Origin of the sequence: Halomonas sp. AOP22-C1-8 (assembly GCF_052378905.1) — a bacterium.
GTDB lineage: Bacteria > Pseudomonadota > Gammaproteobacteria > Pseudomonadales > Halomonadaceae > Vreelandella > Vreelandella citrativorans.
This window is the reverse complement of sequence record NZ_JBQSYD010000002.1, coordinates 115,344-173,014: the sequence shown is the minus strand read 5'-3', so window position 1 is coordinate 173,014 and position 57,671 is coordinate 115,344. Positions and strand designations below refer to the sequence as shown.

Genomic DNA, 57,671 nt, shown 5'->3' with positions numbered 1-57,671 from the left:
CATGGCGCCCCCCATTCCTTTAATCAACTTGCCTGGCACCATCCATGACGCAATATTGCCATTCTGATCGACTTCAAACGCACCTAAAACGGTGAGATCCACATGCCCACCGCGGATCATGGCAAAAGATTCTGCCGATGAAAAAATAGCAGCACCAGGCCGAGCGGTCACCGTCTCTTTACCAGCATTAATCATGTCAGCATCAAGCTCTTCCTCCGTCGGGAAACGCCCCATGCCCAATAAACCATTTTCTGACTGAAGCATCACATCAATGCCTTCAGGAATGTAGTTGGCAACCAGAGTGGGAATACCAATACCCAAATTTACGTAAAAGCCATCTTCCAATTCACGCGCAACACGCTGCGCCATCTGTTCACGTGTTAAAGCCATGGTGGCAACCTCATTATTGAGCGATTAAAAAAGTTGTTTAGCCGTTAACGGTCAACGATTTAGCCATGCACCGTGCGTTTCTCGATGCGTTTCTCAAACGAACCCTGAATAATCCGATCCACATAAATACCCGGGGTATGGATCTGGCTGGGCTCAAGCTCACCAGGCTCTACAATTTCTTCAACTTCCACCACTGTGATTTTTCCAGCGGTCGCCACCAAGGGATTAAAGTTTTGCGCTGTATGGCGGTACACGACATTGCCATAACGATCCGCTTTCCAGCCTTTTACTATTGCGAAGTCACCGACGATGGCTTCTTCCATGATGTAGTGGCGGCCGTTAAATTCGCGCACCTCCTTACCTTCACCAATGGGAGTACCGTAGCCTGTCGCGGTATAGAACGCTGGAATACCTGCGCCACCCGCCCGCATTTTTTCAGCCAGCGTGCCTTGAGGGGTAAGCACAACCTCAATGTCATCGTTGAGCATCTGCTGCTCAAAGAGCGCGTTTTCGCCGACATAAGAGGCAAATATTTTGCGGATTTGACGACCTTCAAGCAGAACGCCCAAACCAAAACCATCAACGCCGCAATTATTAGAAGCAACCGTCAGGTTCTTAACACCTCGACGTTTTATTTCTGCTATCAGGTTTTCTGGTATTCCGCATAGGCCAAAGCCGCCAGCCAGTACGGTCATTCCGTCTTCGATACCTTCCATCGCTTCGGCATAGGAAGCAACACGTTTATCAAATCCAGCCATTATTATGCCTCGCCTCGTTGTCGGTGGTGCGTAAAATGCGCTTATCGGTACTGTCAGTGTTGTCTCTATTACTATACCTGGTTACCCAAGCCCAAAAAGTGATGCCTATCACAGGCTGCCTTAAGCTTAGCCATTAAAGAGCCAGAAGTGTCGCTGGATAGAAAATTACTTTTTGAAGCGCGCAAAGGTAACGACAATAAAATAAGTGCTTTTTTACCATTGTGCTGGGCAGTATGGCATTGATCCATTAGCATTAATCGCATCGTTATACGTTTCATTGAAGGACGGATATGGCTATTTTCAAGGGCTTAGTCAGCATTGCGCTGTTCACGCTCACCACGCTTTTTTGGGGCATTCCCCTTATTGCGCTCACTTTTCTAAAAGTCGTTATCCCAGTGAAACGCTTTAGAAAATGGATACTTGACGGCTTATGCACCGTGGCCCTTAACTGGATCGGCGCTAATCTTTGGTGGATGAAGCGCTGGCTGAGGCCAGATGTCACTTTTTCGATTCCTGAATCGTTGAGCCCACACCAATGGTGGCTGGTCATATCCAATCACCGTAGCTGGACCGACATTTTTATTCTTTTCATGGCCTTGCACCGCCGTATCCCTATGCCGCGCTTTTTTCTAAAACGACAATTGATCTGGATCCCGATTGTAGGTCTTGCCTTTTGGGCACTTGAATTTCCGTTTATGCGCCGCTTTAGCCGTGAACAGATCGCCAAGAACCCCACTCTTGCCACGATAGACCGCCAATCCACAGCGTCCATGTGCCACCGGGCACGAAGCGCCCCCATCGCCATATTTAATTTCATCGAAGGCACACGGTTTACCATAGCGAAGCGCGATGCACAGAAAAGCCCATATCAGCATTTGTTAAGGCCAAAAGCAGGGGGGATTTCGCAGGTACTTAGCCTGCTTGGCGATCAATTGGATGGTATTCTTGACGTAACGATCAGTTACGCTAACCCGTCGCCAACGTTTTGGGGGTTTTTATGCGGTCAGGAAGCGCCTATTACACTACAGGCACGAACATTGCCCATTCCCCAGTGGATGCACGAATCCGACTACCACGAAGAAAAGCAGCATAAGGAACGCTTCCACGCATGGACCAATTCACTCTGGCAGGAAAAAGATGCCTTGTTGGACAGCCAATCCGATCACGCCTAACTGTCAGGCTTGGTGTCTGCTTGCTAATTAGCTTATTAACAGGCTGTGCAGGTTCGTCGCCCTCTTCCTCCCAACGCGATGCCGTACCTACGCATAGTGCGAGCCAAGTCAGTGGCAACTGGGTGGCCGTTCAACGTGGAGATACGCTAGGAAAACTGGCTAACCGGGCTAACGTACCTCTTGAGCGTCTGGAGCGTTTTAATCCAGGCGTCAATGCGCGTCATCTCGCGATTGGCCAGCGCTTGATGATACCTACTCAACAAGAGCGTGCTCCCTCCGGCGGCCCTTACCGTTATCAAATCCGGCCTGGCGATACGTACTCCAACATAGCACGACATTTTGGCACGACCAGTGGACGTATTCAGAGCGCCAACCCCGGCGCTTCGCCCACCGCACTAAGGATAGGCCAAATTATCAGCGTTCCTTTAAGTAGCGGCGGTACGCGTAGCCCAGTGCCTAGTAATCGTCCGGCGCCCTCTAGCGGTACCTCTAGCAACACCCCGGCAGCGTCGCCTCCGGCCTCTACGTCATTACCCGCATCCGCGCGCCGCTGGCCTTGGCCGCTTGAAGACTACCGCATTGTCAGACGTTTTGGTGCAGACAGCCGAGGAGCATTGCAACCCATGCTGCTTGCGACCCAAGCCGGTGCGCGTGCTCAGGCCGTAGCCCCCGGCGAGGTGCGCTTTGCAAACGGTATGCGCCAGCTAGGTGAAGTCGTGATTGTGCACCACGCTGATAATCTGCAAACCGTATATGCACTGTGTGAACGCACGCTGGTCTCGGTCGGACAGCAAGTCAAAGCAGGTGATGAACTGTGTGAAGTAGGCCAAAGTAATACCACTCAACGTTACGATCTGCTGTTTGATTTACGCCAGGGCGGCAAGCCGATCGATCCCAGCAAGGTACTGCGTTAACACAATGCTTGGTTAACACGCTTGCTAAACGAACAAAGCCTCTTATCAAAAGGGGCTTTGTTTTCTAGAACGACTATTTACGGTTGACTTAACCGCGATAATAGCGGGGCTTAACAAAGGGCATAGGCGTCACGGTCATCGGCAGTTGTTTCCCACGCACATCCGCAAACACGTGGCTTGCTGGCGCTTCCCAATCGCGGCTAACATACCCTATGGCGACAGGATGCCCAACGCTTGGCCCAAACGTGCCTGACGTTACGACTCCAACTTCGTTACCTGCCGCATCCCGCAACACAGCGCCTTCTCGAATAGGTGCCCTACCTTCTGCCAGCAACCCTACACGCTTGCGTAAATGATCCCTGGCATCGATTTGATGAAGAATGACATCTGCCCCAGGAAAACCTGCCGAACGCGCTCCCCCATGACGACGGGGCTTACCAATCGCCCAAATCAATCCGGCTTCCACTGGCGTTGTAGTGGCATCCATATCATGCCCATAAAGGCATAGCCCGACCTCCAGGCGCAGCGAATCACGAGCGCCTAGCCCAATCGCCTCAACTTCCGGCTCCGCCAACAAGCGCTTGGCAAACGCTTCACAGGCATCGGCTGCTACGGAAATTTCAAACCCATCTTCGCCGGTATAGCCACTGCGGCTCACCCATACCTCATGCCCATCAATGGTAAAACGTTGATGCTGCATGAACACCAGTTCACATGCCGCTGGGCAAAGGCGCTGCATAACTGCATGTGCCTGAGGGCCTTGCAGGGCAAGCAAGCCGCGGTCTAACAACTCAATTTTGTGGGTGGCGCCCAAATTTTCCCGCAAATGCGCCAAATCCTGGTCTTTACAAGCAGCATTAACCACCAGATAGAAGTGGTCGCCACCATTAACGACCATTAAGTCATCAATAATTCCACCTTCAGTATTGGTAAACAGACCATAGCGCTGCTCACCTTTTGGGAGCCCCACTAAATCCGCAGGAATCAGTGTTTCCAGCGCCTTGGCGGTATCTTCCCCCGATACAAGAATCTGCCCCATGTGAGAAACGTCAAAGAGGCCACACTGTTGCCGGGTATGCTCATGCTCTTTTTTTACCCCCAGTGGATACTGCACCGGCATATCATATCCAGCAAAGGGCACCATTTTTGCCCCGAGTTCAAGGTGCAGTGCGTGAAGTGGCGTATGCTTTAGATCGGTCATGATAGTTCCTTGGTAAAAACGAACAACGGGGAGCTATTGTCATAACTCCCCGATGCGATTACTGCTTAAGCGGCCAATATCGCTTACTTGTCATGGTCGAGTTCTTCACCGGCTAACACTTCCTTGCCCGCAAAGTAGTCTTTGGTCAGCTTGAAAACCACCGGGGAAAGCAGCGCCAGCGCAATCAGGTTGGGAATGGCCATCATGGCATTGAAGGTGTCGGCCATGAGCCAGATAAAGCCGAGCTGCGCAATAGCACCCAGTGGAATGGCTAATACGAACAGAACGCGATAGAGCATGATAGAGCGCGTTCCAAACAGGAACTGGAAACATTTTTCGCCATAAAACGACCAGCCTAGAATAGTCGTGAAGGCAAAGATAGCCAGCGCGATAGCCACAATGGGATTACCGAATCCAGGCAGCGCCTGGTCAAAGGAGAGCGCGGTAAGCGATGCGCCTTCTTCACCCGTTTGCCATACCGTAGAGGTCAGGATCACCAGTGCCGTAATAGTACAAACGATAATGGTATCAATGAAGGTGCCCAGCATGGCAATAAGCCCTTGGCGAACCGGGTTTTTAGTTCTGGCCGCGGCATGAGCAATAGGCGCACTACCTAAACCTGCCTCATTGGAGAAAATACCCCGCGCCACACCGAAGCGAATAGCGGCCATCACAGCGGCACCCGCAAAACCACCTGCCGCCGCCATGGGGTTAAAGGCGTAGTAGAAGATCAGACTAAAGGCCTCGCCGATTTGCCCTGCGTTAACAATCAGCACCAGCACACCGGCAATCACATAGGCTATCCCCATGATCGGTACGAGCTTCCCAGCGACTTTCGCAATCCGCTTGATGCCACCTAGAATGACCGCGCCGGCCAATACCATGATGATGACACCGGTAAGCCAATGCGGTACGCCAAAGGTGACGTCCATCGCATCAGCGACCGAGTTAGACTGCACCGTATTACCAATACCAAAGGCTGCGACAGCACCAAAAAACGAGAACAGACCGCCAAGCCAAAGCCACTTTTTACCCAGCCCGTTTTTAATATAAAACATGGGACCACCTACGTGGTGGCCGGTATTATCTGTTTCACGATAGCGTACAGCCAATACCGCTTCGGCAAATTTTGTTGCCATTCCCACCAGCGCTGTAATCCACATCCAAAACACAGCACCTGGGCCACCTAATGCAATTGCGGTGGCCACACCGGCAATATTGCCGGTACCGATGGTGGCTGAAAGCGCCGTCATCAGGGCATTAAAGGGAGAAATTTCGCCGTCTTCATCGGACTTGTCGACGCCAGCCTTAGCGACGGCGTCCTTGTGGGCAGGTTTAGGCTCACGCCCCTGCCAAAGTAGCTTGAACCCCATGCCCAACTTTCTGATGGGCATTAATTTTAAACCAATTTGTAGGTAGATCCCCACACCCAGTAGCAAAATCAACATCAATGGCCCCCATACGACGCCATTGATCGCCCCAAAAAGGCTATTTAACGTTTCCACACGCTTCTCCTTACCCTATTCGTTCAATTTTTATAGATGTTTGGCCGTCAGAAAACGGGCATTCACGATTATTTTGTTTAGCTAATATAGCGATGTCATGGGCACGCCCCATCTTTAATAGCATGATAGAGGCAATTATTAACATGCTCAGGTGAACCACCTGTATGTTTTACACCATTATCCCTGTTCGCTTCTATGCTTAGGCCCTTCTAAATAGTAAATGCCTTCGTACCTCCCCGCCCGATAGGCACGCTGGGTCATAAAATCTCCCTTGCTGAGCATTTTTTAGCTCACAGGAAACTTGTTTCCGATCAGAAACACGTTAACATGCTTAAAAATTCGTTTATTGGCTGGCACGCTGGTAGTCGCCAAGACTTCCGACAAGCGCTAGTATTAGCCTGTCCAGTCAATTGTTTCATAAAGGGAATCATCATGAGCAACCTTCCTTCAAATCTGCGTTACGCGAAAAGCCATGAATGGGTACTTGATCATCAAGACGGCACCGTCAGCGTAGGGATTAGTGACCACGCCCAAGAAGCGCTTGGCGATGTGGTATTTGTTGAACTACCCGAAGTAGGTCAAACGCTTACCCAGGGCAAAGAGTTCGGCGTTATTGAATCAGTAAAGGCGGCTTCCGACCTCTACGCCCCGGTAAGCGGGGAAGTTATCGAAATTAATGACGCGCTTGAAGACTCACCCGAAACGGTGAACGACGCACCCTATGAAGGCGGCTGGCTGATGAAGGTACGCCTGACCGACCAGAACCTGGACGGTTTACTGGATGCTGATGCTTATCAGGCCACATTAAGCACTGACGATTAATACCGCAAAGCCTGCCCTTTACGGCAGGCTTTGTATTTTATGCCTCTACCACGCTTCTCTTTCTCGCTCGGAATCTTCCCATGTCATTTGAAACACGCCGCTTGTCCGAACTGGCCGACCACGATGCTTTTATCAAACGTCATAACGGCCCGAATGCCGACGACGTAGATACCATGTTAAACGTGCTCAATATCAAGCGCATGGAAGATCTGATTGAGCAAACCATACCCAGCGACATTCGCCTTGGCCGTGAACTGAACCTGGATGATCCACGTAGTGAGGCTGAAGCGCTTGAGTACTTAGGCCAGCTGGCTCGCCAGAACCGTGTTGCTAAAAGCTATATTGGCCAGGGCTATTACGGCACGCATATGCCAGCGGTTATTCAACGTAATGTGCTCGAAAACCCGGGTTGGTACACCGCTTATACGCCCTATCAGCCAGAAATTTCTCAAGGCCGGTTGGAGGGATTATTAAACTTTCAGCAGGTTATTATGGACCTGACCGGAATGGAGCTTGCCAATGCTTCATTACTGGATGAGGCCACGGCAGCCGCAGAAGCCATGGCGCTATGTAAGCGGAGTAATAAAAAGAGCAAATCCAACGCTTTCTTTATTGCCGACGATATTTTTCCGCAAACCCTTGATGTCGTAAAAAACCGCGCTGATTTTTTTGGTTTTGAAATCATTACAGGGCCTGCCGATACGCTTGCCGACCATGATGTGTTTGGCGCGTTGCTTCAGTACCCTTCCGCCAGCGGCGAAGTACGTGACTTGGCACCTCTGTTAAAGGCGGCCACTGCCCATAATATCATGACCTGTGTAGCCTCTGACTTGCTGAGTCTGGTGCTTCTCAAGGAACCCGGCGCGTTAGGTGCGGATATCGTGATTGGCAATTCGCAGCGTTTTGGGGTGCCGATGGGCTTTGGTGGCCCACATGCGGCGTTCTTTGCCACCTCAGATAAGCTTAAGCGCTCTATTCCCGGGCGTATTATCGGTGTATCCAAAGATAGCCGAGGCAACACCGCCCTGCGGATGGCCATGCAGACGCGCGAGCAGCATATCCGTCGCGAAAAGGCCACCTCCAACATCTGCACGGCGCAGGCTCTTTTAGCCAATATCGCAGGGTTCTACGCGACCTACCATGGTGCTGAAGGGCTGCGTAAAATTGCTGGGCGTGTCCATCGGCTCACCACGTTGCTTGCTCAAGGCTTGCAGCAATCTGGCGTTGCGCTAGTGCATAACAGCTGGTTTGATACGCTGCGCTTAACTCAGGTAGATGCAGGTAAAATTCATGGTCGCGCCATGACGCACGATGTCAATCTCCACTACTTCGCCAATGGCGATGTAGGCATCAGCCTGGATGAAACAACCACCGCACACGATGTTGCCACCCTATTTGATGTGCTGCTGGGCAATGAACACGGGCTTTCTGTCGCAGCGCTGGATGAGCAGGTAATTGCCAGCGCCACCACGGGCATCCCCGCCGCCTGCCAGCGGGAAAGTGGTTTTCTGAGCCACCCCACCTTTAACCGATACCGCAGCGAAACAGAAATGCTGCGTTATCTAAAACGCCTGGAGAATAAGGACTTGTCGCTTGCCCATGCGATGATCCCTTTAGGCTCTTGCACCATGAAACTTAACGCTACCAGCGAAATGATCCCTATTTCCTGGCCTGCGTTTGCAGACTTGCACCCGTTTGCGCCGCGCGACCAGGTCGCTGGCTATCATCAGATGATTGATGAACTGGCCGCGTTTCTGGTAGAAATCACCGGTTACGATCATATTTCCATGCAACCTAACTCGGGCGCGCAGGGTGAGTACGCGGGCCTGCTGGCCATTCGCCGTTACCAGGCTGCGCAAGGCGAAGCACACCGTAATGTGTGCCTGATCCCAAGCTCTGCCCATGGTACCAACCCGGCAACAGCGGCCATGGTGGGCATGGAGGTGGTCGTTGTAGAGTGTGATCAGAACGGCAATATCGATATAAATGACCTAATGGACAAAGCCGCCCAGCATAGTGATAAGCTCTCGGCGATCATGATTACTTACCCGTCGACTCATGGTGTTTTCGAATCTCATGTGCGCAAGGTCTGTGACGTGGTGCATCAGCACGGTGCCCAAGTGTATGTCGATGGCGCCAATATGAATGCTCAAGTGGGGCTCACGCGCCCTGGCGACTTCGGGGGCGACGTATCGCACCTTAACCTACATAAGACCTTCTGCATTCCCCACGGCGGCGGCGGCCCGGGTATGGGGCCTATCGGCGTAAAAGCTCACTTGGCGCCTTATGTCTCCAACCACGTGGTGACACCTATCAATGGCGTTAACCCAGAGAGCGGTGCCGTCTCAGCGGCAGCGTTTGGCAGCGCATCCATCCTGCCTATCTCGTGGGCCTATATTAAAATGATGGGCGCCCGAGGGCTTCGCGAGGCAACACAGTTAGCCATTTTGAACGCTAACTACACCGCCAAGCGCCTGGAGGAGTCCTACTCCATTCTCTATCGGGGAACTAACGGCATGGTTGCCCACGAATGCATTATTGATATTCGCCCACTAAAAGCAGCGTCAGGTATCAGTGAGGAAGATATTGCCAAGCGGTTGATGGACTATGGCTTCCATGCGCCCACCATGTCATTTCCGGTGCCAGGCACACTGATGATAGAGCCGACCGAGTCCGAGTCGCTCTATGAAATTGACCGATTCTGCGATGCCATGATTGCCATCCGCGAAGAGATCAAGCGTGTTGAAAGTGGCGAGTGGACGCTGGATAACAACCCGTTGGTTAACGCCCCCCACACACAGGCCGACATTATGGACAGCCAGTGGGAGCGGCCTTATGACCGCCAACTGGGCGCTTTTCCCACTGAGGCAGTCACTGCAGCCAAATACTGGCCAACCGTTAATCGGGTGGATAATGTATTTGGGGATCGTCAGCTTATTTGTTCTTGCCCGGGTATTGATGAATACCGGAATTGACGTCCTCCCCCGCCTAAAGGCGGGGGATTCCCACTACAGGAGGGCAACGTCCTGCCCCGAGAGATAGGATGTTCCGAGCCGCATTCATGTCCCGATCTTGGAGGACACCACACTCCAAGCACTCCCACTCTCTTATTCGCAGCCCGTTTACGCCTTGAGGGCCGCTGAGCGACCCGCACGACGAGCAGGTGCGGCTGGTGTATGCCTCGCGAACCTCTCGATAGACGATGCCTGCGTGGTCGCACTTGTATTCCAGCATCGTCTTGAGTTGGCCCCAACCAGCGTCCAGCACCGACTTGGCCATCCGGGTCTTCGCGAGTTTCACGGGCGATACATCACCCACATAGATTTCGCCATGCTGGTTGACCAACTGACGAGAGAACTTGTGTAGCGCATCCTGGCGACGGTTCTTGATCCTGGCATGGATGGCTTTGATGCGTTTTTTGTTGCGAGAACGCTGGGCCGTCGCCAGCTTGTCTTGCATATCGCGGTAGAAGCGACCGTTCTCAAGACGCTCACCATCGCTACAAGTCGCCACGTCCTTCAGACCCAAGTCGATGCCGACAGCGCCTTGGCCGGTCGAGGGCTGGACATCGACCCCGACCACGACATTGAAGTACCAGCGCCCCCGAGCATCCTCGTTGAAGCTACCCGAGCGGAACCTATATTGGCTGAGGCCATGGCTGTCCCAGACCTTGAAGTAGCTGCCGTTGTGGAACACTTGCCCGTTCTTCCACTTGGCGGCACCGGACTTGAAGGGCACCCAGCCCAACGAGCGGCGCATGCCACCGGACTTGCGCCATGCCAGCCGAGGCTTCTTGAACTGTTTGCGGCGGGTGGCGTATTCCCGTGCAACTTCCTGCAAGGTCTGGCTGTGTAGCCCAAGGTCTTTGCCCGCGCCATTCGTGTACTTCTGAATATCGTAGGCAGACAGAAACAGACCGCGTTCACGAATGGCGCGAGCGCTTAATTCGTTCACATAGTTCCAGACAAAGTTCACGCTGCGCGCCATGCCGTTGAGCTGGGCAGCGTGCTTGTCTTTGATGCGCACTTTGAGGGTCTTGGTCTGTTTCATAGCTTCGATTATACTTGGCCTATGGATACCAAACAACCTTACAGAACCGGCAGGCACTGTGTTTTCATGCTCCATGCACACTTGGTCTTTGTTACCAAGTACAGGGGCAGTATCTTCAGCGCCGAACACTTGGAGTCTCTTGAAGAGCTCTTCCGTCGCGTATGCGCAGACTTCGAGGCAGAGCTGGTGGAGTTCAATGGCGGAACCGATCATGTCCACCTACTGGTGAACTACCCGCCTAAGGTGGCGCTATCTCGCTTGGTGAACAGCTTGAAAGGGGTTTCAAGCCGAAGGCTCAAATTAATGCACCCTGATTTGGTGAAGCCGGCGTACCAGAAGAACGCCCTATGGAGCCCAAGCTACTTTGCTGGCAGCGTAGGCGGCGCACCTATATCGGTTGTGCGGCAATACATCGAGCAGCAAGCCCGCCCAAACTAGGTCGCCCTGACGGGCGACGCGCTCTACATCCCCGCACTAGAAGTACGGGGCTTTCCGCGCATTCTGGTAAAACACGCTAGGCGCCTAATACGTAAGCCAACGCTTCAGCAAGTGAACGCCTTTGAGCCCTTATTCGGGTACCAGAGGCGTTCTTTCCTGGATGCGTTGCTTACAAAAACCATCCAACAGTTTTTCATAGCGTTTAGGAAGTACGGAGTCACGCCGACGTAGCAGATAGAGCTCTTCATTCACCGCAATGGGTAAGGTTAACGCTTTCACCTGACGTTGCCACGGTGACGTTTCCAAGACCAATAAAGAAACCACTGTAAACCCAAGCCCGCGAGCAACCGCATCCAGCACCATGCCGACTTCGTTGGTAAACCCCTGGTAGCGAAAATGTGTCATTGAGCGAAACTCACCTGGATAATTCGCTCTCAACAGTGAATACGCGTGGTTAATGCCATCGTAGTAGTTAAGAAAGCCGATGCCCATTAAATCAGACAGCGTACTCCCGGCAAAATCAGCGGGCACCACTAGGCACAGCGGCTCTTTATGCCATAGCGTGCAGGTAAGGTCAGGATGGTTGAGCGCGTCCGTCACGATACCTATATCGTAGCGCCCTTCCAGCAAGTCATTCACAATTTCATGGTTAAACGCAAAGCTATAATTAACGGTTAAGTTAGGATGCATTTGCTGCTGACCTAACATAAACGGATACAGCATGAGACCAACACTTCCAGGCGACGCAATACGGCACTCACCACTGTCCAGGGAGTCATCATCCAAGCCATGACGAAATTGTTCATGCTCAGCAAAGAGTTTTAACGCGTAATCGTAAGCACGGCGACCCGATTCCGTTAAGGTAAAACTTCGCCCTTTACGCTCAATTAGCGTTTTATCAAGGTAGTTTTCCAATTTACGTACATGCTGACTAACCCCGGGCTGGGTCATCTCCAGGCGATGTGCCGTACGTGTAAAACTACCGGTCTCAACTAACGTAATAAATGTCCGAAAATACTGGGCATTAAACATAATAAAACGCCATTTTCTATAGCCACCGTGTGCGCGTATTTTGCGCATAGAGTAGCACAGTTGGGCTTGTCACTGGTTGCGCTGTACCCATCGCTTTAGCGTGCTAGTATGCAATGAGTTAAAAAAATGACCAGGAATCGACGCACTAATGACATCAATTATCCAGCCTCGTGCCACTATCTCTAGCATTATCTCTCCCGAAGGAAGCCTTGAAGTGCTTTCACAGCACGAGGTTAATCGGCTACAAAGCACCTCACAAAACGGCTTACATGATTTACTGCGCCGCTGTGCACTGGCTGTCTTGAATTGCGGAAGGCCCACCGATGACAGTGTGGCTATTCTTGAAGCGTATAAAGATTTTGATATTGAGGTGTTACAACAGGATAGAGGAATTCGCTTAAAGCTGACCAATGCGCCCGCGGAAGCCTTTGTCGATGGCCAGATGATACGCGGCATTCGTGAGCACCTTTCCTCCATTATTCGCGATATTGTCTACGTATATAATGAGATCCAGAACCACAACCGCTTTGACCTTAATACGGCAGAAGGAACCACTAACGCCGTTTTTCATATTTTGCGTAAAGCCGGCACGTTAAAACCTGGGCGTGACCCAAGCTTAGTCGTTTGCTGGGGCGGGCACTCAATTTCACGTGATGAGTACGAGTATTCAAAAGATGTTGGCTACCATCTTGGGCTACGCGATTTAGATATCTGCACCGGCTGCGGGCCAGGCGCCATGAAAGGACCGATGAAAGGCGCAAATGTTGCTCATGCCAAACAGCGGCGTCAGGATAGCCGTTATCTAGGGATTTCCGAGCCAGGCATTATTGCCGCAGAAGCCCCCAATCCCATTGTTAATGAGCTCGTCGTCATGCCTGACATTGAAAAGCGCTTGGAAGCGTTTGTACGTCTAGGCCATGGCATTATCGTCTTTCCTGGCGGGGTCGGTACGGCTGAAGAAATTTTGTATCTACTCGGCATACTGCTGCACCCCAATAACAGCGAAACGCCCTTTCCTCTCATTTTCACAGGGCCTGCAGATTCGGCAGCGTATTTCCAAAAAATAGACGAATTTCTGGTCTATACCCTGGGTGAAGAAATTCGTCGCTACTACACTATCATTATCGGTGACCCGGTGGCGGTCGCCCGTAAGATGCGTACCGGGATTGATACCATTAGAGAGTTCCGGCGCAATCAGCAGGATGCCTTTTACTATAATTGGCGCCTCACCATTGCACGAGATTTTCAAGCGACCTTCGAACCTACACACGAAGCCATGCGTGAACTCGCTCTGCATCGCCAGCAGCCCAAGCATGAACTTGCCGCCAATCTTCGTCGTGCCTTTTCTGGGATTGTGGCTGGAAATGTCAAGGAACAAGGCATTAAAGCCATTAAAGCACACGGTCCCTTTGTGCTAACCGCAGAACCTGCCCTGATGCAGCGCCTGGACGAGTTACTCACCTCATTTGTTGCCCAAGGACGCATGAAGCTTGATGGCCAACCCTACACGCCGTGTTATGTTTTAAAATAACCGCGGCTCCAAGGCGCTATTTGCAGCACAATTGCCAATATCTGCAGCCGAGAAATCGGCTGCTTCACTTTTGCCCGGAAGAAAACCTTGCTCATCGCCCTATTGACGCTGTTAGCTGCTGGCATTATTAAAGGTGCTATTGGTTCGGGTGTACCGGTGTTGGTTGTGCCGGTATTTACCATGCTTTATGACGTTAAGCTCGCGATTGCCGTACTGGTTGTTCCCAACCTGCTTAGTAACCTACTTCAGGTGTGGCAATACCGGCGCTACCTACTGCCCATCCGGTTTCTGGCTGCTTTTTCGATAGCGGGCGCGTTGGGTATTATTCTGGGCACCTGGGGATTAGTGGTTCTCTCTCCAAAGCTGCTTTCGTTAGGCGTTGCTGGCGCGATTGTCTTGTATCTAATCATCAAACTAACAAGACGGCGCTTGGTGCTTTCCTATGCACTGGCTTCACGAATCGTCATCCCGGTTGGCTTACTGGGCGGTATATTGCAAGGCGCTGCGGGCATGTCCGCTCCCGCTTCAATTACATTTTTGAATGCGATGAAGCTGGAAAGGCCTGTGTTTATTGGCTCAATTTCCGTCTTTTTTGTGGCGATTACCTGCGTGCAAATTCCCGCGCTCTTAAAGACTGACATACTGACCATGCAGCGTTCGCTTTATAGCGTCATTGCTCTAGGCATCATTTTGACGGCCATGCCGCTGGGCGCCTACCTGGGGAATCGAATGCCACACCGTTGGTTTGATAATTTAATCATGCTGCTGCTTACGGGTATCGCCATTAAAATTATTATTGATACGCTACTCCAAACTTGATGCTCTAAGATTAGGATCCTAAAGCAAAAAATAAGAAACAATCTACACTCTAGTCTGTCTTACCTTTATCAAGCCCGGCACTAACCAAGGGATGGAGCTAGCTATGCAGATGATTGATCAACTACATGACGGAATGACAAAAGCCTTTGCAAAACACTGCCTTGAAAGTAGCTCAGTTGAAAAGCTCCGTGCAGCAGCCGAAGGTAAGGCTGATCCGGCTGAAATGAAGCACTGGGGAATAACGGAAGGCCAATGGGAAGAAGCTGTCGCGGCAGCCCTAGCCGATCTTGAGGCTGGCGAGTAACCTGCTCATTCGTTATGCTTTCCCTAAAAGCCGCTCACGCCATTTGTCGGCGGCTTTTCTATCGCTAAATTAACAAACATTAAAGCCACCTTTAACGCAGCCATTGTGTGATCACAAGCAAACTAAAACGTTCTAACGGAGTCCTAAAAAAAGATGTAGCACGAAATAACGACGGCTGATGGAGAAATACCATGTCCATAATGATTGACGATATACTCATGTTGCCAAAAACGGATTTTAATGACGCATTAACTGTCGGCGAGGAGCGAGAGCATTTTGGCCTAGTTGATAAACGTGATAAATACAAACAGGTGTCGAGAGACGTTCTTATCAAGGTAGTCGCCATTCATGATGACAATTATGAAGTTAAAGTCATTGACATATTAACACCGTAATATTGGAGTGGCACTGGCAGGGCATATGATTAAGCTCGCCAGTGCACTTTCTTGCTTTTTCACTTACTCGTCCACCGACACTTTTCGAAGATCTTCAAGGCGCACATTTTCCGGCAACTCAGACTCCTTTGCAGGTAACCATACTGGCGACAAATCGCTATCCTCACGTCCATCCTTATGAGTACAACCGGGTATGCGATAAACCGCTCGGTTATGATGATCATCCCACGCAAAAATACGGTCCATACGGCTCTCCTTGAAATGGATAACGCTCAGCAGTGTACTGATGCCAATAGTTTGCACTTGAGTACGAGCAAGCCCCGCTCTTTCCTTGGCAACAAATCTCTTGGTGTGAAAAGTGACATGTCCGTGTCACCAACCTGTGCAGCCTTCTCACATTTACTTCATTTTTCGTTTTAAAGCGTTCTCGATAGACAAAATCATTAGCGAGCCACACATAATGCATTATTGTGGCAGGCAGTTTCCCCAAAATATAAAATAATCGGTTTTGCCGAAAGCATTTGCTAAGCTAACATTAAGAATTAATATATATTGCCAATGATTGATTAAATGCTTTAAAACAAACCGGGGGACGATCCAGCGATGGCCAAAGGAATCAAGATTTATAATAAACCGGCTGGCGGGTGGGGAGCACTCAAAGCTGTCGCCGAAGCTGTGCGTGAAGAAATGGGGCTGAGTACCCATACGCGCGCATTATTGCAAATGAATCAGCCCGATGGCTTTGACTGCCCAGGCTGTGCATGGCCGGACCCCGAGCACACGTCATCGTTCGAATTTTGCGAAAATGGCGCCAAGGCCGTCACCTGGGAGGCGACATCCAAGCGCGTCACGTCAGAATTCTTTGAAACACACACTGTTTCAGAGCTTTGGGAATGGTCGGATCACCAGCTGGAAAATCAAGGGCGCTTGACCCAGCCCGTACGTTTTGATGCCGAAACCGATCGTTTCGTTCCAGTAAGCTGGGAAGAAGCATTTAGCCGGGCTGCAGAAGCTCTGAATAATCTCGACGATCCTACGCAAGCGGAGTTCTATACCTCAGGGCGGGCGTCCAACGAAGCTGCTTTTCTCTATCAGCTTTTTGCACGTGAATTCGGCTCGAATAATTTTCCCGACTGTTCCAACATGTGTCATGAGCCGACCAGTATCGGGCTACCAAAATCGATTGGCATCGGTAAAGGGACAGTGACGCTTAATGATTTTGAACAGGCTGATGCCGTTTTCTGTATAGGACACAATCCTGGAACCAACCACCCACGTATGCTCAGAACACTTGCGGATGTCTCGAAGCGCGGAAAGCCGGTGGTGGTTATTAATCCATTACGTGAACGAGGCCTGGAGCGGTTTCAGGACCCACAATCGCCTGGTGAAATGCTCACTGATAGCGCAACAGGTATTGATCGCGCTTACTTTCAAGTGAAGGTCGGCGGCGACGTAGCCGTGTTCAAAGGCATTATGAAATCGTTGTTTGACGCTGACTCGAAAGACATGGCCGCAGGTGGGAGCGGCCTGCTTGATCGCTCTTTTATTGCCGAACACACGGTCGGCTTCGAGGCGCTGAAGTCGGATATTGAAAATACAGACTGGGATACCATTATTCGCCGTTCGGGCCTGCCGCGTGAGCAAATTGAAGCGCTTACAGACACCTATGCATCTGCTGAGAACGTTATCTTTTGCTATGGCATGGGTATCACGCAGCACCGGCACGGGACCGAAGCCATCCAGCAAATGGCCAATCTGCTGCTACTACGTGGAAACATGGGACGTCCCGGTGCTGGAATTTGCCCATTACGGGGCCACTCCAATGTTCAAGGTGATAGAACGGTCGGCATCACAGAAATTCCAAACGAGGCATTTCTGTCGCGGCTAGATAAGGCATTCGGTATTAAAAGCCCTCGTGCCCATGGTCATAATGCAGTCAACGCACTGGCTGCAATGCGTGATGGACGATCAAAGACATTCATCGGTTTGGGCGGTAACTTTGCCGTCGCCATGAGCGATCCCAAAATCGCCTACGATGCCTTCCGCAGCCTTGACCTCAACATCCAGATTGTCACAAAACTCAACAGAACCTGCCTGCTGACAGCACATGAAACCATCATCCTACCGTGCTTAGGCCGAACCGAGCATGATATCCAGGAAACGGGCCCACAAAGCATCACTGTCGAAGATTCAATGTCGATGGTCCATGCATCAAGGGGTGGCCTAAAACCCGCATCAGATGAACTGCGCTCAGAGCCCGCCATTATTGCAGGCCTCGCCATGGCAACACTGCCCGAAACGGCCGTCGACTGGAAGGCACTGATTGCCGACTACAACCAAATCCGTGACAAAATTGAGGCTGTTTTTCCGGATTTCTTTGACTTCAATGAGCGTATTCAAAAACCAGGCGGCTTTCGTCTGAGAGTTGGTGCAAGTCAGCGAGAATGGGATACGCCTGACGGCAAAGCGCATTTCCTTGTCATGTCGGGTACAGACGAGGATGACGGACGCGATGATACAGCACTCACACTGACCACCATACGTAGCCATGATCAATACAATACAACAATATACGGCTTGAATGACCGTTATCGAGGCGTCCACGGCAGGCGTGATGTACTGTTCGCAAATCGTGATGATCTAGCAGACTTGGGGCTCGAAGAAGGTGATGTCGTCGATGTACGGTCAGGAGATCGAATTTTGGCAGGGCTGACACTGGTGGATTATTCGATTTCGCGTGGTTCATTGGCAACGTATTTTCCAGAAGCCAACTGCCTTGTTGGTCTGGATGACAAGGACCACGAAAGCGAGGTCCCTGCTTATAAATCCATTCCCGTCACCATCACAAAAGCAGAGGTTTCACTCTGATAACATGCGCGGTGAAGCGAAACCTCTCAGATGGGGGTTACTGAACTGAATCAAACGGAAATGTGATTTTTTAAGCTCACTACTTCAAGCATATTCAGCAAGGTGCTGGGCACCCAACGGGGAGACAGAGCATGTCTCCCTGAACTATCCAAACTGAGACACTCAATGATGGACGATCCTGTCGAAAATCTAGACAGACCGGGAAATCGTAACGCCCAGATACGCTATATCATACTTGCCGGAATAACGGGAATATTAACAGGAACGGTCGGCTCGTTTTTCCACCTTTTGATCGACCGTCTCCAGGTTTGGCCACACCTGTTGGCTGAACATATTAGCGGTACAGCGCTCATTATCTCGGCTGCACTAATCACGATGTGCATTACGGTTCTTTCCGCCTATTTCGTGAACCGCTATGCCCCTGAGGCACGTGGAAGTGGCGTACAGGAAATTGAGGGGGCCATGCTGGGCTTAAGGACCGTTCACTGGCGCCGGGTGCTTCCTATCAAGTTCTTCACGGGTGTGGTGGCTATTGCTTCCGGCCTGGTCCTTGGACGTGAAGGCCCCACCATTCATATCGGTGCTTCGTTTTCCGCGGCGATCACCGAGTTTTTTAAGGTAAGCGAAACTGAGCGGCGCGGCATGCTTGGCGCTGGTGCAGCGGCTGGCTTGGCTTGCGCCTTCAACGCTCCTCTTGCTGCCATTCTTTTCATCATAGAAGAGACACACCGCCAGTTTCCTTATACGTTCCGGACGTATATGGGCATTATCGTTGCCGCGCTGCTGGCAACCGTGATGACGCAAGTCATCGGTGGTACAGCGCCCGATTTTTCCATGTTGATTGCAGCCCCTGAAAATTGGCTGCTGCCAGCATTTGTGGCGCTTGGCTGTCTCCTCGGCGTTCTCGGTGTTGCGTTGAATGCAGGCCTTATGCACATGGCGGTACTCGCATCGAGCATCAATGCACGCGTCCCCTATCTCTTTCCCGCGCTTGTCGGCTTTGCTGTTGGGGCGCTGCTTATTCTTATGCCGTTATCCGTGACAGGTGGCGAATATGCTCTGACGTTTATTGCTGATCACAGCCAAGGATTAATGTTTCTTCTGCTATTGGCGATCATGCGATATTGCACGATGGTTACCAGCTATTCTGCCGGCACACCAGGCGGTATCTTCGCGCCTATGCTGGCTTTATCAATGTGCGTTGGCTTGGCTTTTGGTGGCACCCTTGATGCCTTAGCGCCATCAGCCGACATAGTCCCACTGGCATTCGGTATAGCGGCGATGGGCGGTCTATTCTCGGCTTCAGTGCGCGCTCCCGTGGTCGGCGTAGCCCTGACCCTTGAACTGACAGGTTCCTATACAATGGTTATGCCACTGATAGCCACGTGTGTCACTGCCAATATGGTGGCTCAATGGATCGGCGGACGCCCCATTTATGACCAGTTACTCGAAAAAACATTGGCGCAAGCCAAGATTAACCCGGCAGCCAAGGGGGCCGACAAAACGGGCCTGGCATAAGCTTTTAGGCATTAGCACTACTGTCTTTTATACGTAGGCACCAAAATCGTTGGCACGAGGATAAAGTGGATATAACTGTCATCATCTTTCTGCTGGTCTACTTGGCATTGGCTCTCGGCCATCTCCCTGGCTTTCGTGTTGATCGAACGGGCGCTGCCGTCGTTGGTGCTGTCGCCATGATTGGCTTTCAGCGGATTACCGATGAGGCTGCCTGGAATGCAATCGATTATGAAACGGTCGGCTTATTATTCGGGCTAATGATCGTATCAGGTGCTTTTTCCGTTTCTGGGTTTTACGCATGGCTCGCCAGTAAAGTGGCCTCGATGGACGTCTCTCCTCCGCGCTTGCTTGCGCTGTTGGTAATAACGGGGGCAGGTCTATCGGCGGTGCTAACGAATGATGTCGTCGTGGTTGCCATGACACCTTTGTTAGTGTCGATAACCCTTTCTCGTGGCCTTAATCCAACGCCATTTTTGTTGGCCTTTTGTTTTGCGACCAACACCGGTTCGGTAGCCACTATTATTGGCAGCCCACAAAACATGATTGCAGCCCAAGCGCTGGGCTTATCGTTTACCGGGTTTATGAAGGTTGCACTGGTACCTGCGTTGCTTTCCTTACCACTTGTTTGGGGCGTTGTAGCCCTGCTCTATCGAGGCAACTGGAAGCTTGCGCCGCATAATTCGAGCGTGCCACGTGAGTCGCCAGCGCCTATAGCATCAATGGACCGACGAGAAACCCTTAAAGCTGCGATTGTGACTATTGGTGTAATTTCTGCTTTTGTATTTTCAGACTTACCTCGCGAACTTATTGCTCTGTCAGCAGCAGGTATTATTCTGGTGAACCGCCGCTTATCTTCCAAGGAAGTGCTTGGCACGGTTGATGGGAATCTGCTGCTTTTATTGATGGGATTGTTTGTTGTGAATGCCGCGCTCGCCCAGACAGGGATGCCGCAAAAGATCATCACCGAAATGCAGGCGGCAGGTATCGACTTTTCCGATCCAACAACACTTTTTATTGTCGGCTCAGTCTTAAGTAATGTTATCGGGAATAATCCTGCAGTGATGCTGCTGGCGCCATTTTTACAGCATTCAGGGGATGTGGATGCGCTTGGTGCAGCGCTGGCATTGAGTACAGGCTTTTCCAGTAACCTCATCATTTTTGGAAGCCTTGCGGGCATTATTGTGGTTGAGCAGGCGGCAAGTCGCGGCATCACCATTAGCATGCGTGAATTTTGCCGTGCAGGCGTTCCAGTTGCCGCCGCTTGCATAGCTAGCACTCGCCTGGATAACACTACTGACCGCGTGATCATGGCTGCTCGTATTTTATAGCGGTCTTCATAGTCTCCGATGCAACACCCACGTTGCCAAGCAATTTATACGAGGCATGGGTATCACCACACGCTATTTCCCGAATATTGACGCCCCGGACGATGGTCAATCGATCACTTCGAACAGGCTGACGATCCAGATCACCTGAAACAGGAGCGCAAATACAACGAACCCCGCCTGATAGCGTTCCGATCGCCAGACCAGCGCCAATATGGTTCCGGCAATCAGCACCGCCTGGCGAACCGGGTAATACCAGCCATAGTGGGCTGCATAATAGTCACCGCCCTTGATCAGGGTGTCGATAACATCGACGACCAAGAGCACTAGCAGCAAAACATAAAAGCTCCGGCTGCGCTTTTGGAAGTAATCACCAAACCCCTGATATTCGCCCATGCGATCCGGAAACAGAACCGCCGACAAGGCTGCAAACAGGCTAGCGTAGAATATCAGGAAGAAATAGATTGCGAAGGACCAGTTCGGGCGATGGGCGAGCGCGAATTCAAACCACCAGAAATGAATGATGAACAGTAGAAGGAATAGCACCCAGCCTATGTGTAGGAGATAAATTTTCTCCCGCCCCGGATGTTGAACGAAACGCGTGAGACCGATAATCAGGCGACTAACGCTGAGCCCCAGCACCATACCTACGATGATGCGGATATGCGTAAAGATTTCTCCGCTGGAAGGAACGTGCGGCAACTCGTTCATGTCACCTCGCGATGCTGCAACTGGATCAACATACGCAGGTTATCAAAACCTGTTTTTTTGTATTTCTTTCAGAGTCAGACCAATGGATGTTTTCATGCATATATTCCACAAGCCTATTGAGGCTGCGACATCACTTCCCGACGGTATCAGTTCAATTATCCCAGGAGAAGCTCTTTGTTTTAATACAGTGTAATAAAGTTATCTGAATCAAGCTCTTCGCTTAGTGAGATTCCTCTTTCTCTTATGACGCAAGCGGGGTGGAAAACTGACGATATTTTGCCAGAATATTTCCAAGCACAAAAACGCCGCTCGGCATGACCCGTAAGCGGCGTTTTATCAGTATTCCTGGTCGGAGTGACAGGATTCGAACCTGCGACCTTTGCAACCCCATTGCGTAGAAAGCATATTTAAGCAGAAACAAGCGGCGCCATTAATCGCTAATTATATCAATAAAAACAATACTATAAACCACATCTTAAGTTTTCTGCTTGTTGCCCTTTATTACCCGTTATATCCTACCTATGGAACCTATTTGGAACCTAGAAAAAAGGGCTAAGGGTATGACGCAAAAGACAGAACGGCTAACAACAAGGGCGCTAGACCGCCTTTCTAAGGAGCTGGCCGAAGGTGCCGAGGTTTGGGATAGCGAGGAATCTGGCTACCATATCCGCGCTGGTAAGCGTGGCCTATCGCTGCGAGTGTCCTACTACAACCTTGCCGGTCAGCGGCGCGTTTTGACCCTTGGCCGTTATGGCGCTGGAGGTATGACAGCCGCAAAAGGCCGCAAGGATGCTGCTGAGGTGCTAGGCATCGTTGCCCAAGGTGGCGACCCACGCGCAGCCCTAGAAAAGGCTAAGCATGAAGAACAGCGCCAGCAACAGCAGACGTTAGGTGCCTACTTGCTTGGCCCATACACCGCCTTTCAGAATCGCCGTAAGGATGGTAAGGGAACGTTAGACAGAATCGCCCGCGGCTTCCCTGATTGGCTTGATAAGCCGATGGGCAACCTAACAAGCGCAGACGTGGAGTACTGGCAAGCCAGACAAGAAGCCGCAGATAAACCTAGAGCCTTCGCCACGCTCAAACGATCCTACGACGCCTTGAGTGGACTGCTAGCGCATGCTGCTGAACGCAAGGTAATACCCGTCCACCCGTTGAAAGGCGTTAAGCTGCAAAAGCCTGCCATGAACGAAAACGAGCTAGCAGAGCAAGGCAGTGAGCGCCGTTACTTAGAAGCGAATGAAGTTGAAGCACTGTTTACCGGCCTAGAGGCGTATCAAGACGAAAAGCGCCAGCAGCGCCGCAGCAGCCGCGAGCATGGCAAGGCTTATCTGCCTGACTTGGACAGAGTGCCCTATGTGGATCACGTCGCGCCATTCATTAAGCTGATGTACTTCACCGGCTTTCGGCCCGGCGATCTTTTCGGCCTACGCTGGGAGCACGTCAACCTTACCTTTGGCACGATCCGCAAGACGATAGAGAAAACCGCCCACCACCGGCCCGAGCCGATGACCTTCCCGCTGTCTGCCGCTGTTGTGGACGTACTCAATACTTGGAACCAGCAACAAGGCACCCCCAAGACTGGGCTAGTCTTCCCAAGCCCTCGCACTGGTAAGCGCTTGGATAGAACAGCGATGCAAAAACCATGGGCTGCCGTTCGTAAGTTAGCCGGTCTACCTGGCGATATGCTTCTTTACAGCCTGCGCCACAACTTCGCCAGTCAACTGGTAATGGCTGGTATTGACCTGCTGACCGTCTCCAAACTGATGGCGCATAGCGATATTCAAACCACAATTCAATTCTACGCACACTTACGGCCCGACCATTCACGCGATGCGGTCGAGGTATTTTCCCGCTTGGGCAACAGACCGGCTAAAACCGCCAAGCTGCAAGTTGCGGGAGGCGTGTCATGACCAAGCGCCAACGCAGTATTAGTGAGATCAAGCGCGTCGAGGACAGCTACACGCCCGACATTAAGCGGATTGATGCCATACGCGAAGTCATGAAGTCATACGAGCTGGATGGCGCAAGCGAGGGAAGGCTAGAACAAGCCGCGAGGGAACTTGATTTGGCCGCCTATGTGTTCAGGGAGTCAGAAAGTGACACTCGAATAGATGCCCAATTTGAGCATGAATATACCATGGAGCCTATCCAGCGTATGGGGGTTTTGGCCGCTGAAATGCTGGCGCTTTTTAATGATCCCCGAATCCAGCGAACGGCATTGAATGATAGTGCGCTACGGGACAGCATCGAGTCAGTACAGCGTGTGGTGCGTATCACACACGGCGCGCTGAATAGACGTGACCTAAGCGCACTCGATAAACAGGACGGCGACCCTAAGCGCAACCGATATGGCCTATATGCCGCGCTAATAGGTTGCTGGTATCAATGCCAACGCGTTGATGAAATACCCAGACGCCAGCGGAACAAAGAGCAAGACGCTTGCGGTAAATACCATAACTTCCTTCGTGAAATGTTAACCGCTGCTGGTGTGGCACATATTCCCGCCGACGAGGCGCACAGAACCATGCTGACCATTGAGGCGAGCCAGCCGTAACTATGGGGGAAAAGGGTACACCGGTTGCCGAATTCCCCCACGTCACAAGTTGCCCCCACCCACACAAGATTGAACCGTCACTCTCCAGCAACAGGACGGCTCAACATGACTCATACAGAAATACTCACCCAGGCTTTAACCCGCTACCACGATGGCTTCGATGCAACACTTATCGAATTATCCGAGCTGGTGGTATTCCCTTATTTAATTCCTGCTCAACCGGCTACAGCGCGCAAATCACGTGTAACAGGCACCCTGCTGGGCCGTCCGGCACCAAGATACGTTAAACGTGGCCGTTCTGTGCGTTATCGCCTTAAAGACGTACTTGATTGGCTTGCCGATGGCGACACCTACGGCAACACAGCCGAGGCGGCTACCCAATGAAGCCTGACCATCGTCAATTCATACACCGTCAACGCTGCATAAAACAGGAAGAAGCTGCTTCTCTGGTGCCTTCTGCTAAACGCATAGCCGATAAGGTCGCAGATGAGCCCATTTTCAACCGACACCAGCGGCGCGCATTGGCGAGAGCAGCGCGGGGTAATAAGTCATGACTTATACCCCACTTAGCCGAGAACGGCGCTCCACCATATCTACCCGTGAGGCTGCTCATCATCTTAACCGAGCTGTATCAACTCTACATGGCTGGGCGCGTGAAGGTGGGCCGGTTATGCCTATAAGGATGGGGAAGCGCCTAGCCTGGCCTGTCTCGGAAATTAAGCGTGTCGTGAAAGGACGCGTGCGACGTAAGGCAAGGAGGGCGCGTAAATGTTGATACAAGAAAAAAGCCCACCCGTGGAGAACGGTGAGGGCTTCAATAATATATCTGACAATACCCACTATAGCCTATACGCAAATATCAGACACCCAAGACCGGCTAAGCATATCGGCCTTGCTGAATTGCTGGCGTTATGTGAGAGACCATCCATTGGGCCGAAGGTCGACGCCGCTGCAATAACGCCATTTAAATCTGACGGCAAAACTAAGGAGCATGCTGAGGTCGCACTTTATTACGCGGTGATAATTGATCACGACAATGACAACTTAAGCCGCGATCAATTAGCAAGCCTCTACGATGCTTTTGGATGTGCTTATCTTGCTTTTACAACGTCGAGTCATTTACGGGACGGTAAAGGCCAGCGCTGGAAAGTCATCATTCCTTTAGCCGAAGCTTTTACCCATCCCCAATACATTGAATTGGCTGGCGGGCTGGCACTAATGATGGGTACTGATGACGCCCAGGCACGCGGAACGCAAGTTTTTTATGCGCCCAATAAACTGTCGGCCAATGCGCCTTATGAGTTTATCGACTGCACAAATCGCCCCGCTCTGGACTCTACTCACTGGCTGGCAGAGGCCGCGCTGGCGTGCATGACAGTGGCGAAGCCACCAGCCCAGGTTAAACCTAAACCCCACAAGGTAAGCGACGACAACGGCATTATTGCTATGGTGAATAATGCCTACCCTATCCGCACCCTGCTTGAAAGCGCGGGCTATAAGCAACGCGGCCAGAAATACTTAAGCCCTAACAGCGACACCGGTACGCCTGGCGTTGTCGTACTGGAGCACGACGGCAAAGAATTGGCATACAGTCATCACAGTGCTAGCGATCCGCTTAGCCGTGAGAACCATAACGACCACGCACTAGATGCCTTCGATGTTGCCGTAGCGCTTTTCTATGGTGGAGATGAACGCGCCGCGCTTGCTACTGAGGCCGCGAAGCTAGACCCCCAAGGCCAACGGGAGCGCCAGCGGGCTTTCATGGTCGAGCAGAGCGGAGAGCTTGCAGCAACTGCGTTTAGCACGTCAGCAGCGGCACCGCAAACCGACTTAGACCTAGCACGTCAGCTAGCAGCCGAGATCACTCCAGAGAACGTGCTAACCGACCCAGTTGGCGTTTGGTATTGGTCAAATAATGGCGTGTGGTCGTGTCAAGATGACCGTGCAATTAAGCAATGGGTGCAGAATTTTATTACCGGCAAGGTTGATCGTATCGGTAAAAGTAAAGTTGACAGTATTGCTGACTTATTTAAAAACCATACCTATAAGAGCCATCATCAATTTGACATCGGCCCGCCTGAATGCGTCAACGCTATTAACGGCGAGGTTACGTTAATTAATGGCGTGTGGTCGGTAATGACTCATAACCGGGAGCATTACAGAACTACGCAAATTCCTGTTAGTTACGATCCCAACGCCATCGCGCCAAAATTCAATCAATTTATGGCTGAAGTTTTTAATGGCGATAATGACGCCACAGAGAAGCGGCTAACCATACTGGAAATGATTGGTTATTCATTGATGGCTCACTGTCGTCATGAGCGCTTTATCATCCTGGTGGGCAGCGGTGCTAACGGTAAGTCGGTGTTATTAGCCGTTCTGGAGGCGCTGTTAGGAAGTTGCAACGTTGCTGGAGTACAGCCGTCGCAATTCAACCGCAGCTTTCAGCGTGCCCATTTGCATAGCAAGTTGGCGAATATCGTAACCGAGATACGACAAGGTGAAGTGATAGACGATGCTAGCCTAAAAGGCATTGTGTCTGGTGAGCCGACGACAGTAGAACACAAATTTAAAGACCCGTTCGTGATGCGCCCGTTTGCTACGTGTTGGTTTGGTACCAATCACATGCCGCACACCCGCGACTTTTCCGATGCGCTATTTAGGCGGGCACTGGTAATGGAGTTCAACAACCGCTTTAAGCCAGAGCTAGGCAACTGTGACCCATTGCTAAAGGAGAAATTGCTTGATGAGCTGCCGGGCATTTTGCGCCTGTGCCTGGACGCCTACGCCCGAGCGGTGCGCGATGGTTTCACCACGCCAGCCAGTTGCCAAGGCGCCCGGGAGCGCTGGCGCCTGGAAGCGGATCAGGTAGCACAATTTATCGAGATGGAATGCGAGTCTGACCCAGTGGCGCGTATCCCACCGCAAAATTTATTCAATGCCTATCGTAACTGGGCGACAGAGCAAGGCATCCAGAAAAAGCTTACGCAGCGCTCATTCCTTGATCGAGTGGTAGCACTCGGATACGAACGACAGAGATCAAATAGCGTTCGCTATATATCCGGTCTCAAGTGCGTTCGTGCATCTAGCCCGTTCTTGGGGGCGGGGGGATAGTGACGATAGTGACGGTAGTGACGGTAAAAGCGACATAAGTACTAACTTTGGGAAGTAATAAATAAAGGAATTATAAATTATAGAAATTATAGAAATGGGTGATGTGTGTATAGGGGTAATGTCGGAAGAAGCGTCACTTGCGTCACTTGCGTCACTACACACACCAGCTCAAAAGCGAGGCTAATCACCAAGGAGAGCAAAAATGTGAGGTGCATTACAGTAACGCCACATGGGCGCCGAGCCAGCGTATCGGTCAGGCCAGCGAGCCAGCGCCATATAGCTACTTGCCCATAAATGCGTATAGCAGATGAGAAAACTTAGCAGTCTAACAGTGAGGAATTACACGATGAGTGAAGTACAGAAGTTGAACCAGCAAATCGCCGATCTAGGGCAAATGGCTGACCAGGCCGAGGCTGACCAACGCCAAGCCGAGGCTGATTATGAGCAATTCATCGAGAGCGGCGACTTGGGTGCAGCACAGGACGCGCTGACCCGTAAGCAGGCAGCAGGTAGCAGGTAGCACGCAGGTCTATCGCGACCGCATCACGGCGCTGGAGGCTACCCGCAAGGATGCCGAGCGTACCGACCGCACCCCTGCCGCACTGGCCGCTATGGATATGGCCCGCAATGCTGTTGATAACGAACGCGAAGCGTATCACCGTTTCACGAATGCGTTAGGCGAATTGCAAGATGCTACGGGTACGTTACGCAATGCCTACCATGCTGGAGACAACGCACTAGAGAGCGCCGAACAGGCGTTAAAGGATGCACACCTATATGAACATGAAGCAGTGGAGCGTCCACGCTTGGGGGTCGACATTGAGACCATCCGGAAGCTGGCCCAAAATGCACCGCTTATCAAACAACGCCATGAAGGCATTCAGCGTTTTAGCCTAGCCGAAGCTCGCTCTTCACAATGGAAGCCTAACCCGGTCGAGTGGGATGCACCACCCACCCCAGAACCAGCTAAACACGCTGGGCGTTTCTTCGACTCAGTTAATAAACACTTTGTGGAGTATTGATATGGGTAAGCGTTCACAGCGAGTAGCAGCAAGTAAGCGAGCAAGCGCTGATAGTGGCCGTAACAAAGCCCAAAAGTTGTGGGGGACACAGCAGAGTAAGTCTAATAATGGTACAGGCTGGGACGACGTGTTAGCCCAGCGCTCACAGCGACAGAGTAAGCCCGTTATGATGATGGATTGCGCTTCCGACAGGATACCGTTTGGTGTCGAGCAGGACAGCCCAACGGGATTGAAGCGCCGACTATGGCCCAACGCATAAACACCAAGCCGCCCAACTGAGGCGGCTTTTTTGTTGGTGACGCATGGAACCTATTTGGAACCTAAAAGCTAACCAAACAAAAACGGCCACTGTAGCAATTAGCTAAGTGACCGTTTTATATGTCTTTTTTGGTCGGAGTGACAGGATTCGAACCTGCGACCTTTGCAACCCCATTGCAACGCGCTACCAAGCTGCGCCACACTCCGATGTCTTGCGCATTTCCCTCAAGACGGTGCGTATACTATCGCTTTATGCGCCAAATGAAAAGTTCTTTTTGCGCTTTCTTTTCAAGTATTTGGCATTAGGCATGGTCTGCATCCAGCAACAGGCGATGCATCGCTTCATACACACCGGGTGCAGTCACCAGCAGTTCATTAGGATACAGATCCGTAGGCACGCCTTCTGGAACGGTACCCAAGTGCCCTACGCATGCCCCAGCTTCCCGGGCAATAACCCAGCCAGCAACAAAGTCCCAAGGCGAAACGCTTTCATAATAAGCGCCCAAGCGTCCGCAGGCCACATCACATAAATCCAACGCTGCTGCTCCATTGCGTCGTACATCCCGACAATGCGCCAGTACTTCATTCAAGCGTGCTAGTAGTTTTTGGCGGGCCTCTTTTTGATAAGGAAAGCCTGTACCTACCAGGGTTTCAGCTAGCTTCGTTACCTTACTGGCCTGGATAGGTTGCTGATTGCAATAAGCGCCCTGTCCTGCTGCCGCACTGAAGGTTTCATCAAGGAAAGGCGCATAGACTACACCCACCTTGGCTATCCCCTCTTCCATCCACCCAATGGACACCGCAACATGCCGTAACCCTTGCGCAAAGTTGACGGTGCCATCAATGGGGTCTACCACCCAAAGTTTAGAAACATCGGCATTTAACGCATGCGCGGGCGATAGCTCCTCACTGAGGAGCGCTTCATCAGGGAAGTAAGTGTTTAATCGTTCTCTTATTAACTGATCGACGGCCACGTCAACATCCGTAACTAACTCATCACCCGCTTTGAGCCGTTGTGAAAATGACTGGTCTGCGCGTGCCTGACGAATGAGCTCTCCTGCCTCATGGGCGATAGAAACGGCTACATCCAGGCGCTCTTTCAATGTATGCATTGCTCTTCTTTCCTTATACGCATTGCGAGGACGTTGAGCATAGTCACACAATATGACTTTTTAAGTCACGATGATGCAATAAAAGCGAGAAAATTAACGCAGTGCATTCACCAGAATATCTACTACTACACGCGTGGCCGCCTCAATCAACACTACATCAGCGCCTACTCGCTCCCATTCATAGCCAGGATAGCGCGGCAAGTGGTCGGCCAATGGACCGTCAAAGCGTTTTGCGATACCGGGTGGCAGCGGTTTGCCACGCTGAATTTGTCGTTGAATGCCGGGAGGCAGTGATTCAGCAGCGGGTGCATTATACTGGCGTAGCAGGCGCAGTAGCTCGCGTTCATTGACGCGTGGCAAATCCACATATCGCTTATTGTGGCTTTCACGCTTCGAACGTGAGCTTGCTTGCTGATGCCGCTGCTCTTGCCCATTATCGCGTACCCCATGGGCTGGCGCGTGGGCAGGCGGCTGTGCAAACGTGTTGCTGGCACCTATCAATCCTCCCAGACAGCTTACCAACACGGCTAGACTCGTTCGCTTCATTTGAAAACCTCTCACTAAACATATTGGCTAACACGGTTGCTTGTAGTGTAGTGAGGAAATACGCACAGAGTATGGAAATATAAAGATCATACGGGGTCTTTTAACATCCACTCCCTATCGGATACTAAGTGCCCACCACCACGATTTTTCCCGCTTCGATATTAATAATGCCCCCGCGCGTTGAAGTAATTCCTGATACATTCTTATTTACGTCATTACTCGTAAACGCTTCAAACAGCTCTTGTTTATAGCTATCAGTGCTAATATCACAGGCTTGAAAGCTGAAATCATCAGAAATAGCTGAGTCTGATTGAGCTGTTTTGGACAGCGAATAATTTACCAATGCCATACTCCGATAGGAAGCCAGCTCTCCCTCGCAGGCGGTTAAAGACGCTTTATCAAGGTAATTCCCATACTGGGGCACTGCCACTGCCATCAAAACGCCTACGATAGCAATGACGATCATGAGTTCTATCAATGTGAAGCCATCTTCGTCCCCTTTGATCTTGCCGCTATGCTTATCCAAGCTGCCCCCTGTTTATCGACATCACGCACATTTTTATTGAAATTACTAACTAGTCTTACAGCAGTATCACAGATACAATACTAATCATAATTAATCAATTTATTAGCCGAAAAATAGCGTTTTAATTTATGAGAGCAGGCGAATTATTGTTTGTTAGCAATCTTTCATGAGCAACAATTAATACTCTAATATCAAAAGCTTAAGAGATCATCTTTTTCGAGATTATTGATGGAATTTGAAGGATTAGCCAAGCGTTTAATTAACAGCGAGCTGCTAAGCATCGACCAGGCCGAAAAAGCAGAAACAGCGTCACTCGCCTTGGGAGTATCATTATTACGCTATGTAGCTGAACAAAGACTCGTGGACGCTAGCGCCGCCGCTTCTGCAGCTGCCTGGGAATATGGCTTTCCAGTGATTGATTTAGAGACTCTTCAGCTAGAAGCGCTGCCCACAGCTACCAGCTTTCCTGTCCATCTTTTAACATCCTTAAAAGTCCTGCCTCTGGCTCAACGGGGGCGTCATCTCACGGTCGCCATTTTCTGCCCATCAGTCCTGTCTCAACTTGATGAGCTAACATTCTCTCTAGATGTCGTTAGCATTGAAGGAATTTTGGCCCCGTTCGATCAGCTTGAGACCGTATTAAATAGCTACCTCACCCATCATAAATATGCCTCTTTAGGTTCCATCAAGCATCTGCCTGATTATAAATTAGCCTCTGAAGATGACGATTTTCAGCTTGAAGATATGGCCCAAAGTATAGAAGACGGGCCTGTCGTTGAATTCGTTAATAAAGTACTGTTGGACGCTATTGATCGGGGCGCTTCAGACATTCACTTCGAGCCCTATGAGCAACACTACCGTATTCGATTTAGGATTGACGGCGTGCTTATTGAAGTTGCTCAGCCACCACTGACAATGCGAAATCAGATAGCAGCACGCTTGAAGATCATGGCTCGCCTTGATATCTCGGAGCGTCGCCTTCCACAAGATGGAGCCATTAAATTCTCGGCAAAACGCCATCAAACGTTAGATTTGCGTATCAATTCATTGCCGACCGTTTACGGCGAGAAGGTCGTATTACGTCTGCTTGATCCTACCTCTCTTCAGCTTGGCATTGACCAATTGGGCTTTTCAGATACCCAGAGGGGGCTCTATGAAAAAGCACTCAAACAGCCCCAGGGAATGATTTTAGTCACAGGCCCTACTGGCAGTGGTAAAACGGTCTCACTCTATACGGGCATCGCACTACTCAATCAAGTAGAGCGGAATATCTGCACGGCAGAAGATCCTGTTGAAATCAAGGTAGCAGGTATTAATCAAGTGAACGTGCTACCCCACATTGGACTGGATTTTGCCAATGCACTGCGCGCCTTTCTCCGTCAGGATCCTGACGTAGTGATGGTAGGTGAAATACGCGATCTTGAAACGGCAGAGATTTCAATAAAAGCAGCACAAACAGGTCATCTTGTACTTTCAACCGTGCATACCAATTCTGCGGCAGATACCCTGACTCGCTTATGCAACATGGGAGTATCGCCGTTTAACATTGCAAGTTCGGTGAGCCTGATTATTGCACAACGCTTAGCTCGAAAATTATGCAGTCATTGCAAACAGCCTACAAACATCCCCATGGATGCCCTATCCAGCGAAGTTACCAATGAAGATACCCTTCAACAAGCAACCTTTTACCGTGCTGAAGGATGCAAAAAATGCACACATGGATACAAAGGCCGGGTGGGCATCTATGAAGTGGTTCCCGTTTCCGAAACGATTCGGCAGCTCATTATGCACAACGCGTCCGCACTTGAAATTAACGAGCAGATCAAAAAGGAAGGACATGCCAGCCTTCGCCAAAGCGGCTTTTATTACGTTATCCAAGGCATTACCAGCCTGGAGGAAATTAATCGTGTCATTAAGGAGTAACGTTTGACTCGATATGCCGTTAAACGTAAAGCCAAGTCACCCCGCTTGTATCGCTGGAAATGGACAGGGACGGTGGGCCAAACACGTTTACTACATGGTGAAATTATCGGCCACAGCAAGGTCGCCGTTACCGCCGAGCTACGTAAACAAAATATTGACGTGCGGCGTGTCGCTAAAAAAAGCGACCTGAGTAGCCAAGGACGTATAAAGCCTCGCGATATCATGATTTTTTCACGCCAGATGGCAACGATGATTCAAGCGGGCATCCCCCTATTACAGGCTTTTCAGGTAGTGGCTGAAAGCCTGAAAAAACCGTCGATGGTGGCGCTTGTTCATCAGCTAACCAATGACGTAGCATCAGGGACAAGCTTTTCTGACGCCTTACGATACCACCCTCAATATTTTGATCGTTTGTTTATTAATCTGGTTGATGCAGGCGAACAGTCCGGCACACTTGACAAAATGTTAGAGCAAAATGCGGTTTATAAGGAAAAACTAGAGTCCCTAAAGGGGCGTGTCAAAAAGGCGTTGTGGTATCCGACGACCGTTTTGCTGACCGGCATCGCGATTACACTGCTATTACTTATTAAAGTGGTACCTCAGTTTGAAAGCATGTTTCAAAGCTTTGACGCTGAGCTACCGGCGGTGACACAGCTAACCGTCGACTTATCGATGCTGGCCCAACAACTATGGCTACCTTTACTGGGAACAGCCACAACAGTGATTCTATTGCTGCGATGGCTGACGCGCCGCTCTCCAGCGCTTGTCTACCTGCTTCATCGCCTTTTGCTACGCATTCCAGTTATCGGCAACATCATTGATAAAGCAGCTGTTGCACGATTTTCCCGTACCTTGGCCACGACGTATGCATCCGGCATTCCTCTGGTAGAAGGGCTTGCAACTGCGGCTGGCTCAACGGGCAATAAGGTATATGAACAAGCGGCACTCCAGACACAAAAGGAGGTAGCAACAGGTCAGCAGCTGCATTTTTCAATGCGAATGACCAACCGTTTCCCTTCTTTAGCGATCCAGATGGTAAGCATTGGTGAAGAAGCCGGTGCCCTTGATACCATGCTCCACCGTGTAGCCAGTTACTACGAAGAAGACGTCGATAACCAGGTGGATGCGCTGACGTCTTTAATGGAGCCCCTCATTATCATTGTGCTGGGCATTTTGGTGGGGGGAATCGTCGTTTCTATGTATTTACCTATTTTTAATCTGGGTACCGTCATCTAGGTATTCTGAGGAGCATTATGAGTTCTCTTACGCTGAGCACCGGCCTGGTGGTTTGTTTGCTGGGCCTCTGCTTGGGTAGCTTTGCAAACGTTGTTATCACTCGTCTTCCTGTCATGCTAATGCGTCACTGGCGGCTTGAGGCTCGTGCGGCTCTTGAGCTGCCTATGGAACAAGCACCTCGCTTTAATATTGCGACACCTCGCTCACAATGCCCACGCTGCGAGAGTTCCATCGCCTGGCACGATAATATTCCCTTAATCGGCTGGGTTAAACGACGCGGCCGCTGTGCAAACTGCCACACCCGCATTAGCTTGCAGTATCCCCTTGTAGAATTAAGCAGCGGTGTACTGGCCCTAACAGTTGCGCTTCTGCAGGGCATAAACCTCTCCAGCCTGTTTATTTATGCAGCCTGCGTAACCCTTCTCGTACTGGCCGTGATCGATCTTCGCACCTACTTGTTACCGGATATTCTCACCCTTCCCTTGCTGTGGGCTGGCCTTGTCTATCAGCTCTTATTTCAGCCCTACTTATTAACCAATGCCGTCGTTGGTGCAATGGCGGGTTACCTGATCCTTTGGAGTTTTTACTGGCTATTTAAACTAACCACTGGAAAAGAGGGCATGGGGTATGGTGATTTTAAGCTTCTTGCCGCTCTTGGCGCTTGGTTGGGTTGGAGCTTCCTGCCCCTGCTCTTACTGCTCTCAGCCGGGATAGGTGCTGTTGTAGGCGTTGTGGCACAGACACGCTTTCCACACTTACGTGGCGCACCGCTTCCTTTTGGGCCTTTTCTCGCGTTAGCAGGCTGGGCATGCCTCCTGGCAGGACATGACCTTATCGCCCTTTATTTGTCCTTTTTCCCTGGGGTTTAATACAAACCAAGACGGTATATTGCATCTCATGTCCAAAGCGGCGCCTACATGGGCACAATGCACTATAGGTGCCGACTTTCTACGTAAAAACACGTAAAATAGCGTTTTAAAGAACGCAATAAAGGGTAGCTATGATTATTGGCTTAACCGGAGGCATTGGTTCGGGTAAATCAACCGTAGCGCGCGCGTTTGAATCGCTAGGGGCCAGCTGGGTAGATGCAGATATCGTTGCCCGTGAAATTGTGGCACCAGGTGAGCCTGCCTTAAGCGCTATTATTGATTATTTTGGTTCAGATATTGTCAAGCAAGATGGAACGCTTGATAGAGCCGCTTTGCGTTCAATTATCTTTGAAGATCCACCCAAGCGTGAATGGCTAGAGTCGCTTACTCATCCGGTTATCAGAGAACGGTTAGTTGCTCATTTAACCTCTCTATCCCACGATTCACCCTATGTACTTCTCGTTTCACCGTTACTTTTTGAGTCAGGACAAAACATGCTGGTCGCTCGAACAATTGTGGTTGACGTGCCCGCCGATGTTCAACTTTCCAGAACACTCGCTCGTGATGGCGTAAGCCCTAAACAGGTACGTGCCATTCTTGCAGCGCAAATGTCTCGTGAAGAGCGCTTGGCTAACGCCGACGATGTGATAGATAACAGCGGAGATTATGACTTTATGATGCGTCAGGTTGAGCGTCTGGACAGTATTTATCGCACTCGTTAATTCAATTTTATCTATATATTTCAGGATTGTTATGACTCACCCTGCTAATGATACTCCCATGGAAGTTAACTGCCCCCACTGCGGCCAAAAAGTGGCTTGGGCACCAGAGAGCACCTACCGCCCTTTTTGCAGCAAGCGCTGTCAATTAATTGATTTTGGCGCATGGGCTGAAGAGTCCCACCGTATCGCAGGCGAGCCAGCCATGGATGAGGCCGACCTGGATACCCTCCTGGCCCAAGCGGATAAAGATGCGCCTCTTTCTTAACGAATGGTTTTCACGGTGAGGTAAGTATTGGTCATGCAAGAGCCCGATGTAACCGCTTATCACTTATTGCATGAGCTTGATAAACGATTTGATAATCTGGTTTGCGCTATTGAAGCGGCGCTGGTGCTTTATGAAAGGCAACGCCCGGCGGCGTGGGTCATGCATCAGCCGTCCGTCGAATTAAACTGGCTGCGAAATGCACTGCTGGATATGTGGCACCTGGAAGGCCAGGACGGTCGTGAAACGCGTAATTACATAGGAGTGATTGCCGCTGGCACTCCCCTTATTGAGGCAGTTGGCACTATTAACCATGCTAAAACAGCAATTAGCGAGTTAATCCATAGGATAAAAGAGCTCTCTCCAAAAGCATTCGGAGAAATCAAGCAACGCCTGCCACAACGCCACCCTCAAGTAGATAATGTATTGCGCCGTACCGGGCTTGCCAAACTCCACCTGAAACAGTGTTGGCGACAAATACCGATTGCTGAAGCTCCGGTTTCGCGTATACGGCTTGCCTGGTACAGCAGCGGGCGCTCTATCAAGCGTCTCAGCGTGCAGGAAGCGGAGAAAAAGCTAATGCAACTGGATACCGAAGCGCCGCATATACGTATTCAACTGCGCAAGCTGGCTAGCCTTCCTGGCGACGAAGCGTTGGCACAAGTACAAGCGCAGGCGCCTTTGATGCGGGCGAACCTTTTTTTTACTGAGCCTTTACTCGACGGGCACTCACGGCGGGCGCTCAATATTGCCATGCCGCTGTTTGTGCCCGCTCCTGACCAACGCCTGCCCCATATCAACTTGCCGCCGCTACACCCCCCTACGGAACGCACACGGGCAAGAAGGCGCGATGAAAAGCTTGAGCACGAAGCGTTTTTACCCAGCTTGCGTATTTATCGCTACCGATCCTGATCAAAGGCCTAGCCACCAGAGAGCTCAGGCGGCGCTTGATGTTGTGGCCAGAGCTCATAAAACAACAGCGTTGAAATGAGTTCGTGCAGCTCCTGGTCCGATTGGTTGTACTCATCCATTAACGCTTTCAAGCGCTCTCCAAACAAGCGCTCTCGTTCTTGTGAGCGTTTTACTGCGTCATCTTCTTCTAACGCTGCCAATGAGCGTACCGGTGGCCCGGTTGGAATATCGAAGTCACTCTTAGGATCTTCCAACTGGCGCAAAGCTTGCGCAAATGCATCATCCAACTCACGAAACTTACGCAGCTTGTCACGTTCATCCGACTGTTTTGGAGTTTTGTGATATTTCATTGATGTTTCATTCATACCTTACTTGAAATGGTCGAAGTACCGCCACAACAGGTATTTCCACAAGAGATACCCAATGCCGCACAGCCAGCCTGGAAGTCTGCCGTGCATCTCGGTGCAGTGGAATTACCACCAAGCGGTGACAACAGGTTATCGGCCAATGCCAATAGCCTTACGAGAAAAGGTTCAACGTATCATTCACTAAAAACGTATAGGGCGTAAACGACAAAGCCTATATGCCGGCTAACTCACATCCCCGGAAACGCTATTAAAGGCACAGCTATCCAATAGCGTTTTAAAGGCAAGACGAGCAGCCACAGAATCGTACACAAAAAAATCAAACAATAGTCAACACGATACGATGGGGCAAGCTATATGCACAAGCGACCCATGTATGCCAGACAGCAACTCGATATTCCCGGACAGCGCCCGCCTTTCAATAGCGATATCAAATCAGGCCAAGCCTGTTTTTAATAAACCATAAAAGAGCGTAGTGTACAAACAGAATACTCTCCACCCCTTTGCTCTTACCAGCACAGAACAGCAGCGTGACCGGTCTACTGCCGAGCCGATAGAGCAGTTGAATATGCCACTGAACTAGACAAGGAACGACTACAGGCTACTTAGCATGTTCATACAAAACCGTATTACCAGAAAGGCGTCGCGATGGGCTCAACGGATAGCCAGTATTGGGCGTATACCCGGAAATAGCAATGGCACTCACCGCATGCTGCATCAAATAGCCCATGAAGGCACTTACAGCCTCGCCAACCGTCTAGCCTAGCTCGCCAAGCGCCATGCATGCTATAGGCGACGCTATCCTTCCTGTAAGCTATGTCACAGCAACGACACGGCCATATCAGTGACACGATTACCAAACACGTTAAATAATTTCAAGCTGGCAAAGAATGCAGCACTAACTTTTGCGGCGCTAAGCTAACGGGAGATATTTTTTTAATATTGAATAGCTATCGGGCCTATTGTGAGCCGCGCACCGGAAATCTGCCTCTTGTTAAAGCAAAACCGGCATTTCTTAAGAGAAGTGCCGGTAGTTGCTAATTAATCTTCCATGCTTTCCAGCCAGGACTCAACAGTTTCGTCACCGTATTCATCCTTCCAGCTACGCAAACCTTTATGGTTACCACCACGGGTTTCGATAATTTCGCCCGTATTGGGGTTTTTATACGTTTTTAGGCGACGCTTACGGCGACTAGCATTATTGCTGCCAGATGCCTTGGTGCCACGTTGATCGTTTGTCGGATCCAGCAGGGCGATAACATCTGCAGGACGCTTACCAAATTCATTCATTAGCGCTTCAAGCTTAGCCTTGAATTCCAACTCGCTTTTTAAACGCTGGTCTCCTTCAAGACGCTGCAAGTCTTCTTGCAACTGCTTAAGTTGCTGCTCTTTTTGGATATATTCGTTTAGAAGTGACATGGGGAGTCCTTATACTTCAGATTTATCTTCTGGATATTGAATTGACACTCATCATATCCATTAGTTCAGAATGCGCGCTCATTATTACTTTAAAAGCACTAATTGACAATAGTCTAGTGTACTTTCATTCAATTACTAAGAGGTTTTTTAAGCGAATAGCGTAGATTTAAAAGTTTTTAAGCAGGTTGGTAAATCTAATTTAATACAACTAACTGGCTTAGAAAACAGCTTGTTAATAAGCAAAAAAGCGCCGCCCATAGGGCGACGCTTCTTAGAACCAGCGACTAAATAGCTTAGTCTTGGCCCATCTGCTGCTTGATCAGGTCACCGATGGTGGTCGGGCCACCAGCTTCGGGTTCCTGGTCACGCAGTTTCTTCAGGTTCTGACGAGTATCGTCCTGCTCTTTCGCTTTGATCGACAGATTAATCTGACGGCTCTTGCGATCGACATTGATGATACGCGCTTCAACGCTGTCGCCTTCATTCAGTACATTGCGCGCGTCTTCAACACGGTCAGCACTGATTTCAGAGGCTTTGAGGATGGCAATAACATCGGTTGCCAGCTCAACGTGTGCTTCTTTTGCGTCTACTTCAACAATACGGCCAGTCACCATGCTGCCCTTATCGTTAACAGACAGGTATTCAGCAACAGGATCGGAATCCATTTGCTTGATACCTAAAGAGATGCGCTCACGCTCAGGATCGATAGACAGAATAACGGCTTCGGCTTCATCACCTTTCTTGAAGTTACGAACCGCTTCTTCGCCAGTTTCTGTCCAGGAAATGTCGGACAGATGAACCAGACCATCGATACCACCTTCAAGGCCGATGAAGATACCGAAGTCAGTGATTGACTTAATGGTACCTGAAACACGGTCGCCCTTGTTGTATTCAGCGTTGAACGTTTCCCACGGGTTAGCAGTACACTGCTTGATACCCAGAGAAATACGACGACGCTCTTCGTCGATATCCAACACCATGACGTCAACATCGTCGCCCACTTGGACAACTTTAGACGGATGGATGTTTTTGTTGGTCCAGTCCATTTCAGAAACGTGAACCAGGCCTTCAACGCCCTCCTCCAGCTCAGCAAAGCAGCCGTAATCGGTCAGGTTAGTGACCACAGCGTGTACTTTGGTGCCTTCCGGGTAACGCTGCTTAATGTTGACCCACGGATCTTCGCCCAATTGCTTCAGACCCAGTGAAACGCGGTTGCGCTCACGGTCAAACTTAAGCACTTTAACGTTGATTTCGTCGCCAACAGCAACGATTTCAGACGGGTGCTTAATACGCTTCCACGCCATATCGGTAATGTGCAGCAGGCCGTCAACACCACCCAGATCTACGAACGCGCCGTAGTCTGTCAGGTTCTTAACGATACCTTTGATCTGCTGGCCTTCTTGCAGCGTTGCCAGCAGCGCTTCGCGCTCGGCACTGTTTTCAGCTTCAAGTACAGCACGACGAGAAACAACAACGTTATTACGCTTCGGATCAAGCTTGATGACTTTAAAGTCCAGCTCTTTATTTTCCAAATGCGCAGTATCGCGAACCGGACGTACGTCGACCAAAGAACCCGGCAGGAAGGCACGGATAGAGTCGACATCGACAGTGAAGCCGCCTTTGACTTTACCGTTGATCACGCCTTTGATGATTTCGTCTTTCTCGAAGGCGGCTTCCAGAATCTTCCAAGCTTCTGCGCGCTTGGCTTTTTCACGGGACAGACGCGTTTCACCGAAGCCATCTTCTACGGCTTCTAGTGCAACGTGAACGTCGTCACCGATAGCGATGTTTAACTCGCCATTTTCATCGCGGAATTGTGCCGCCGGGATCTGGCCTTCAGATTTCAGACCAGCATTGACGGTAACCCAGTCGCCATCGATGTCGACAACTTGAGCCGCGACGATAGCGCCTGGCTCCATGTTAATGTCGTTAAGGGACTGTTCAAACAGTTCAGCAAAGCTTTCGCTCATGGTTTTCCTACGTGATCAACGTTGTTGAGGCATAAATGCCTTCTCCGTACCACCAGCGAGTACGGGCCTAATGTCACTCTGCCTTTGGAGGTGTTAACGCTGGTTAGACCTGACCGGGCTCTCTGATATGAACGATCATATGAACTGCCGCCCTGCCATGTCATGACACCTTTCCAAAAACGCCGCAAGGGAGAATCAGGTGCCGGATGCTAACCCTTTTTGGGCAAGCAATTCCGCCAACCGTTCAACCACTTCCGGTATGCTCAGACGCGTGGTATCAAGCGTAATGGCATCATCTGCCAGCTTGAGAGGTGCCACGCTGCGCTGCGTGTCGCGTGCATCGCGTGCCTGAATCTCCTTCAAAAGACTCGAAAGACTAGCATTCATACCCGCTTCCTGCAACTGAAGATGGCGGCGACGCGCTCGTTCCTCAGCACTAGCAGTTAGAAATATCTTTAGCGGCGCGTCTACAAATACGACGGTGCCCATATCACGGCCATCTGCGACAAGGCCTGGCGCCTTCTGAAAATCTCTTTGCCGCTGAAGCAGAGCCGCGCGCACAGCGGGAAGCGCAGCCACCTGGGAAGCCAACTCGCCAGTGTGCTCGGTCCGGATTGCCTGGCTTACCTCATCACCTTCAAGCAGCGTGCGGGGCTTACCATTTTCGATGGGAAATGCCACATCCAGCGATTCGGCTAATGCAGCAACAGCCGCTTCATCATCAAGCGCAATACCATGCTTAACCGCCGCGGTGGCGGTTAGCCTGTATAACGCTCCGCTGTCGAGCAAATGCCAGCCTAAACGCTCGGCAACCAAACTGCTGATGGTTCCCTTGCCTGCCCCACCTGGCCCGTCAATGGTCAGAACAGGGATAGGCTTAGTCATTCTCGCCCTCCACGTTAACCCCCATGCCGATTTTATTGGCAAGCTCAACGAAGGTTGGGAACGACGTAGCGACATTGGCGCAGTCATCAATAATAATGTCATCACTTGCGCGTAGTGCGGCAATGGCAAAGGCCATAGCGATACGATGGTCACCTAAACTATTAACGCGCCCACCACCGTAGCTTGCAACCTCGGCATTGGCGTTACCGATAATATCGATTCCGTCGTCAACCACGGTATGTTCAACGCCCAAAATCGCCAACCCGTCAGCCATGGCCTGAATACGGTCAGACTCTTTGACACGTAGCTCTTCTGCACCACGAAGACGCGTGGTGCCAGCAGCATTTGCCGCCGCAATAAACAGCGCAGGGAACTCGTCAATCGCCAAGGGCACTTGATCCACCGGGATATCAATACCTTTCAAGGGTGCATAGCGGATACGAATATCAGCAACCGGCTCGCCACCCACTTCAGCTTCGTTAAGAAGTTCAAGGTTGGCGCCCATTAACGTAAGAATATTAATAACACCGATGCGAGTCGGGTTGATACCGACATGCTCCAGGGTGATATCAGCGCCCGGCGTTATTGCAGCCGCCACCATAAAGAACGTCGCCGATGAAATATCAGAAGGAACGTCAATGGGGCCAGCGCTCAAGGCACCGCCACCTTGCAACCAACAGGTGTCCCCTTCGCGTGACACAGAATAACCAAAACCATTAAGCATACGCTCGGTATGGTCACGCGTTGGTGCCGGCTCACGCACCCGCGTCTCACCTTCAGCATAAAGCCCAGCCAACAGCAGGCATGATTTCACTTGAGCACTTGCCATAGGCATGTCGTAGAAAATACCTTTGAGCGCCGCGCCACCTTTAATTTTAAGCGGCGGCCGACCACCTTCAGCCGTCTCAATGGAGGCACCCATCAACCGCAACGGGTCCGCCACGCGTCCCATGGGGCGTTTGGTTAGCGACTCATCGCCGGTAAGCTCGCTATCAAATGCCTGCCCGGCTAAAAGCCCCGAGAACAGGCGCATCGCCGTTCCTGAGTTACCCACATAGAGCGGCCCGACCGGAGCCTTAAGCCCCTTCATTCCCACGCCATGGATAGTGACACACCCATGGTGAGGCCCTTCAATCGCAACGCCCATCTCACGAAACGCTTGCAGTGTCGCCAGGCTATCTTCACCTTCAAGAAACCCTTTGACCTCGGTGACGCCTTGAGCCAGCGCTCCTAGCATAATAGAGCGGTGTGACATCGATTTGTCACCCGGTACGCGCAAATGGCCTTTCGCCTGGCCGCCGGGCCGAACTCGGTAGGTTACCTTGCCTTGTGGTTGCATATTGTATTCCGCTTGGTAGCTGGTTTTATTCAATAACGTATCAAAGTAATGGCGTGCGTGGCTGGCACGATCAAAGGTCGCAATAAGGGCATCGCTATCGCCTCGCTCAATCGCGTGACGTAACTGAGCCAGGCCTTCTTCAAAATCATCTAAAGATGCCAGAACCGCCTCACGGTTAGCCGTAAAAATATCCCGCCACATGACCGGGTCGCTGCCTGCGATGCGCGTAAAGTCGCGAAAACCACCGGCGGCATAACGGAAAATCTCAAGCCGCTCATCCTGTCGGGCTAGTGTATCCACCAGAGAAAAAGCCAGTAAGTGGGGTAAATGACTAGTGCGTGCAAGGACCTGATCATGGCGCTCAACGTCCATCTCCAACACATTCGCGCCGCAGGCCTGCCACAACGCACGCACGCGCGCCAACGCATCACAATCAACCCCTGGTTCAGGCGTCAAAATAACGTTGTGATCAGCAAAAAGGCGCGGATTAGCCGCCGCCACACCGCTCTTTTCTGACCCTGCAATAGGATGCCCCAACACCATATTGGCTGGCACCGCACCAAACACACGCTCGGCGCAGTCACGAATAGTGGCTTTGGTACTGCCCACATCGGTTAGCACCACATTGGCCGCCGCTTGCGAAAGCACGCCTGCCAACGATGCCATCACCGGCTCCATGGCAAGCACAGGCACCGCGAGGACGATCATGGTCGCGTCTGCCACCTGGTCAGCGAGAGTGACGCCCCCCGTATCGATTAACCCCATCTCGACACCGCGAGCGATTTCATCTTCGCTTGGATCGCAAGCCACAATCACGCCATTAAACCCTGAGGCGCGCAGCGCTGCTGCGAGTGACCCACCAATCAAGCCGAGGCCAACGATCAATAGCCGCTGTTCATTACAGGAAGGTGCTTCAACGACCGATGATGCCATAGCGGTCACAGCACGCCCTGCGGATAGGAACCTAAAACGCGAAGCTCCGAGGCGCGTAACCTTACCTCTTCCAACACGGCAGCAACGCGCGGTTCGTCAGCGTGGCCCTTAAAATCGATAAAGAAAACATAATTCCATACGCCCGTACGTGATGGGCGCGTCTCGATGCGCGTTAAATCAATATGATGCCGATGGAAAGGCTCAAGCAGGTCGTGCAGTGCGCCAGGTTGGTTACGCATGGCCACGACAATGGAGGTTTTATCATCCCCTGCCATTGGCACATGCTCACTACCAATAATCAAAAACCGGGTCGAGTTATCCGGGCGATCTTCAATTTTGTCAGCTACGCGCTCAAGCCCATACAGTTTGGCCGCCATATCACCTGCAATGGCCGCACTGTGCCATTCAGTTTTGACCAGCTTGGCAGCCTCTGCATTCGAGGAAACAGGAACCCGTTCGGCGTGTGGGTAATGTGCATCCAGCCACTTTCGGCATTGACCAAACGACTGGGGATGCGAATAAATGCGGGAGATTTTATCGCGACGCGTCGTATCACTGATCAGCAGGTGATGGTGAATGCGTAGCACCACCTCGCCACAAATATGGATAGACGAATCCATAAACGTATCGAGGGTATGATTCACAACGCCTTCTGTTGAATTTTCAACAGGCACTACGCCATAGTTCACGGCACCCGCTTCTACTTCACGAAACACTTCATCGATAGCTGCCATGGGTAGGCTAATGGCGCTTTCGCCAAAGTGCTTTAGTGCCGCCTGCTGAGTAAACGTCCCTTCAGGCCCCAGATAAGCCACTTTGATCGGCTGCTCAAGTGCCAAGCAAGCCGACATGATTTCTCGAAACAGCCGCGCCATTTCTTCGGAATCCAGCGGCCCCTTGTTAAGCGACATAATCCGTCGCAGCACTTGCGCTTCACGCTCAGGCCGGTAAAACACCGCATCCTTATCGTGAGCCAGCTTTACATGCGCCACTTTTTGAGCACAGTCAGCGCGCTCACTGATCAGGCGTAGTATATCGCCATCAAGTTGATCGATACGTTGGCGCAGGTCGTCCAGATTGATCGACGAGTCGGACATGATTATTAGCCTCTTCGCTGTTCAAAATCAGCCATAAAAGCAACCAGCGCATCAACGGCTTCTTCGGGTACTGCGTTATACAAGCTGGCACGCATACCGCCCACGCTACGGTGCCCCTTTAGATTCAGTAGCCCCGCTTGGTCGGCCTCTTGCAAGAACGCTTTATCGAGGGCTGAATCAGCCAGCACAAACGGCACGTTCATACGCGAGCGATTAGCCACTGCAATGGGGTTGCTATAGAAATCGCTGGCATCAATCGCGCCATAAAGCTTTGCTGCTTTACGCTGATTAATGGCATCCATAGCCACCAGGCCACCGACATCATCACGTAACCACTGGAATACAAGCCCTGCCAGGTACCACGCATAGGTTGGCGGCGTATTCACCATTGACCCAGCGTCTGCGAGCATTTGGTAATCAAACAGCGACGGAGTATTGGGGACCGCCCGGCCGAGCAAATCATCACGCACTACGGCAAGGGTTAGACCTGCCGGCCCAATATTTTTTTGGGCCCCAGCAAAGATAACGCCAAAGTCTGCAACATTAATGGGCTTGGACAAAATATTGGAGGACATATCACAGACCAACGGCACATGCTGGCCATCTTCACGTACAACCTGCGGCGTATAGTCAAATTCAAGCCCGCCAATCGTCTCATTGGAGGTGTAGTGCAGATAGGCCGCATCCGCACTTAGCGTCAACGCATCCTGGGAAGGTACAGCCACATGCCCACCCGCCTCACTGTTTCCAGCCAAGTGGCATGCATAGCCAAGTCGCTTGACTTCGCTAATCGCTTTTTTGCCCCAAATGCCCGTTTGGATAAAGTTGGCACTACCGCCCTGGCCCAGCAGGTTCATTGGCAGCATGGCAAACTGCATGCTGGCGCCCCCCTGCAGGAACAGCACCTTATAGTTGTCGGGCACACTTAGCAGCTGACGGAAATCGGCTTCCGCCTGCTCAGCAATGGCTATAAATTCATCGCTGCGATGGCTCATCTCCATAACGGATAAGCCACGCCCTTGGTAATCTACCAGCTCGTTGCGGGCTCTTTCGAGCACCGCAACAGGCAGGGCCGCTGGCCCTGCACAAAAGTTATAGTGACGTGTCATCAGTCGCCGTATCCTGTGCGTTGTCGCCCGCGTTGTCTGGCTCACCCTCTTCATCCAGTGCTTCAAGCTCACTGTCACCAGGCTCATCAACACGAACTGTTTTAACCAGTTTTTCTTCTTTACCCAGACGGATCAGCATAACGCCCTGGGTGTTGCGTGAGGTGGTAGACACCTCTTCCACACGCGTACGTACCATCGTCCCGCGGTCTGTAATCAGCATCATCTCATCGCTGTCATAAACCTGCATGGCCGCCACAAGGGCACCGTTACGCTCGCTGGTCTGCATGGCGATAACCCCTTGGCCACCACGACCGCGCAGCGGGAACTCTTCCAGGCGTGTGCGCTTGCCATAACCATTTTCGCTGGCCGTTAGAATGTAGATCTGGCCTTCTGCCTGGGTGCTTTCAGCAACGGTTTCTTCTGCCACATCAACATCCGTATCAGCCTCAGCATCAATCTGCTGACTCTTGGGAATGATCAGACTGATAACCTCAGCACCCTCTGCCAAGCGCATGCCACGCACACCGCGAGCGGTACGGCCCATTGCGCGAACATTGCCCTCTTCAAAACGGATCGCCTTACCGTTAGAAGAGAGCATCATGGCGTGGTCAGCGCCTGACGTAATAGCAGCACCCACCAGGCGGTCGCCCTCTTCAAGGTCAATGGCAATCAGGCCAACGCTGCGCGGACGCGAGAACTGCTCCAGGCTGGTGCGTTTCACCGTACCATTGGCGGTCGCGAAGAAAATATAGTGCTCGGGGTCGTAGTCACGCACCGGCAAGATGGCGTTAACCGACTCACCCTCTTCAAGCGGCAGCATATTGACCAGCGGTTTACCGCGCGAACCACGGCTCGCTGAAGGCATCTCGTAAACTTTCAGCCAGTACACTTTACCGCGGTTGGAGAACAGCAGAACGGTGTCATGGGTCGACGCGACGAGCAGATGCTCAATCACATCCTCATCTTTCATCGATGTTGCCGACTTACCGCGCCCACCACGCCGCTGTGCCTGGTAATCCGAAAGCGGCTGAGTTTTGGCATAGCCGGAACGCGACACGGTCACCACCATGTCTTCTTCGGCGATCAAATCTTCAATTGAGAGATCCAGATGGCTTGCCTGAATCTCTGTACGCCGGTCATTACCATACTGGTCGCGCACGGCATGCAGCTCTTCACGAATCACTTCCATTAGCCGGTCGGCCGAGGCAAGAATTTCGGTGAGCTCTGCAATTTTCTCAAGAATAGAGAGGTACTCATTGAGCAGCTTCTCAGTCTCAAGACCGGTCAGACGATGTAGGCGCAGCTCAAGGATGGCTTGCGCTTGAGCAGGCGACAGGCGGTATTCGGTCGCGGAAGGGTTAAGGCCAAAGCTTTCATCCAGCTCTTCGGGCTTGCACGAGGTAGCACCTGCCCGCTCAAGCATGCCGGTAACCTGCCCCGGTTGCCATGTTTTCGCCAGTAGCTTCTCTTTCGCCTCGGCTGCGCTGGGCGAGGCCTTGATCATCTCGATGATGTCGTCAATGTTCGAGATGGCCACCGCCAGACCTTCAAGAAGGTGACCACGCTCACGGGCTTTTTTAAGCTCAAAGAGCGTCCGGCGTGTCACTACCTCACGGCGGTGACGGATAAACGCCTCTAACATCTCTTTTAGGTTCAACGTGCGGGGCTGGCCATTCTCCAACGCCACCATGTTGATACCAAACACATTTTGAAGCTGTGTCTGAGCAAAGAGATTATTAACGACGACTTCACCCGATTCGCCACGTTTAATCTCAATAACCACGCGCAAGCCGTCCTTGTCCGACTCGTCGCGCAGTTCGGCAATGCCTTCGATCTTTTTCTCTTTAACCAGCTCGGCGATTTTTTCAATCAAGCGCGCCTTGTTCACCTGATAAGGCAGCTCGGTAATGATGATGTGGTCACGGCCGGTTTTATCATGGTGCTCAATTGTATGGCTAGCGCGCACATGGATGCGGCCACGCCCGGTGCGATACGCATCTAAAATGCCAGCGCGGCCGTTGATAATCCCCGCCGTGGGGAAATCAGGGCCAGGAATGTACGCCATCAAGTCATCCACCGACAGCGTGTAGTCATCAATCAGCGCTAAACAGCCGTCAATCACTTCGCGCATGTTATGCGGCGGAATATTGGTTGCCATGCCCACGGCAATGCCCGACGAGCCGTTAATCAGCAGGTTGGGAACTTTAGTAGGCAAAACGGCAGGGATGCGTTCGGTGCCGTCGTAGTTATCGACCCAATCGACGGTATCTTTCTCAAGATCGGCAAGAAGCTCGTGCGACAGACGCGACATGCGCACTTCGGTATAACGCATGGCAGCAGCGTTATCGCCGTCGATAGAACCGAAGTTACCCTGGCCATCGACCAGAACGTGGCGCATTGAGAAGTGCTGCGCCATACGTACGATAGTGTCGTAAACCGCACTATCACCATGCGGGTGATATTTACCGATGACATCGCCGACAACACGCGCCGATTTCTTGTACGGTTTATTCCAGTCATTCCCCAGTTCATGCATGGCGAAGAGCACACGCCTATGAACAGGTTTCAAACCGTCACGCACATCGGGTAGCGCGCGGCCGATAATGACACTCATCGCATAGTCGAGATACGACTGTTTGAGCTCGTCTTCAATATTGACGGGCAAGATTTCTCTGGCGATGTCACCCATGAAAGTCAGATCCTTTGCACTGCATTGGCACTGCGAGAGTTGAAAGCGCTAAAAGTACCGCCTTTAAAAAAAGACGATGCGCAGATACTGCTACATCATACCACTGCATCCGCACCAAGGGCAGCCAGGACACTCCCCTTGATTATTAAGGCGTAAACTGCTCTTTGGTAAGTAGTAATGCATTCAGCCGCTCGGCAAGCTCATTTTCAATCACCGAGGCTTTATTCGCCCGCATATCGAGAAGCACAAACGTAAGATCGGCCTGTGCAACTAATACGCCATCGCTGCGATAGATGCGGTGATGACACAGCGCACGGCGTTCTCCTACCTCGACGATACCCGTCAGAATAGTCAGGTCATCGCCCTGAACGGCGGCGGCGCGGTAGTCAATATTAAGGTTCACCACCACAAATGCCCGCCCCGCCTGATGGAGCTCGCTAATCATCGCTGGGTGCTCATCAAAAAACGCCCAGCGCCCCTCCTCCATAAACTCAAGATAGCGTGCATTATTGACATGCCCGTAGCCGTCCAAGTGGTAGCCACGTACACGCAGCTGAACGCGAGAAGGTAATACCGACATAACAACTCCTTTTAATAAACACAAGCGCAAGCCAACAGGCTCATTAGCCACTACCTCAATCAAACACAGGTTTAAAACACATACAACTTATACCTAAGCGGCAAGGTGCTGGCAGGAACGCCCCGCTTTCGACATAATGTGCCACCTTTTGGATAGGACTGGTGACATGTGGTTTAAGCACCTGCATTTATATCGCCTACATGGCGCCCCTGAGCTCGACAGTTCAACGCTTGCCGACGCATTGCAAGCACATGCGGCCAAACCGCTCGGCAATGCGGATGCTCGCCGACTAGGCTGGACAGCACCAGCAGGCCGCCTTGGCGGCGGTCAACTGCTACACGAAATTCAGGGCCACCGGCTGTTATCCGTACTGCGTCAAGAACGCCTGCTACCTGCCTCTGTTGTCAAAGAGGAAGTCGACGAGCAGGTCGCTGATATAGAAGCACGCGAAGGTCGCAAGGTGACGCGCAAAGAGAAAACCGCGCTTAAAGAGCAGGTGACGGAAGCGCTTCTGCCTCGTGCCTTTGTACGCAGCCAAAAAATTGACCTTTGGTGGGACACACGACGCCACTTGATCGGCATCAATGCCAGCTCTCGTACCCGTGCTGAAGACTTGCTAGACCTGTTACGAGAAACCTTAGGCAGCCTCAAGGCAACGCCCTTGTCATCCCAAACACTGCCTATTCGTGCGATGACGACATGGCTTGGCGACCCCGCAAGCCGCCCGGCAGATTTACAGCTGGGTGACCAGGTGGAACTTAAAGCCAAAGGCGACGATGGCGTACTCCGCGCTCGCCAAGTCGACCTGGATAGCGATGAGATACAGCAGCTACTTGAGAGCGGACGCCAGGCAAGCAAGCTCGCCATGAGCCTTGAAGGCCGATTGAGCTTCGTTTTGCATGATGACCTGGCTCTGAAATCGTTGCGTTTTGGTGATGCCTTGATTGAAGAGGCCGACCATGCTGACGACGGCGATGACGCTCTGGCCCGGCTTGAAACCGACTTTATTTTGATGGCCCAAGCGTTATCCAATGACATTGTTCGTCTGATAGAGTGGCTGGGTGGTGAAAACAAGCAGGAACCTGCTGCCCCGTTAGGTAACTAAAGGGTTGATCGCGCTGCTATGAATTGTTCTTTATTGTTTATCATCCAACGGATCGCATGACTCATCACAACGACGCACCCAACGCACTGAACGCCGCTGACCCATGGGCGGATATACGCCCTTATACAGACAACGAAGTGGCCGATGTTCTCGCGCACCTGGCCCGCGATAGCGAGCTTCTTGATGCGCTTACTCGTTTTCGCCTTCCCCGCATGGCGCGCTGGGTTCCGCCGCTTGCCCGAAAGCTTGCAAGCCACGCGATACAGCGTGAAGTAAAAGGTGTGGCAACGGTGCGCGATTTTCAAATGCGCATCGCAAGCTACATGGATCGCATGATCCGCACCACTACCGACGCGTTTGAAGTGGCAGGCTTGGACAAGCTCGACCCAAATAGTGCTTATCTGTTTATTGGTAACCACCGGGATATTTCGCTCGACCCCGCGTTCGTTAACTACGCACTCTACCAGGCGGGCCGCGATACGGTGCGCATTGCCATTGGCGACAACCTGCTTAAAAAGCCCTATGTCACCGATCTAATGCGGCTCAATAAAAGCTTTATCGTCCCCAGAAGTGCGCGCGGAAAGCGTGCGATGCTGGCAGCGTACCAACAGCTTTCTGCTTATATTCGTTACTCAATTACCGATGACCAGCACTCCATCTGGATGGCTCAGCGTGAAGGCCGCGCCAAAAACGGCATTGACCGCACCGACCCCGCTATTATCAAGATGCTGACGATGGCCAAGCGTAATGCCGAGCGAGACATGATGTTTGGTGAAGCGGTAGCCGAACTCAAGCTGGTGCCTGTCTCGATTAGCTATGAATATGACCCTTGCGACGTGCAAAAAGCGCAGGAGCTACACGACGTGGCAACAGAAGGTAGCTATGCTAAAAGTGAATTTGAAGATATTCGCTCTATCGTTGCTGGCATTACCGGTGATAAAGGCAGAGTACAGCTGCGTTTTGGCTCCCCGGTAGGCGCCGACATGGCGACTCCCGATGAAGTAGCCGCTGAGATTGATCGTCAGGTTATCGGTGGTTACCGCCTCTTCCCAAGCCACTATTTAGCCCTGGAAGCACTCGGTGAAGCGCCGGAGTTGGTTGCCCGTAAAACCATCACTCGCCAGGACCGCGAACGCTTCCAGGCGCGAATGGCGGCGGTGCCGGAGAATCTGCGTCCTTACTGGCTGGCTCAGTATGCCAATCCGGTAAAACACAAAGCAGGCCGTTTAACGTTAACGTAGTAGGCTAAATCACTGGTCTAAACATAGACAAGCCATACTCGCTGCACTAAAAATGCTATGGTCAATGCATGGACTGGCTTCGCTTGATAATCAGCTCAAGCGCCGCGTTAAGGAGACTCTTATGTCTGCATCAGAAATTCAAAAAACACGTATTATTAATGAACTGCGCGGTTTCATACGCAAACTGCTTCAAGATCCTGACATTCTTGGTCAGTCGCTGGTAATCGCGCGTCAGCAATTAAGCGAAGGCAGCAGCCCGGCAGTAATGGCGCGAATCGCCAATGAGATATCTGGCACTACCAGTGTCCACATTCCGGAAGATCCTGCCGAGCATTCAGAGGCTGACAAACTTTTTTTAGAGCTTTTAAAAGAGGTCGTTCAAGAAGAACAGGCACTTTACTAACCACCCGACATCAAGACTGCACGCGCTTTAACGTCAATTTAAACGCCTGCATCGTACCTTGTTACCGGCCATCTGCCGGCTAACTTCGCCGTTTTATTGTTATCGTCTAACCGGAATTATCATTCACCATGCCTAACTCTGCCACGCGCAATATTCTGGTGACCAGCGCGCTCCCCTACGCTAACGGAGCGATCCACCTCGGTCACTTACTTGAATATATCCAAACCGATATCTGGGTACGTTTTCAGAAAAGCCGTGGCCAGCAGTGCTACTACGTTTGCGCCGACGACGCTCATGGTACGGCCATCATGCTGCGTGCCGAGCAGGAAGGTATTACGCCTGAAGCTTTGATTGACCGCGTCTCACGCGATCACCAGGAAGACTTCGCTCGCTTCAACGTTGACTTTGACAACTACCATTCCACGCATTCGGAAGAGAACCGGCACCTCAGTGAGGTTATCTATAAGCGTCTGCGTGATAAAGGCCATATCGCCACCCGCGATATAGAGCAGATGTACGACCCGCAAAAAGGCCTGTTCCTGGCGGACCGTTTCATCAAAGGCACCTGCCCGAAATGCGGCACCGACGACCAGTACGGTGATAATTGCGAAAAGTGTGGTGCCACTTACACCCCTGCTGACTTGATCAACCCGGTATCCGCCATTTCCGGCGCAATCCCGGAAGTACGCTCTTCAACCCATTACTTCTTTAAATTGCCGGACTTTGCCGAGTTCCTGCAGCGCTGGATCAACGATGGCCACGTACAGCCACAGATTCGTAACAAGCTGATGGAGTGGTTTGAATCAGGCTTTAACGAATGGGATATCTCCCGTGATGCGCCCTATTTCGGGTTTGAAATCCCCGACGCGCCGGGCAAATACTTTTATGTATGGCTTGATGCCCCTATCGGTTACTTAGCCAGTTTCAAGAATTTGTGTGATCGTGACGGCATTGATTTCGATAGCTACTGGAATAAAGACTCCAACGCCGAGGTCTACCACTTTATTGGGAAAGACATTGTCTATTTCCACGCACTTTTCTGGCCAGCCATGCTGCATGGCGCTGATTTACGCACGCCCACCGCGGTAAATTGCCACGGCTTTTTGACCGTAGATGGTGCCAAAATGTCGAAGTCGCGCGGCACCTTTATCAAGGCTGCGACCTATGCCGATTACTTGAATCCCGAGTACTTGCGCTATTACTTCGCGGCCAAGCTGACGTCCAAAGTGGACGACCTGGACCTCAACCTGGATGATTTTGCCGCACGGGTTAATTCAGACCTCGTGGGTAAAGTGGTTAACATTGCCAGCCGCTGTGCCGGGTTCGTTAAAAAGTTAGGTGGCGGCACCCTTTCAGCGCACTGCGCCGAACCGCAGATGGTCGCCCGATTTATTGCCGCGGGCGATGACATTGCCGATGATTTTGAAGCACGCGAATTTAGCCGTGCCATGCGTAAAATCATGGAGCTGGCGGATGAAGCCAATACCTATATTGCCGAGAAAGAGCCTTGGGCGCTCGCTAAGCAAGATGGCCGTGACCAAGAAGTGCTCGAGATTTGTTCAGTCGGCATCAACCTCTTCCGCCAGTTGATGGTGTACTTAGCCCCCGTGGTACCCACCATGGCCACTCAGGCACAAGCCTTCTTGAAGCTTGATTCACTTAACTGGGAAAGCCGCCATAATGTGCTGGTTAATCATGAGGTGGAGAAATTCAAACCTCTTATGACCCGCGTAGAGCGTGACAAAATTGACGCCATGATTGAAGCCTCCAAGGAGGATCTGGTGGAAGAGCAAAAGCTTAAAGAAGCTCCCAAAGGGCCTCTAGCAGATGACCCCATTGCCGCCGAAATTAGCTTTGACGACTTTGCCAAGGTAGATCTGCGCATTGCCCGGATCACCAAGGCACAGTACGTAGAGGGCGCGGACAAGCTGCTGCAATTAACGCTGGATTTAGGCGGTGAAACCCGCAACGTTTTCTCCGGCATTCGCAGCGCCTATGCGCCTGAGGCGCTTGAGGGACGTCTCACCGTCATGGCAGCCAACCTTGCGCCGCGTAAAATGCGTTTTGGTCTTTCCGAAGGCATGGTGCTCGCCTCTGCCAATAAAGACGGCATTTATCTGCTTTCACCTGACGCTGGTGCCGAACCCGGCCAACGTGTAATGTAGCCGACCTTCAAGCACTTCCGGGGGGGGGGTAGAGACGACCAAGCTCTACCCCCTTCTTACGTGGATTGCTTAATAAACCTTTTATAAGACTCTACGTTTAGGCCTGATTATGCGTCGGCACTTCTCTCAATCACTGCGTTTTCAATTTTTAGTAGCGTTGAGTGGTGTGCTCTTGCTTGCACTATGCTCGTTAGTCATGTTGAGCAAGTGGTTTATTGTTCCCGCGCTGCACGAAGAGGAACGCGGCATGATCAGCCAAGAGCTAAAACGTATTGAGCGTAGCCTCGCCTTGGCCCAGCAAGATCTTTTAACTCAAGCACGTGACTGGGCAAACTGGGACGACACTTATCAATTCGTTCAGGATAACAACCCACGCTACGCCGAGGTTAATTTCAGCCCTGAAATGATGGAAGAGATGCGCTATCAGTTGATAGCGTTTTTCGACGCTGGCGGCGAGATATACTTCCTTTCAGGCTTAGCGCCTGACACTAACGATTTTACAACCTGTGCGCGCGTTGCTGACGATTGCGCCTGGATGGCACGGCTTATTGACAGTATCCAACGCTCGATAGACAACACCCCTGACCAGCAAGTCTTTTTCTCTCCGGGTATCAGTTCGCCAGCCATGGTAGCCATCACGCCGATTTTGCGCACTGATGGTAGTGGCCCAAGCACCGGCTGGTTAGCAAAAGTGCGCTTAATGGATAAGAAATGGGTAAAGCAGATGGAAAATGTGACCGGCCTTTCGATCACTATTCAACAACAACCTACCTCCAAGGCTATACCGTTAACCAATATTGAAGGCGAGACGATTCACGCCCAACACTTATTGCCTACCAATGTGCCCGCTATCAGCATCCTGGTAGGCACTCAGCTTAACCGTACTCATTATCTAGCAAGCCTTAGCACCATTCGTTATGTATTAATCTGGACAGTCTGCCTTATGCTGTTTGTCATTGGCTTTGTGCTCTGGCTTATGGAACGCATGATTTTAAAGCCGCTGAAAGCACTGGCCGTTTTTGCGAAACAGACTTCAAACGAAGACAGCAACCAGAACTCTGCACGGCTTTGCCAGCGTAATGATGAAATTGGCATGTTGGCTCGAAGCTTTGAACAGCAGCTAGGCCGCCAACGCAAGCTTAATGCTGAGCTTTTAAACCTTTCGACGCATGATGCTTTAACTGGCCTGCCAAACCGGCGGCTGTTCGACCAGCGCCTTCAAACGACGATTCATGAAATGGAAGCGTTATCGCAACCGTTAGCAGTAATGATGCTGGATATCGATCATTTCAAACTGTTCAATGATCATTATGGGCACCAACAAGGCGATAAGTGTTTAAAGCAAGTAGCCCAAGCGCTACAAAAAGTGGCTACCGCTCATAACTTTTTAATCGCCCGAACTGGGGGTGAAGAATTTAGCGCATTACTGCCCAATACCTCCGCCCAACAGGCAGAATATATTGGCCAGTTGCTGCATGATACGATAGATGCTTTAGCATTTCCTCACTTGGCCTCGCCCGTAGCGCCCTATGTTACTATTAGCGTGGGAATCGGGTCACTTAACGAAGGCACCGATATTTCTCCCAATGTGCTGATGAGCACCGCCGATCAAGCGCTGTATAGTGCTAAAGCGGCAGGGCGCCATCAGGTCAAGATATTCACACCGCCTAACGCTGATTTTTCAGCTGCCAGCCACGATACGTCACTATGAGTGAGTTATTCATCATTTTGGTCAGCACCGCGCTGGTCAATAATTTTGTCTTGGTACAGTTTTTGGGGCTCTGTCCGTTTATGGGGGTTTCCAACAAACTGGAGTCCGCCATGGGAATGTCACTGGCAACGACGTTCGTATTAACCCTCGCCTCTGCAGCAAGCTATGTCGTTTATTACGGCTTGTTGGTGCCTTTGGGTGTTACTTACCTGCGCACTATCAGCTTTATAGTGGTGATCGCCGCCGTCGTGCAATTCACCGAAATCATGGTGCGCCATTTAAGCCCGTTGCTACATCAAGTACTGGGCATCTTTCTGCCCCTGATTACGACCAACTGTGCCGTACTGGGTGTTGCTCTGCTCTCGCTCAACCGTGAGCTTGGCTTTTTTCATACCACACTCTATGGGCTGGGGGCAGCGCTCGGCTTCTCGCTGGTGTTGGTCCTGTTTGCCGCCATGCGCGAGCGCTTGGCTGGCGCGGATGTCCCCACACCTTTCAAAGGGGCCGCTATTGCCATGGTCACTGCCAGCCTTATGTCGCTCGCCTTTCTTGGTTTTTCTGGTTTAACTCAAGGGTAATTTTCTACCATGAGTGATGGTTTTTCTCTCTGGGGGATTGTCAGTTCAGTTGGAATCTTGACGGGGCTTGGCATTGGTTTTGGCGCCCTGCTGGGGGCGGTTAGTGAACGTTTTAAGGGGGACGAGCACCCTCTTGTTGAGCAAATTGATGCGCTGCTGCCCCAAACTCAGTGCGGCCAATGCGGTTACCCAGGCTGCCGCCCTTACGCCGAAGCGATTAATGAGGGCGATGCACTCAACAAGTGCCCGCCCGGTGGCGAGGCCACCATTCACGCCTTGGCAGATCTACTCGGCCGTGAACCCGAGCCACTTGATGGCGAGGCGCCCAGCGAAGCCAACGTGGCGTATATCCGCGAAGCCGAGTGCATTGGCTGCACCAAGTGCATTCAGGCGTGCCCAGTGGATGCCATTATTGGCGCGGCCAAGCAGATGCACACCGTGATTGAGGATGAGTGCACAGGCTGTGACTTATGCGTTGACCCTTGCCCGGTAGACTGTATCGACATGCTGCCCCGGAGCACACCGCTTGGCCAGTGGCAGCCCGTTGTTTTTGTTTTACCCACTGGCGTCATTGCAAGCGACCGTACACCAGCAACAAGGGGGCCAGATGGCACACCCATTTGATTTCCCAGGCGGCATCTACCCACCGGAGCGAAAGGACCGTTCAACGCAATCACCGTTGCGACGTGCCCCGTTACCGTCGCAGGTCATCCTTCCACTGTGCCAGCATAGCGGCCGCCCCGCCACCCCCTGTGTGGCCCGGGGCGATCATGTTCGCGTTGGCAACCTAATCGCCAAGCGCGATGGTTTGATATCCGCAGATATCCACGCGACAGTGAGTGGCACGGTTAGCCAAGTAGATAGCGACGCTATTCACATAGACAGCAATGGCCAGGATACCTGGCAATATCTCCCCCCGCTCGATTGGCGAAAAACAGATGCACCCACACTGCTTACACGGCTGGATGACAGCGGTGTGGTCGGGTTAGGTGGTGCCGGTTTCCCGACCCATATCAAGGCTCGCGTGATTGAGCGCCATGCTATCGACACGCTGGTGATTAACGCCGCCGAATGCGAGCCTTACATTACGGCCGATGACCTCACATTACGGAATTATCCAGGCGACGTGCTGGAAGGCGCACAGCTCATCGCTGCCTTATGCGGTGCCCAACAGATCATCATCGGCATTGAAGATAATAAGCCCGAGGCCATTGCCGCCTTGGAGCATATCCTTCCAGACAGCCAGCCAGCCCGCGTGACGCTGGCCGTT

52 protein-coding genes and 1 tRNA gene (2 of these 53 cut by a window edge) are annotated in these 57,671 nt (G+C 51.5%); 32 read left to right on the top strand and 21 right to left on the bottom strand.

The window, feature by feature from the left end; translation table 11 throughout:
- Together ACT3TY_RS01965 and ACT3TY_RS01960 are read right to left on the bottom strand one after the other, a co-directional pair.
- Positions 1-390 carry the 5' portion of a CoA transferase subunit B gene (locus ACT3TY_RS01965; protein ID WP_193053524.1) on the bottom strand. The gene continues 276 nt to the left of window position 1, outside the view, so 390 of the gene's 666 nt are visible here — the first part of the coding sequence; it begins with the start codon at positions 388-390; its stop codon lies off the left edge, out of view.
- 59 nt (positions 391-449) lie between these two features.
- Positions 450-1,148 carry a CoA transferase subunit A gene (locus tag ACT3TY_RS01960; protein ID WP_444627211.1) on the bottom strand — a complete coding sequence of 233 codons (699 nt, stop codon included), beginning with the start codon at positions 1,146-1,148 and terminating at the stop codon, positions 450-452.
- Between the two features lie 290 nt (positions 1,149-1,438).
- On the opposite strand from ACT3TY_RS01960, the gene ACT3TY_RS01955 reads away from it, so the two are divergent.
- Both ACT3TY_RS01955 and ACT3TY_RS01950 read left to right on the top strand, forming a co-directional pair.
- Positions 1,439-2,320 (top strand): acyltransferase, encoded by an 882-nt coding sequence (locus ACT3TY_RS01955; RefSeq protein WP_444627210.1) that lies wholly within the window; start codon positions 1,439-1,441, stop codon positions 2,318-2,320.
- 122 nt (positions 2,321-2,442) lie between these two features.
- A complete protein-coding gene (locus tag ACT3TY_RS01950; RefSeq protein ID WP_444627237.1) occupies positions 2,443-3,234 on the top strand; it encodes a LysM peptidoglycan-binding domain-containing protein in 792 nt (263 codons plus the stop codon).
- A gap of 88 nt (positions 3,235-3,322) precedes the next feature.
- Here the strand turns inward: ACT3TY_RS01950 and gcvT are convergent, their stop codons facing one another.
- Entirely contained in the window at positions 3,323-4,435 is a 1,113-nt protein-coding gene (gene gcvT / locus ACT3TY_RS01945) for a glycine cleavage system aminomethyltransferase GcvT (protein ID WP_444627209.1), read from the bottom strand.
- Positions 4,436-4,518: 83 nt separating this feature from the next.
- Positions 4,519-5,940 carry an alanine/glycine:cation symporter family protein gene (locus ACT3TY_RS01940; protein WP_193053520.1) on the bottom strand — a complete coding sequence of 474 codons (1,422 nt, stop codon included), beginning with the start codon at positions 5,938-5,940 and terminating at the stop codon, positions 4,519-4,521.
- 432 nt (positions 5,941-6,372) lie between these two features.
- Between ACT3TY_RS01940 and gcvH the strand changes: the two genes are divergently transcribed.
- Entirely contained in the window at positions 6,373-6,762 is a 390-nt protein-coding gene (gcvH, locus tag ACT3TY_RS01935) for a glycine cleavage system protein GcvH (protein ID WP_172116571.1), read from the top strand.
- 80 nt (positions 6,763-6,842) lie between these two features.
- Entirely contained in the window at positions 6,843-9,737 is a 2,895-nt protein-coding gene (gene gcvP / locus ACT3TY_RS01930; RefSeq protein ID WP_444627208.1) for an aminomethyl-transferring glycine dehydrogenase, read from the top strand.
- Positions 9,738-9,750: 13 nt separating this feature from the next.
- On the opposite strand, the gene ACT3TY_RS01925 is transcribed toward gcvP, so the two are convergent.
- Positions 9,751-10,812 (bottom strand): RNA-guided endonuclease InsQ/TnpB family protein, encoded by a 1,062-nt coding sequence (locus ACT3TY_RS01925; protein WP_441679037.1) that lies wholly within the window; start codon positions 10,810-10,812, stop codon positions 9,751-9,753.
- Positions 10,813-10,833: 21 nt separating this feature from the next.
- Here ACT3TY_RS01925 and tnpA point away from each other — a divergent pair, with 21 nt between their 5' ends.
- Positions 10,834-11,250, top strand: coding sequence for an IS200/IS605 family transposase (tnpA, locus tag ACT3TY_RS01920; RefSeq protein WP_441679036.1), 417 nt, complete (start codon positions 10,834-10,836; stop codon positions 11,248-11,250).
- Between the two features lie 129 nt (positions 11,251-11,379).
- Here the strand turns inward: tnpA and ACT3TY_RS01915 are convergent, their stop codons facing one another.
- Positions 11,380-12,282, bottom strand: a complete 903-nt coding sequence (locus ACT3TY_RS01915) for a LysR family transcriptional regulator (RefSeq protein ID WP_193053518.1) — start codon at positions 12,280-12,282, stop codon at positions 11,380-11,382.
- 148 nt (positions 12,283-12,430) lie between these two features.
- Between ACT3TY_RS01915 and ppnN the strand changes: the two genes are divergently transcribed.
- The 4 genes from ppnN to ACT3TY_RS01895 all read left to right on the top strand — a co-directional run bounded on the left by ppnN (position 12,431) and on the right by ACT3TY_RS01895 (position 15,331).
- Positions 12,431-13,813 carry a nucleotide 5'-monophosphate nucleosidase PpnN gene (gene ppnN / locus ACT3TY_RS01910; protein WP_444627207.1) on the top strand — a complete coding sequence of 461 codons (1,383 nt, stop codon included), beginning with the start codon at positions 12,431-12,433 and terminating at the stop codon, positions 13,811-13,813.
- Between the two features lie 87 nt (positions 13,814-13,900).
- Positions 13,901-14,632: a TSUP family transporter gene (locus ACT3TY_RS01905; RefSeq protein ID WP_444627206.1), complete on the top strand. Its 732-nt coding sequence runs from the start codon at positions 13,901-13,903 to the stop codon at positions 14,630-14,632.
- A gap of 103 nt (positions 14,633-14,735) precedes the next feature.
- Entirely contained in the window at positions 14,736-14,936 is a 201-nt protein-coding gene (locus tag ACT3TY_RS01900; RefSeq protein WP_444627205.1) for a hypothetical protein, read from the top strand.
- Positions 14,937-15,127: 191 nt separating this feature from the next.
- Positions 15,128-15,331 (top strand): hypothetical protein, encoded by a 204-nt coding sequence (locus ACT3TY_RS01895; RefSeq protein WP_087105510.1) that lies wholly within the window; start codon positions 15,128-15,130, stop codon positions 15,329-15,331.
- A gap of 63 nt (positions 15,332-15,394) precedes the next feature.
- Here ACT3TY_RS01895 and ACT3TY_RS01890 read toward each other — a convergent pair whose 3' ends face one another.
- The gene (locus ACT3TY_RS01890) at positions 15,395-15,577 is read right to left on the bottom strand and encodes a hypothetical protein (protein WP_444627204.1); all 183 of its coding nucleotides are present in this window, start codon (positions 15,575-15,577) and stop codon (positions 15,395-15,397) included.
- A gap of 357 nt (positions 15,578-15,934) precedes the next feature.
- Here ACT3TY_RS01890 and ACT3TY_RS01885 point away from each other — a divergent pair, with 357 nt between their 5' ends.
- From ACT3TY_RS01885 to ACT3TY_RS01875, 3 genes are all read left to right on the top strand, one after another.
- The gene (locus tag ACT3TY_RS01885; protein ID WP_444627203.1) at positions 15,935-18,199 is read left to right on the top strand and encodes an FdhF/YdeP family oxidoreductase; all 2,265 of its coding nucleotides are present in this window, start codon (positions 15,935-15,937) and stop codon (positions 18,197-18,199) included.
- Positions 18,200-18,364: 165 nt separating this feature from the next.
- A complete protein-coding gene (gene clcA, locus ACT3TY_RS01880) occupies positions 18,365-19,717 on the top strand; it encodes a H(+)/Cl(-) exchange transporter ClcA (protein ID WP_217883826.1) in 1,353 nt (450 codons plus the stop codon).
- Between the two features lie 65 nt (positions 19,718-19,782).
- Entirely contained in the window at positions 19,783-21,045 is a 1,263-nt protein-coding gene (locus tag ACT3TY_RS01875) for an SLC13 family permease (RefSeq protein WP_444627202.1), read from the top strand.
- A gap of 105 nt (positions 21,046-21,150) precedes the next feature.
- Here ACT3TY_RS01875 and ACT3TY_RS01870 read toward each other — a convergent pair whose 3' ends face one another.
- Positions 21,151-21,753 (bottom strand): hypothetical protein, encoded by a 603-nt coding sequence (locus tag ACT3TY_RS01870; RefSeq protein ID WP_444627201.1) that lies wholly within the window; start codon positions 21,751-21,753, stop codon positions 21,151-21,153.
- Between the two features lie 560 nt (positions 21,754-22,313).
- On the opposite strand from ACT3TY_RS01870, the gene ACT3TY_RS01865 reads away from it, so the two are divergent.
- The 6 genes from ACT3TY_RS01865 (at position 22,314) to ACT3TY_RS01840 (ending at position 28,446) form a co-directional block, all read left to right on the top strand.
- Complete coding sequence (locus tag ACT3TY_RS01865) at positions 22,314-23,666, top strand: tyrosine-type recombinase/integrase (protein WP_444627200.1); 1,353 nt, start codon at positions 22,314-22,316, stop codon at positions 23,664-23,666.
- Positions 23,663-24,310, top strand: coding sequence for a hypothetical protein (locus ACT3TY_RS01860; RefSeq protein WP_444627199.1), 648 nt, complete (start codon positions 23,663-23,665; stop codon positions 24,308-24,310). The genes ACT3TY_RS01865 and ACT3TY_RS01860 overlap by 4 nt, the downstream gene beginning before the upstream one ends.
- A 105-nt stretch (positions 24,311-24,415) precedes the next feature.
- Positions 24,416-24,694 carry a hypothetical protein gene (locus ACT3TY_RS01855; RefSeq protein WP_444627198.1) on the top strand — a complete coding sequence of 93 codons (279 nt, stop codon included), beginning with the start codon at positions 24,416-24,418 and terminating at the stop codon, positions 24,692-24,694.
- Between the two features lie 384 nt (positions 24,695-25,078).
- Positions 25,079-27,424, top strand: a complete 2,346-nt coding sequence (locus ACT3TY_RS01850) for a DNA primase family protein (RefSeq protein WP_444627197.1) — start codon at positions 25,079-25,081, stop codon at positions 27,422-27,424.
- Positions 27,425-27,770: 346 nt separating this feature from the next.
- Positions 27,771-27,944, top strand: coding sequence for a hypothetical protein (locus ACT3TY_RS01845; RefSeq protein WP_444627196.1), 174 nt, complete (start codon positions 27,771-27,773; stop codon positions 27,942-27,944).
- Between the two features lie 97 nt (positions 27,945-28,041).
- Entirely contained in the window at positions 28,042-28,446 is a 405-nt protein-coding gene (locus ACT3TY_RS01840; protein ID WP_444627195.1) for a hypothetical protein, read from the top strand.
- Positions 28,447-28,834: 388 nt separating this feature from the next.
- On the opposite strand, the gene ACT3TY_RS01835 is transcribed toward ACT3TY_RS01840, so the two are convergent.
- The 4 genes from ACT3TY_RS01835 to ACT3TY_RS01820 form a co-directional block, all read right to left on the bottom strand.
- A tRNA-Pro gene (locus ACT3TY_RS01835) sits at positions 28,835-28,911 on the bottom strand.
- A 95-nt stretch (positions 28,912-29,006) separates the two neighbouring features.
- Positions 29,007-29,816 carry an inositol monophosphatase family protein gene (locus ACT3TY_RS01830; protein WP_444627194.1) on the bottom strand — a complete coding sequence of 270 codons (810 nt, stop codon included), beginning with the start codon at positions 29,814-29,816 and terminating at the stop codon, positions 29,007-29,009.
- Positions 29,817-29,909: 93 nt separating this feature from the next.
- Complete coding sequence (locus ACT3TY_RS01825) at positions 29,910-30,362, bottom strand: anti-virulence regulator CigR family protein (protein ID WP_441679165.1); 453 nt, start codon at positions 30,360-30,362, stop codon at positions 29,910-29,912.
- 124 nt (positions 30,363-30,486) lie between these two features.
- Complete coding sequence (locus tag ACT3TY_RS01820; protein WP_441679166.1) at positions 30,487-30,888, bottom strand: pilin; 402 nt, start codon at positions 30,886-30,888, stop codon at positions 30,487-30,489.
- Between the two features lie 228 nt (positions 30,889-31,116).
- On the opposite strand from ACT3TY_RS01820, the gene pilB reads away from it, so the two are divergent.
- From pilB to ACT3TY_RS01790, 6 genes are all read left to right on the top strand, one after another.
- A complete protein-coding gene (gene pilB, locus ACT3TY_RS01815) occupies positions 31,117-32,811 on the top strand; it encodes a type IV-A pilus assembly ATPase PilB (RefSeq protein ID WP_441679167.1) in 1,695 nt (564 codons plus the stop codon).
- Between the two features lie 3 nt (positions 32,812-32,814).
- A complete protein-coding gene (locus tag ACT3TY_RS01810; RefSeq protein ID WP_441679168.1) occupies positions 32,815-34,047 on the top strand; it encodes a type II secretion system F family protein in 1,233 nt (410 codons plus the stop codon).
- Positions 34,048-34,064: 17 nt separating this feature from the next.
- The gene (locus ACT3TY_RS01805) at positions 34,065-34,916 is read left to right on the top strand and encodes a prepilin peptidase (RefSeq protein WP_441679169.1); all 852 of its coding nucleotides are present in this window, start codon (positions 34,065-34,067) and stop codon (positions 34,914-34,916) included.
- A 131-nt stretch (positions 34,917-35,047) separates the two neighbouring features.
- A complete protein-coding gene (gene coaE / locus ACT3TY_RS01800; protein ID WP_441679170.1) occupies positions 35,048-35,638 on the top strand; it encodes a dephospho-CoA kinase in 591 nt (196 codons plus the stop codon).
- 31 nt (positions 35,639-35,669) lie between these two features.
- Positions 35,670-35,903 (top strand): DNA gyrase inhibitor YacG, encoded by a 234-nt coding sequence (gene yacG, locus ACT3TY_RS01795; protein WP_172116555.1) that lies wholly within the window; start codon positions 35,670-35,672, stop codon positions 35,901-35,903.
- A 33-nt stretch (positions 35,904-35,936) separates the two neighbouring features.
- Positions 35,937-36,812 carry a DNA replication terminus site-binding protein gene (locus ACT3TY_RS01790; RefSeq protein WP_441679171.1) on the top strand — a complete coding sequence of 292 codons (876 nt, stop codon included), beginning with the start codon at positions 35,937-35,939 and terminating at the stop codon, positions 36,810-36,812.
- A gap of 8 nt (positions 36,813-36,820) precedes the next feature.
- Here the strand turns inward: ACT3TY_RS01790 and ACT3TY_RS01785 are convergent, their stop codons facing one another.
- The 9 genes from ACT3TY_RS01785 to ACT3TY_RS01745 form a co-directional block, all read right to left on the bottom strand.
- Complete coding sequence (locus ACT3TY_RS01785) at positions 36,821-37,162, bottom strand: hypothetical protein (protein ID WP_441679172.1); 342 nt, start codon at positions 37,160-37,162, stop codon at positions 36,821-36,823.
- A gap of 1,056 nt (positions 37,163-38,218) precedes the next feature.
- Complete coding sequence (locus tag ACT3TY_RS01780; RefSeq protein WP_172116552.1) at positions 38,219-38,596, bottom strand: histone-like nucleoid-structuring protein, MvaT/MvaU family; 378 nt, start codon at positions 38,594-38,596, stop codon at positions 38,219-38,221.
- A 293-nt stretch (positions 38,597-38,889) separates the two neighbouring features.
- Positions 38,890-40,566: a 30S ribosomal protein S1 gene (gene rpsA, locus ACT3TY_RS01775; RefSeq protein ID WP_172116551.1), complete on the bottom strand. Its 1,677-nt coding sequence runs from the start codon at positions 40,564-40,566 to the stop codon at positions 38,890-38,892.
- Between the two features lie 195 nt (positions 40,567-40,761).
- Positions 40,762-41,451: a (d)CMP kinase gene (cmk, locus tag ACT3TY_RS01770; protein WP_441679174.1), complete on the bottom strand. Its 690-nt coding sequence runs from the start codon at positions 41,449-41,451 to the stop codon at positions 40,762-40,764.
- Complete coding sequence (locus ACT3TY_RS01765) at positions 41,444-43,723, bottom strand: bifunctional prephenate dehydrogenase/3-phosphoshikimate 1-carboxyvinyltransferase (protein ID WP_444627193.1); 2,280 nt, start codon at positions 43,721-43,723, stop codon at positions 41,444-41,446. The genes cmk and ACT3TY_RS01765 overlap by 8 nt, the downstream gene beginning before the upstream one ends.
- 5 nt (positions 43,724-43,728) lie before the next feature.
- On the bottom strand, positions 43,729-44,820 hold the full coding sequence (pheA, locus tag ACT3TY_RS01760; protein ID WP_444627192.1) for a prephenate dehydratase: 1,092 nt from the start codon (positions 44,818-44,820) through the stop codon (positions 43,729-43,731).
- 5 nt (positions 44,821-44,825) lie between these two features.
- Positions 44,826-45,929 carry a 3-phosphoserine/phosphohydroxythreonine transaminase gene (serC, locus tag ACT3TY_RS01755; RefSeq protein ID WP_441679177.1) on the bottom strand — a complete coding sequence of 368 codons (1,104 nt, stop codon included), beginning with the start codon at positions 45,927-45,929 and terminating at the stop codon, positions 44,826-44,828.
- Positions 45,913-48,618 carry a DNA gyrase subunit A gene (gyrA, locus tag ACT3TY_RS01750; RefSeq protein ID WP_444627191.1) on the bottom strand — a complete coding sequence of 902 codons (2,706 nt, stop codon included), beginning with the start codon at positions 48,616-48,618 and terminating at the stop codon, positions 45,913-45,915. Before gyrA ends, serC begins: the two co-directional genes overlap by 17 nt.
- A gap of 145 nt (positions 48,619-48,763) precedes the next feature.
- Entirely contained in the window at positions 48,764-49,198 is a 435-nt protein-coding gene (locus ACT3TY_RS01745; protein ID WP_444627190.1) for an acyl-CoA thioesterase, read from the bottom strand.
- 166 nt (positions 49,199-49,364) lie between these two features.
- Here ACT3TY_RS01745 and ACT3TY_RS01740 point away from each other — a divergent pair, with 166 nt between their 5' ends.
- The 8 genes from ACT3TY_RS01740 to rsxC all read left to right on the top strand — a co-directional run.
- On the top strand, positions 49,365-50,303 hold the full coding sequence (locus ACT3TY_RS01740) for a recombination-associated protein RdgC (RefSeq protein ID WP_441679180.1): 939 nt from the start codon (positions 49,365-49,367) through the stop codon (positions 50,301-50,303).
- A gap of 56 nt (positions 50,304-50,359) precedes the next feature.
- The gene (locus tag ACT3TY_RS01735) at positions 50,360-51,544 is read left to right on the top strand and encodes a 1-acyl-sn-glycerol-3-phosphate acyltransferase (protein WP_193053489.1); all 1,185 of its coding nucleotides are present in this window, start codon (positions 50,360-50,362) and stop codon (positions 51,542-51,544) included.
- 121 nt (positions 51,545-51,665) lie between these two features.
- Complete coding sequence (locus tag ACT3TY_RS01730; RefSeq protein WP_087105533.1) at positions 51,666-51,947, top strand: hypothetical protein; 282 nt, start codon at positions 51,666-51,668, stop codon at positions 51,945-51,947.
- A gap of 128 nt (positions 51,948-52,075) precedes the next feature.
- Positions 52,076-54,112 carry a methionine--tRNA ligase gene (metG, locus tag ACT3TY_RS01725; protein ID WP_444627189.1) on the top strand — a complete coding sequence of 679 codons (2,037 nt, stop codon included), beginning with the start codon at positions 52,076-52,078 and terminating at the stop codon, positions 54,110-54,112.
- A gap of 196 nt (positions 54,113-54,308) precedes the next feature.
- On the top strand, positions 54,309-55,823 hold the full coding sequence (locus ACT3TY_RS01720; protein ID WP_444627188.1) for a sensor domain-containing diguanylate cyclase: 1,515 nt from the start codon (positions 54,309-54,311) through the stop codon (positions 55,821-55,823).
- Positions 55,820-56,401 carry an electron transport complex subunit RsxA gene (gene rsxA, locus ACT3TY_RS01715; protein ID WP_444627187.1) on the top strand — a complete coding sequence of 194 codons (582 nt, stop codon included), beginning with the start codon at positions 55,820-55,822 and terminating at the stop codon, positions 56,399-56,401. The genes ACT3TY_RS01720 and rsxA overlap by 4 nt, the downstream gene beginning before the upstream one ends.
- Positions 56,402-56,410: 9 nt before the next feature.
- A complete protein-coding gene (gene rsxB, locus ACT3TY_RS01710) occupies positions 56,411-57,025 on the top strand; it encodes an electron transport complex subunit RsxB (RefSeq protein ID WP_444627186.1) in 615 nt (204 codons plus the stop codon).
- A protein-coding gene (gene rsxC / locus ACT3TY_RS01705) for an electron transport complex subunit RsxC (RefSeq protein WP_444627185.1) crosses the window boundary here: on the top strand, positions 57,009-57,671 show its beginning. The gene runs 1,011 nt beyond the window's last position; 663 of the gene's 1,674 nt are visible here — the first part of the coding sequence; its start codon is at positions 57,009-57,011; the stop codon falls past the right edge of the window. Before rsxB ends, rsxC begins: the two co-directional genes overlap by 17 nt.

Coding starts and splice junctions, on each gene's coding strand:
- gyrA (WP_444627191.1), bottom strand. CDS start 48,618: ATGGGTGACATCGCCAGAGAAATCTTGCCCGTCAATATTGAAGACGAG.
- ACT3TY_RS01915 (WP_193053518.1), bottom strand. CDS start 12,282: ATGTTTAATGCCCAGTATTTTCGGACATTTATTACGTTAGTTGAGACC.
- ACT3TY_RS01895 (WP_087105510.1), top strand. CDS start 15,128: ATGTCCATAATGATTGACGATATACTCATGTTGCCAAAAACGGATTTT.
- ACT3TY_RS01850 (WP_444627197.1), top strand. CDS start 25,079: ATGTTGATACAAGAAAAAAGCCCACCCGTGGAGAACGGTGAGGGCTTC.
- ACT3TY_RS01865 (WP_444627200.1), top strand. CDS start 22,314: ATGACGCAAAAGACAGAACGGCTAACAACAAGGGCGCTAGACCGCCTT.
- ACT3TY_RS01840 (WP_444627195.1), top strand. CDS start 28,042: ATGGCCCGCAATGCTGTTGATAACGAACGCGAAGCGTATCACCGTTTC.
- ACT3TY_RS01860 (WP_444627199.1), top strand. CDS start 23,663: ATGACCAAGCGCCAACGCAGTATTAGTGAGATCAAGCGCGTCGAGGAC.
- rsxA (WP_444627187.1), top strand. CDS start 55,820: ATGAGTGAGTTATTCATCATTTTGGTCAGCACCGCGCTGGTCAATAAT.
- pilB (WP_441679167.1), top strand. CDS start 31,117: ATGGAATTTGAAGGATTAGCCAAGCGTTTAATTAACAGCGAGCTGCTA.
- ACT3TY_RS01720 (WP_444627188.1), top strand. CDS start 54,309: ATGTTGAGCAAGTGGTTTATTGTTCCCGCGCTGCACGAAGAGGAACGC.
- ACT3TY_RS01925 (WP_441679037.1), bottom strand. CDS start 10,812: ATGAAACAGACCAAGACCCTCAAAGTGCGCATCAAAGACAAGCACGCT.
- ACT3TY_RS01805 (WP_441679169.1), top strand. CDS start 34,065: ATGAGTTCTCTTACGCTGAGCACCGGCCTGGTGGTTTGTTTGCTGGGC.
- coaE (WP_441679170.1), top strand. CDS start 35,048: ATGATTATTGGCTTAACCGGAGGCATTGGTTCGGGTAAATCAACCGTA.
- gcvP (WP_444627208.1), top strand. CDS start 6,843: ATGTCATTTGAAACACGCCGCTTGTCCGAACTGGCCGACCACGATGCT.
- ACT3TY_RS01855 (WP_444627198.1), top strand. CDS start 24,416: ATGACTCATACAGAAATACTCACCCAGGCTTTAACCCGCTACCACGAT.
- serC (WP_441679177.1), bottom strand. CDS start 45,929: ATGACACGTCACTATAACTTTTGTGCAGGGCCAGCGGCCCTGCCTGTT.
- ACT3TY_RS01735 (WP_193053489.1), top strand. CDS start 50,360: ATGACTCATCACAACGACGCACCCAACGCACTGAACGCCGCTGACCCA.
- rsxB (WP_444627186.1), top strand. CDS start 56,411: ATGAGTGATGGTTTTTCTCTCTGGGGGATTGTCAGTTCAGTTGGAATC.
- yacG (WP_172116555.1), top strand. CDS start 35,670: ATGACTCACCCTGCTAATGATACTCCCATGGAAGTTAACTGCCCCCAC.
- ACT3TY_RS01890 (WP_444627204.1), bottom strand. CDS start 15,577: ATGGACCGTATTTTTGCGTGGGATGATCATCATAACCGAGCGGTTTAT.
- ACT3TY_RS01790 (WP_441679171.1), top strand. CDS start 35,937: ATGCAAGAGCCCGATGTAACCGCTTATCACTTATTGCATGAGCTTGAT.
- ACT3TY_RS01885 (WP_444627203.1), top strand. CDS start 15,935: ATGGCCAAAGGAATCAAGATTTATAATAAACCGGCTGGCGGGTGGGGA.
- ACT3TY_RS01955 (WP_444627210.1), top strand. CDS start 1,439: ATGGCTATTTTCAAGGGCTTAGTCAGCATTGCGCTGTTCACGCTCACC.
- pheA (WP_444627192.1), bottom strand. CDS start 44,820: ATGTCCGACTCGTCGATCAATCTGGACGACCTGCGCCAACGTATCGAT.
- gcvH (WP_172116571.1), top strand. CDS start 6,373: ATGAGCAACCTTCCTTCAAATCTGCGTTACGCGAAAAGCCATGAATGG.
- ACT3TY_RS01780 (WP_172116552.1), bottom strand. CDS start 38,596: ATGTCACTTCTAAACGAATATATCCAAAAAGAGCAGCAACTTAAGCAG.
- ppnN (WP_444627207.1), top strand. CDS start 12,431: ATGACATCAATTATCCAGCCTCGTGCCACTATCTCTAGCATTATCTCT.
- clcA (WP_217883826.1), top strand. CDS start 18,365: ATGATGGACGATCCTGTCGAAAATCTAGACAGACCGGGAAATCGTAAC.
- gcvT (WP_444627209.1), bottom strand. CDS start 4,435: ATGACCGATCTAAAGCATACGCCACTTCACGCACTGCACCTTGAACTC.
- cmk (WP_441679174.1), bottom strand. CDS start 41,451: ATGACTAAGCCTATCCCTGTTCTGACCATTGACGGGCCAGGTGGGGCA.
- ACT3TY_RS01765 (WP_444627193.1), bottom strand. CDS start 43,723: ATGGCATCATCGGTCGTTGAAGCACCTTCCTGTAATGAACAGCGGCTA.
- ACT3TY_RS01845 (WP_444627196.1), top strand. CDS start 27,771: ATGAGTGAAGTACAGAAGTTGAACCAGCAAATCGCCGATCTAGGGCAA.
- ACT3TY_RS01730 (WP_087105533.1), top strand. CDS start 51,666: ATGTCTGCATCAGAAATTCAAAAAACACGTATTATTAATGAACTGCGC.
- ACT3TY_RS01825 (WP_441679165.1), bottom strand. CDS start 30,362: ATGAAGCGAACGAGTCTAGCCGTGTTGGTAAGCTGTCTGGGAGGATTG.
- tnpA (WP_441679036.1), top strand. CDS start 10,834: ATGGATACCAAACAACCTTACAGAACCGGCAGGCACTGTGTTTTCATG.
- rpsA (WP_172116551.1), bottom strand. CDS start 40,566: ATGAGCGAAAGCTTTGCTGAACTGTTTGAACAGTCCCTTAACGACATT.
- ACT3TY_RS01745 (WP_444627190.1), bottom strand. CDS start 49,198: ATGTCGGTATTACCTTCTCGCGTTCAGCTGCGTGTACGTGGCTACCAC.
- ACT3TY_RS01900 (WP_444627205.1), top strand. CDS start 14,736: ATGCAGATGATTGATCAACTACATGACGGAATGACAAAAGCCTTTGCA.
- ACT3TY_RS01960 (WP_444627211.1), bottom strand. CDS start 1,148: ATGGCTGGATTTGATAAACGTGTTGCTTCCTATGCCGAAGCGATGGAA.
- metG (WP_444627189.1), top strand. CDS start 52,076: ATGCCTAACTCTGCCACGCGCAATATTCTGGTGACCAGCGCGCTCCCC.
- ACT3TY_RS01830 (WP_444627194.1), bottom strand. CDS start 29,816: ATGCATACATTGAAAGAGCGCCTGGATGTAGCCGTTTCTATCGCCCAT.
- ACT3TY_RS01785 (WP_441679172.1), bottom strand. CDS start 37,162: ATGAAATATCACAAAACTCCAAAACAGTCGGATGAACGTGACAAGCTG.
- ACT3TY_RS01740 (WP_441679180.1), top strand. CDS start 49,365: ATGTGGTTTAAGCACCTGCATTTATATCGCCTACATGGCGCCCCTGAG.
- ACT3TY_RS01870 (WP_444627201.1), bottom strand. CDS start 21,753: ATGAACGAGTTGCCGCACGTTCCTTCCAGCGGAGAAATCTTTACGCAT.